Origin of the sequence: Enterobacter cloacae complex sp. P42RS, assembly GCF_014930595.1 — a bacterium.
Lineage (GTDB): Bacteria > Pseudomonadota > Gammaproteobacteria > Enterobacterales > Enterobacteriaceae > Enterobacter > Enterobacter bugandensis.
In genome coordinates this window covers 57,672-114,751 of sequence record NZ_JADBRK010000008.1, presented here as the reverse complement: position 1 = coordinate 114,751, position 57,080 = coordinate 57,672, and the positions used below count along the sequence as shown (strand labels likewise).

General features: G+C 55.5%; 55 protein-coding genes, 1 pseudogene and 1 riboswitch (1 of these 57 only partly in view). Of the genes and pseudogenes, 30 read left to right on the top strand and 26 right to left on the bottom strand.

What is annotated here, in order from left to right; all coding sequences use genetic code 11:
* Together mepM and lpxM are read left to right on the top strand one after the other, a co-directional pair.
* Positions 1–773 carry the 3' portion of a murein DD-endopeptidase MepM gene (mepM, locus tag IM314_RS12620; RefSeq protein ID WP_045631217.1) on the top strand. 547 nt of this gene lie to the left of the window's left edge, so 773 of the gene's 1,320 nt are visible here — the last part of the coding sequence; its start codon lies off the left edge, out of view; it ends in the stop codon at positions 771–773.
* A 120-nt stretch (positions 774–893) separates the two neighbouring features.
* Positions 894–1,865 carry a lauroyl-Kdo(2)-lipid IV(A) myristoyltransferase gene (gene lpxM / locus IM314_RS12615; RefSeq protein WP_028013618.1) on the top strand — a complete coding sequence of 324 codons (972 nt, stop codon included), beginning with the start codon at positions 894–896 and terminating at the stop codon, positions 1,863–1,865.
* 48 nt (positions 1,866–1,913) lie between these two features.
* On the opposite strand, the gene pyk is transcribed toward lpxM, so the two are convergent.
* Entirely contained in the window at positions 1,914–3,356 is a 1,443-nt protein-coding gene (gene pyk, locus IM314_RS12610; RefSeq protein WP_028013616.1) for a pyruvate kinase, read from the bottom strand.
* 139 nt (positions 3,357–3,495) lie between these two features.
* Positions 3,496–4,365: a MurR/RpiR family transcriptional regulator gene (locus tag IM314_RS12605; protein ID WP_041909454.1), complete on the bottom strand. Its 870-nt coding sequence runs from the start codon at positions 4,363–4,365 to the stop codon at positions 3,496–3,498.
* A 358-nt stretch (positions 4,366–4,723) separates the two neighbouring features.
* Here IM314_RS12605 and zwf point away from each other — a divergent pair, with 358 nt between their 5' ends.
* The 3 genes from zwf to kdgA all read left to right on the top strand — a co-directional run bounded on the left by zwf (position 4,724) and on the right by kdgA (position 8,926).
* Positions 4,724–6,199: a glucose-6-phosphate dehydrogenase gene (gene zwf / locus IM314_RS12600; RefSeq protein WP_028013613.1), complete on the top strand. Its 1,476-nt coding sequence runs from the start codon at positions 4,724–4,726 to the stop codon at positions 6,197–6,199.
* A 234-nt stretch (positions 6,200–6,433) separates the two neighbouring features.
* The gene (gene edd / locus IM314_RS12595; protein ID WP_041909456.1) at positions 6,434–8,245 is read left to right on the top strand and encodes a phosphogluconate dehydratase; all 1,812 of its coding nucleotides are present in this window, start codon (positions 6,434–6,436) and stop codon (positions 8,243–8,245) included.
* A gap of 39 nt (positions 8,246–8,284) precedes the next feature.
* Positions 8,285–8,926 carry a bifunctional 4-hydroxy-2-oxoglutarate aldolase/2-dehydro-3-deoxy-phosphogluconate aldolase gene (kdgA, locus tag IM314_RS12590; RefSeq protein ID WP_014884307.1) on the top strand — a complete coding sequence of 214 codons (642 nt, stop codon included), beginning with the start codon at positions 8,285–8,287 and terminating at the stop codon, positions 8,924–8,926.
* 41 nt (positions 8,927–8,967) lie between these two features.
* Here the strand turns inward: kdgA and purT are convergent, their stop codons facing one another.
* Positions 8,968–10,146: a formate-dependent phosphoribosylglycinamide formyltransferase gene (gene purT / locus IM314_RS12585; RefSeq protein WP_163332585.1), complete on the bottom strand. Its 1,179-nt coding sequence runs from the start codon at positions 10,144–10,146 to the stop codon at positions 8,968–8,970.
* A 170-nt stretch (positions 10,147–10,316) separates the two neighbouring features.
* Between purT and IM314_RS12580 the strand changes: the two genes are divergently transcribed.
* A complete protein-coding gene (locus IM314_RS12580) occupies positions 10,317–10,967 on the top strand; it encodes a tellurite resistance TerB family protein (protein WP_045630776.1) in 651 nt (216 codons plus the stop codon).
* 85 nt (positions 10,968–11,052) lie between these two features.
* On the top strand, positions 11,053–13,113 hold the full coding sequence (gene ptrB / locus IM314_RS12575; protein WP_045260313.1) for an oligopeptidase B: 2,061 nt from the start codon (positions 11,053–11,055) through the stop codon (positions 13,111–13,113).
* On the opposite strand, the gene exoX is transcribed toward ptrB, so the two are convergent.
* The 3 genes from exoX to IM314_RS12560 all read right to left on the bottom strand — a co-directional run bounded on the left by exoX (position 13,110) and on the right by IM314_RS12560 (position 14,788).
* Positions 13,110–13,772, bottom strand: a complete 663-nt coding sequence (gene exoX / locus IM314_RS12570) for an exodeoxyribonuclease X (RefSeq protein WP_025756911.1) — start codon at positions 13,770–13,772, stop codon at positions 13,110–13,112. The genes ptrB and exoX overlap by 4 nt on opposite strands.
* A 24-nt stretch (positions 13,773–13,796) precedes the next feature.
* On the bottom strand, positions 13,797–14,447 hold the full coding sequence (locus IM314_RS12565; RefSeq protein WP_045260312.1) for a nitrilase-related carbon-nitrogen hydrolase: 651 nt from the start codon (positions 14,445–14,447) through the stop codon (positions 13,797–13,799).
* A gap of 110 nt (positions 14,448–14,557) precedes the next feature.
* Positions 14,558–14,788 (bottom strand): DNA polymerase III subunit theta, encoded by a 231-nt coding sequence (locus tag IM314_RS12560; RefSeq protein WP_008500465.1) that lies wholly within the window; start codon positions 14,786–14,788, stop codon positions 14,558–14,560.
* Between the two features lie 136 nt (positions 14,789–14,924).
* Between IM314_RS12560 and yobA the strand changes: the two genes are divergently transcribed.
* Genes yobA through IM314_RS12545 form a run of 3 tightly spaced genes read left to right on the top strand, consistent with a single transcriptional unit; the run spans position 14,925 to position 16,522 of the window.
* Positions 14,925–15,296 (top strand): CopC domain-containing protein YobA, encoded by a 372-nt coding sequence (yobA, locus tag IM314_RS12555; RefSeq protein ID WP_193358940.1) that lies wholly within the window; start codon positions 14,925–14,927, stop codon positions 15,294–15,296.
* Between the two features lies 1 nt (position 15,297).
* Positions 15,298–16,167, top strand: a complete 870-nt coding sequence (copD, locus tag IM314_RS12550) for a copper homeostasis membrane protein CopD (RefSeq protein ID WP_193358911.1) — start codon at positions 15,298–15,300, stop codon at positions 16,165–16,167.
* Positions 16,168–16,183: 16 nt separating this feature from the next.
* Entirely contained in the window at positions 16,184–16,522 is a 339-nt protein-coding gene (locus IM314_RS12545) for a YebY family protein (RefSeq protein ID WP_028013604.1), read from the top strand.
* A 440-nt stretch (positions 16,523–16,962) separates the two neighbouring features.
* Here IM314_RS12545 and IM314_RS12540 read toward each other — a convergent pair whose 3' ends face one another.
* A complete protein-coding gene (locus IM314_RS12540; protein WP_028013549.1) occupies positions 16,963–17,838 on the bottom strand; it encodes a benzoate transporter in 876 nt (291 codons plus the stop codon).
* Between the two features lie 172 nt (positions 17,839–18,010).
* A complete protein-coding gene (locus IM314_RS12535) occupies positions 18,011–18,952 on the bottom strand; it encodes a VirK/YbjX family protein (RefSeq protein ID WP_045260308.1) in 942 nt (313 codons plus the stop codon).
* 168 nt (positions 18,953–19,120) lie between these two features.
* Between IM314_RS12535 and pphA the strand changes: the two genes are divergently transcribed.
* A complete protein-coding gene (pphA, locus tag IM314_RS12530; protein ID WP_193358912.1) occupies positions 19,121–19,765 on the top strand; it encodes a protein-serine/threonine phosphatase in 645 nt (214 codons plus the stop codon).
* Positions 19,766–19,799: 34 nt separating this feature from the next.
* Here pphA and IM314_RS12525 read toward each other — a convergent pair whose 3' ends face one another.
* The 4 genes from IM314_RS12525 to yebS form a co-directional block, all read right to left on the bottom strand.
* Positions 19,800–20,039 carry a YebV family protein gene (locus IM314_RS12525; RefSeq protein ID WP_041909472.1) on the bottom strand — a complete coding sequence of 80 codons (240 nt, stop codon included), beginning with the start codon at positions 20,037–20,039 and terminating at the stop codon, positions 19,800–19,802.
* 105 nt (positions 20,040–20,144) lie between these two features.
* Entirely contained in the window at positions 20,145–21,593 is a 1,449-nt protein-coding gene (rsmF, locus tag IM314_RS12520; protein WP_204369963.1) for a 16S rRNA (cytosine(1407)-C(5))-methyltransferase RsmF, read from the bottom strand.
* A 71-nt stretch (positions 21,594–21,664) separates the two neighbouring features.
* Positions 21,665–24,298 carry a PqiB family protein gene (locus IM314_RS12515; protein ID WP_045630782.1) on the bottom strand — a complete coding sequence of 878 codons (2,634 nt, stop codon included), beginning with the start codon at positions 24,296–24,298 and terminating at the stop codon, positions 21,665–21,667.
* Positions 24,267–25,550, bottom strand: coding sequence for a membrane integrity lipid transport subunit YebS (yebS, locus tag IM314_RS12510; protein ID WP_041909475.1), 1,284 nt, complete (start codon positions 25,548–25,550; stop codon positions 24,267–24,269). The genes IM314_RS12515 and yebS overlap by 32 nt, the downstream gene beginning before the upstream one ends.
* A gap of 132 nt (positions 25,551–25,682) precedes the next feature.
* Here yebS and IM314_RS12505 point away from each other — a divergent pair, with 132 nt between their 5' ends.
* From IM314_RS12505 to htpX, 4 genes are all read left to right on the top strand, one after another.
* Positions 25,683–26,180, top strand: a complete 498-nt coding sequence (locus tag IM314_RS12505) for a GAF domain-containing protein (protein ID WP_008500476.1) — start codon at positions 25,683–25,685, stop codon at positions 26,178–26,180.
* 96 nt (positions 26,181–26,276) lie between these two features.
* Positions 26,277–26,963 carry an RNA chaperone ProQ gene (gene proQ / locus IM314_RS12500; RefSeq protein ID WP_028013543.1) on the top strand — a complete coding sequence of 229 codons (687 nt, stop codon included), beginning with the start codon at positions 26,277–26,279 and terminating at the stop codon, positions 26,961–26,963.
* 19 nt (positions 26,964–26,982) lie between these two features.
* Entirely contained in the window at positions 26,983–29,031 is a 2,049-nt protein-coding gene (gene prc, locus IM314_RS12495; protein WP_028013542.1) for a carboxy terminal-processing peptidase, read from the top strand.
* Between the two features lie 193 nt (positions 29,032–29,224).
* A complete protein-coding gene (gene htpX, locus IM314_RS12490) occupies positions 29,225–30,106 on the top strand; it encodes a protease HtpX (RefSeq protein WP_010432647.1) in 882 nt (293 codons plus the stop codon).
* 50 nt (positions 30,107–30,156) lie between these two features.
* On the opposite strand, the gene IM314_RS12485 is transcribed toward htpX, so the two are convergent.
* A complete protein-coding gene (locus IM314_RS12485; protein WP_041909476.1) occupies positions 30,157–31,530 on the bottom strand; it encodes an MFS transporter in 1,374 nt (457 codons plus the stop codon).
* A gap of 178 nt (positions 31,531–31,708) precedes the next feature.
* Here IM314_RS12485 and kdgR point away from each other — a divergent pair, with 178 nt between their 5' ends.
* Complete coding sequence (gene kdgR, locus IM314_RS12480; RefSeq protein ID WP_193358913.1) at positions 31,709–32,500, top strand: DNA-binding transcriptional regulator KdgR; 792 nt, start codon at positions 31,709–31,711, stop codon at positions 32,498–32,500.
* A gap of 65 nt (positions 32,501–32,565) precedes the next feature.
* Here kdgR and IM314_RS12475 read toward each other — a convergent pair whose 3' ends face one another.
* Positions 32,566–32,805, bottom strand: coding sequence for a YobH family protein (locus tag IM314_RS12475; RefSeq protein WP_041909477.1), 240 nt, complete (start codon positions 32,803–32,805; stop codon positions 32,566–32,568).
* Positions 32,806–32,964: 159 nt separating this feature from the next.
* Here IM314_RS12475 and mgrB point away from each other — a divergent pair, with 159 nt between their 5' ends.
* The 7 genes and pseudogenes from mgrB (at position 32,965) to rlmA (ending at position 38,197) form a co-directional block, all read left to right on the top strand.
* Positions 32,965–33,108: a PhoP/PhoQ regulator MgrB gene (gene mgrB, locus IM314_RS12470; RefSeq protein WP_006175995.1), complete on the top strand. Its 144-nt coding sequence runs from the start codon at positions 32,965–32,967 to the stop codon at positions 33,106–33,108.
* A 74-nt stretch (positions 33,109–33,182) separates the two neighbouring features.
* Positions 33,183–33,473, top strand: a complete 291-nt coding sequence (locus tag IM314_RS12465; protein WP_047364849.1) for a YebO family protein — start codon at positions 33,183–33,185, stop codon at positions 33,471–33,473.
* Between the two features lie 23 nt (positions 33,474–33,496).
* Positions 33,497–34,486 (top strand): MBL fold metallo-hydrolase, encoded by a 990-nt coding sequence (locus tag IM314_RS12460; RefSeq protein WP_193358914.1) that lies wholly within the window; start codon positions 33,497–33,499, stop codon positions 34,484–34,486.
* A gap of 524 nt (positions 34,487–35,010) precedes the next feature.
* A pseudogene (locus IM314_RS12455) lies at positions 35,011–35,155 on the top strand (DUF2627 domain-containing protein).
* Between the two features lie 13 nt (positions 35,156–35,168).
* Positions 35,169–35,378, top strand: coding sequence for a transcription antiterminator/RNA stability regulator CspE (cspE, locus tag IM314_RS12450; RefSeq protein ID WP_001062678.1), 210 nt, complete (start codon positions 35,169–35,171; stop codon positions 35,376–35,378).
* 217 nt (positions 35,379–35,595) lie between these two features.
* Positions 35,596–37,314 carry a peptidoglycan glycosyltransferase FtsI gene (ftsI, locus tag IM314_RS12445; RefSeq protein WP_028013537.1) on the top strand — a complete coding sequence of 573 codons (1,719 nt, stop codon included), beginning with the start codon at positions 35,596–35,598 and terminating at the stop codon, positions 37,312–37,314.
* A 67-nt stretch (positions 37,315–37,381) separates the two neighbouring features.
* Positions 37,382–38,197, top strand: coding sequence for a 23S rRNA (guanine(745)-N(1))-methyltransferase (gene rlmA, locus IM314_RS12440; RefSeq protein WP_193358915.1), 816 nt, complete (start codon positions 37,382–37,384; stop codon positions 38,195–38,197).
* Here rlmA and mntP read toward each other — a convergent pair.
* The 5 genes from mntP to manX form a co-directional block, all read right to left on the bottom strand.
* Positions 38,194–38,760: a manganese efflux pump MntP gene (gene mntP, locus IM314_RS12435; RefSeq protein ID WP_193357299.1), complete on the bottom strand. Its 567-nt coding sequence runs from the start codon at positions 38,758–38,760 to the stop codon at positions 38,194–38,196. The two genes, rlmA and mntP, sit on opposite strands and share 4 nt — an antisense overlap.
* A 10-nt stretch (positions 38,761–38,770) precedes the next feature.
* Positions 38,771–38,961: riboswitch (yybP-ykoY riboswitch) on the bottom strand.
* A gap of 198 nt (positions 38,962–39,159) precedes the next feature.
* Positions 39,160–39,618, bottom strand: a complete 459-nt coding sequence (locus tag IM314_RS12430) for a DUF986 family protein (RefSeq protein WP_047367801.1) — start codon at positions 39,616–39,618, stop codon at positions 39,160–39,162.
* A gap of 54 nt (positions 39,619–39,672) precedes the next feature.
* Positions 39,673–40,524 (bottom strand): PTS mannose transporter subunit IID, encoded by an 852-nt coding sequence (locus IM314_RS12425; protein ID WP_006810994.1) that lies wholly within the window; start codon positions 40,522–40,524, stop codon positions 39,673–39,675.
* Positions 40,525–40,536: 12 nt separating this feature from the next.
* Positions 40,537–41,337 (bottom strand): PTS mannose transporter subunit IIC, encoded by an 801-nt coding sequence (gene manY / locus IM314_RS12420; protein WP_003859914.1) that lies wholly within the window; start codon positions 41,335–41,337, stop codon positions 40,537–40,539.
* A gap of 47 nt (positions 41,338–41,384) precedes the next feature.
* A complete protein-coding gene (gene manX / locus IM314_RS12415) occupies positions 41,385–42,353 on the bottom strand; it encodes a PTS mannose transporter subunit IIAB (protein WP_028013533.1) in 969 nt (322 codons plus the stop codon).
* A gap of 462 nt (positions 42,354–42,815) precedes the next feature.
* On the opposite strand from manX, the gene yoaE reads away from it, so the two are divergent.
* A complete protein-coding gene (yoaE, locus tag IM314_RS12410; RefSeq protein ID WP_028013532.1) occupies positions 42,816–44,375 on the top strand; it encodes a CNNM family cation transport protein YoaE in 1,560 nt (519 codons plus the stop codon).
* A 238-nt stretch (positions 44,376–44,613) separates the two neighbouring features.
* Here the strand turns inward: yoaE and sdaA are convergent, their stop codons facing one another.
* From sdaA to pabB, 3 genes are all read right to left on the bottom strand, one after another.
* Positions 44,614–45,978 carry an L-serine ammonia-lyase gene (sdaA, locus tag IM314_RS12405; RefSeq protein ID WP_028013531.1) on the bottom strand — a complete coding sequence of 455 codons (1,365 nt, stop codon included), beginning with the start codon at positions 45,976–45,978 and terminating at the stop codon, positions 44,614–44,616.
* 184 nt (positions 45,979–46,162) lie between these two features.
* Complete coding sequence (locus tag IM314_RS12400) at positions 46,163–46,741, bottom strand: CoA pyrophosphatase (protein WP_028013530.1); 579 nt, start codon at positions 46,739–46,741, stop codon at positions 46,163–46,165.
* A 2-nt stretch (positions 46,742–46,743) separates the two neighbouring features.
* Positions 46,744–48,072 carry an aminodeoxychorismate synthase component 1 gene (gene pabB, locus IM314_RS12395; RefSeq protein WP_193358941.1) on the bottom strand — a complete coding sequence of 443 codons (1,329 nt, stop codon included), beginning with the start codon at positions 48,070–48,072 and terminating at the stop codon, positions 46,744–46,746.
* A 61-nt stretch (positions 48,073–48,133) separates the two neighbouring features.
* Between pabB and IM314_RS12390 the strand changes: the two genes are divergently transcribed.
* On the top strand, positions 48,134–48,316 hold the full coding sequence (locus tag IM314_RS12390; protein ID WP_008500497.1) for a YoaH family protein: 183 nt from the start codon (positions 48,134–48,136) through the stop codon (positions 48,314–48,316).
* A gap of 6 nt (positions 48,317–48,322) precedes the next feature.
* Here the strand turns inward: IM314_RS12390 and IM314_RS12385 are convergent, their stop codons facing one another.
* Positions 48,323–48,667 carry a RidA family protein gene (locus IM314_RS12385; RefSeq protein WP_028013528.1) on the bottom strand — a complete coding sequence of 115 codons (345 nt, stop codon included), beginning with the start codon at positions 48,665–48,667 and terminating at the stop codon, positions 48,323–48,325.
* Between the two features lie 133 nt (positions 48,668–48,800).
* Between IM314_RS12385 and IM314_RS12380 the strand changes: the two genes are divergently transcribed.
* The 5 genes from IM314_RS12380 to rnd all read left to right on the top strand — a co-directional run bounded on the left by IM314_RS12380 (position 48,801) and on the right by rnd (position 55,180).
* Positions 48,801–50,711, top strand: coding sequence for an ATP-dependent DNA helicase (locus IM314_RS12380; RefSeq protein WP_045630788.1), 1,911 nt, complete (start codon positions 48,801–48,803; stop codon positions 50,709–50,711).
* A gap of 66 nt (positions 50,712–50,777) precedes the next feature.
* Positions 50,778–51,473, top strand: a complete 696-nt coding sequence (gene tsaB, locus IM314_RS12375; protein ID WP_059355709.1) for a tRNA (adenosine(37)-N6)-threonylcarbamoyltransferase complex dimerization subunit type 1 TsaB — start codon at positions 50,778–50,780, stop codon at positions 51,471–51,473.
* Positions 51,474–51,510: 37 nt separating this feature from the next.
* Positions 51,511–52,092 carry a Slp family lipoprotein gene (locus IM314_RS12370; RefSeq protein ID WP_193358916.1) on the top strand — a complete coding sequence of 194 codons (582 nt, stop codon included), beginning with the start codon at positions 51,511–51,513 and terminating at the stop codon, positions 52,090–52,092.
* A gap of 203 nt (positions 52,093–52,295) precedes the next feature.
* The gene (fadD, locus tag IM314_RS12365; protein WP_072252102.1) at positions 52,296–53,981 is read left to right on the top strand and encodes a long-chain-fatty-acid--CoA ligase FadD; all 1,686 of its coding nucleotides are present in this window, start codon (positions 52,296–52,298) and stop codon (positions 53,979–53,981) included.
* 71 nt (positions 53,982–54,052) lie between these two features.
* Entirely contained in the window at positions 54,053–55,180 is a 1,128-nt protein-coding gene (gene rnd / locus IM314_RS12360) for a ribonuclease D (protein ID WP_028013523.1), read from the top strand.
* Between the two features lie 74 nt (positions 55,181–55,254).
* Here the strand turns inward: rnd and minE are convergent, their stop codons facing one another.
* The 3 genes from minE to minC are packed head-to-tail and all read right to left on the bottom strand — an operon-like array spanning position 55,255 to position 57,071.
* Positions 55,255–55,524 (bottom strand): cell division topological specificity factor MinE, encoded by a 270-nt coding sequence (minE, locus tag IM314_RS12355; RefSeq protein ID WP_010432714.1) that lies wholly within the window; start codon positions 55,522–55,524, stop codon positions 55,255–55,257.
* Positions 55,525–55,527: 3 nt separating this feature from the next.
* Entirely contained in the window at positions 55,528–56,340 is an 813-nt protein-coding gene (gene minD / locus IM314_RS12350; RefSeq protein WP_028013522.1) for a septum site-determining protein MinD, read from the bottom strand.
* Positions 56,341–56,363: 23 nt separating this feature from the next.
* The gene (gene minC / locus IM314_RS12345; protein ID WP_193358917.1) at positions 56,364–57,071 is read right to left on the bottom strand and encodes a septum site-determining protein MinC; all 708 of its coding nucleotides are present in this window, start codon (positions 57,069–57,071) and stop codon (positions 56,364–56,366) included.
* Between the last annotated feature and the right edge of the window lie 9 nt (positions 57,072–57,080).

Genomic DNA, 57,080 nt, shown 5'->3' with positions numbered 1-57,080 from the left:
TTAACAGCGTGATGAAAGGTACCGTGGGCGGAAGCTTTGTTTCCAGCGCCCGTGATGCGGGCCTGACCAGCGGTGAAATCAGCGCGGTGATCAAAGCCATGCAGTGGCAGATGGATTTCCGTAAGCTGAAGAAAGGCGATGAGTTTTCCGTCCTGATGTCCCGCGAAATGCTGGACGGCAAGCGCGAGCAGAGCCAACTGCTGGGGGTGCGTCTGCGCTCCGAGGGAAAAGATTACTACGCCATTCGCGCTGAAGACGGCAAGTTTTATGACCGTAGCGGTACGGGCCTTGCGAAAGGCTTCCTGCGTTTCCCGACGGCGAAACAGTTCCGCGTCTCCTCTAACTTTAACCCGCGTCGTCTGAACCCGGTTACCGGGCGCGTTGCGCCTCACCGCGGGGTAGACTTCGCGATGCCGCAGGGCACGCCGGTGCTGTCCGTTGGCGATGGCGAAGTGGTGATAGCAAAACGCAGCGGTGCTGCGGGTTATTACGTGGCTATCCGTCACGGTCGGACCTATACCACCCGCTATATGCACCTGCGCAAGCTGCTGGTCAAACCGGGGCAGAAAGTGAAACGCGGTGACCGTATCGCGCTCTCCGGCAACACCGGACGCTCTACTGGCCCGCATCTGCACTATGAAGTGTGGATCAACCAGCAGGCCGTGAACCCGCTGACGGCCAAACTGCCGCGCACCGAAGGCCTGACAGGTAAAGATCGTTCCGATTACCTGGCGCAGGCGAGAGAGGTGATACCGCAGCTGAGCTTAAACTAAGCTCTCTGTTTTGTGAAAAAAGCCGGTGTCAGCATGCGCCGGCTTTTTCTTTTGTGCGTGGGCGACTGCCTCGCTACACTATCTGAATAATTTTTTGCGTCACCAGACCCTGGAACCAGCATGGAAACAAAAAAAAATAATATTGAATACATTCCTGAGTTTGAAAAATCCTTTCGACACCCGCGCAACTGGGGCGCCTGGCTGGGGGTTTACACCTTTGCGGGCATCGCTATGCTGCCTGCCGCGCTGCGCGATCCCGTACTGGGAAAAATTGGCCGTCTGGCCGGACGTTTAGGTAAAAGCGCGCGTCGTCGTGCGCAGATCAACCTCTATTACTGTTTTCCTGAAAAAAGCGATGCCGAGCGCGAGGCCATCATCGACGCGATGTATACCACCGCACCGCAGGCCATGGCGATGATGGCGGAGCTGGCGCTGAAAGGACCGGAAAAAATCATCGACCGCGTTGACTGGAAAGGGCTGGAAATCATCGACGAAATGCGTCGCAATGATGAGAAGGTCATTTTCCTCGTGCCGCACGGCTGGGGCGTGGATATCCCGGCAATGCTGATGGCTTCCCAGGGGCAGAAAATGGCGGCGATGTTCCATAACCAGGGCAATAAAATCTACGATTTTGTCTGGAATACGGTACGTCGTCGTTTTGGCGGACGTTTGCATGCGCGTAACGACGGCATCAAGCCGTTTATTCAGTCGGTACGTCAGGGGTACTGGGGCTACTATCTGCCGGACCAGGACCACGGACCCGAGCACAGCGAGTTTGTCGACTTCTTTGCGACCTACAAAGCCACGCTCCCCGCGATTGGGCGCCTGATGAAGGTCTGTCGCGCCCGCGTGATCCCGCTCTTTCCGGTTTACGACGGTAAAACGCATCGTCTGAGCATTGAAGTCCGTCCGCCGATGGACGACCTGCTGACTGCGGACGATCGCACCATCGCGCGCCGCATGAACGAAGAGGTGGAGCTGCTGGTGGGGCCGCATACCGAACAGTACACGTGGATACTGAAGCTGCTGAAAACGCGGAAGCCGGGAGAGACGGAGCCCTATAAGCGTAAAGAGCTTTACCCGAGGAAATAGAAAACCTTCGCCTTGTCCCTCTCCCCTTAGGGGAGAGGGGATCGGATCTTACTCTACAGTCAGTACGCGCGTGGTATTGGTTGAGCCGATGGTGCTCATCACGTCACCCTGCGTCACGATGACGATATCACCAGACACCAGGTAACCTTTATCGCGCAGCAGGTTTACGGCATCGTGCGCCGCGGCTACGCCGTCATTGGTGCTGTCGAAGTGTACCGGGGTAACACCGCGGTACAGCGCCGTCAGGTTCAGCGTACGCTCGTGGCGTGACATGGCGAAAATCGGCAGGCCGGAGCTGATGCGAGAGGTCATCAGCGCGGTGCGGCCAGATTCGGTCATGGTGATGATCGCCGTAACGCCTTTCAGATGGTTGGCCGCATACATGGCGGACATCGCAATCGCTTCTTCCACATTGTCGAACTGGATATCCAGGCGGTGCTTGGAGACGTTAATGCTTGGGATCTTCTCCGCGCCCAGGCAGACGCGCGCCATTGCGGCCACGGTTTCTGCCGGATACTGGCCCGCCGCAGTTTCCGCTGACAGCATCACCGCATCGGTACCGTCCAGCACGGCGTTAGCGACGTCCATGACTTCCGCACGGGTTGGCATTGGGTTAGTGATCATGGATTCCATCATCTGGGTGGCGGTGATCACCGCGCGGTTCAGCTGACGTGCGCGACGAATCAGCGCTTTCTGGATACCGACCAGTTCAGGGTCGCCGATTTCCACGCCCAGATCGCCACGGGCAACCATCACCACGTCAGAGGCGAGGATCACATCGTCCATCGCATCCTGATCGCACACGGCTTCCGCGCGTTCAACCTTAGCGACGATTTTGGCATCACAGCCTGCGTCACGGGCCAGGCGGCGCGCATAGTTCAGATCTTCGCCACAGCGTGGGAAGGAGACCGCCAGGTAATCAACGCCGATCTGGGCCGCCGTTACGATATCCGCTTTGTCTTTGTCGGTCAGGGCTTCCGCAGAGAGGCCGCCGCCCAGTTTGTTGATGCCTTTATTGTTGGAGAGCGGGCCGCCGACGGTGACTTCAGTGAACACTTTCATCCCCTGAACTTCCAGCACCTTCAGCTGGACGCGACCGTCGTCGAGCAGCAGGATATCGCCAGGGACCACATCAGCCGGCAGGCCTTTATAGTCGATCCCGACTTTCTCTTTATCGCCTTCGCCTTTGCCGAGGTTGGCATCCAGCAGGAATTTGTCGCCGATATTGAGGAAAACTTTACCTTCTTTAAAGGTTGATACACGAATTTTTGGACCCTGCAGGTCGCCGAGGATAGCGACGTGGCGGCCCAGCTTAGCGGCGATCTCACGCACTTTATCGGCACGCAATTTATGGTCTTCTGGCGTACCGTGAGAGAAGTTCATACGTACCACGTTGGCGCCAGCGGCGATAATCTTTTCGAGGTTATTATCGCGATCGGTGGCCGGGCCTAAGGTGGTGACGATCTTGGTTCTGCGAAGCCTTCTGGACATGTAATACTCCGTTGACTGAAACAACTTTGGTGTTGCGTGAACATTGAATCGGCCTTCATCTACCGCAAGGCAGCAAAGAGGGGGCCGAATGCCGAAAATCGTTACATCTAATTATGGGTTACGTCTTCGTTATCTACTTTCAGGGAACATCGCTCTTTATAAGCAATTCTTTATCAAAACGCGATTCCTTCAGCGCTTCCTTGACTCGCTTCAAGTTATCTCGGAATTTTGCGCCCCGGCGTAAGGTAAATCCGGTCGCCAGTACGTCGATTACCGTGAGCTGCGCCAGACGAGACACCATTGGCATATACATGTCGGTATCCTCAGGCACGTCCAGGGTAATGGCGAGAGTCGCCTCCCGCGCCAGCGGCGTGCCGGCGGTGGTGAGGGCGATTACCATGGCATCGTTTTCACGGGCCAGCTGCGCCAGCTCAACCTGGCTTTTGGTGCGGCCAGTGTGCGAAATCAGTACCACGACGTCATCCTCACTGCAATTCATACAGCTCATGCGTTGCAGCACAATGTCATCGGAATAAATAACCGGCACGTTAAAGCGGAAGAATTTATTCATGGCGTCGTGCGCCACGGCGGCTGACGAGCCAAGACCGAAGAACGCAATGCGTTTGGCCTGGGTGAGTAAATCCACCGCGCGGTTTACTGAACTCATATCCAGACTTTGACGAACGTGATCGAGCGTGGCCATGGCCGACTCAAATATTTTTGCCGTATAGGCATCTACGCTGTCGTCTTCATCCACATTACGATTAACATAGGGGGTGCCGTTTGCCAGACTTTGTGCCAGATGCAGTTTAAAATCAGGAAAGCCGCGCGTTTCCAGGCTGCGGCAGAAGCGGTTGACCGTCGGTTCACTGACGCCCGCTTCCTGAGCCAGAGCGGCGATGCTTGAATGAATCGCCTGACCGGGCGCGGCCAGAATGACTTCAGCCACTTTTCGCTCGGATTTGCTAAGGTGTTCCAGTTGATACTGGATTTTTTCAAGCATGTTCATTGTTAACAAGGCGCTCATGGGGGTGGAAACGATTTCACTCATTGATGAAATCTTGATTCGATTAGCCGATATTACCCCTGTGGCTTCCCTAAAGGGTAACAGTCGACAAGATAATGTTGTTGTTTTTTTTCATTACTTGATCGATGTCGGGTTTTGCTATGACCCTGTTGCGCAAATTATCGACGGCTGTTGCGTCATTACGTCGCCATAATCGGCTGAATGGCGAAAAATCGCCGTATCGCACGAGACGATAAGCGCTAATGGTTTCGGGAATGACGTAAAAGCAGTACAGTGCATTGTAATAAAATTACAACGATACCTGGCAGAAGCACCAGGTGATCCAACTGAGGAGAATGACATGGCGGTAACGCAAACAGCCCAGGCATGTGACCTGGTCATTTTCGGCGCGAAAGGCGATCTTGCACGCCGAAAATTGCTGCCTTCCCTGTATCAACTGGAGAAAGCGGGCCAAATTCATCCGGATACGCGTATCCTGGGGGTTGGGCGCGCCGACTGGGACAAGGACGCTTATACCAAAGTCGTCCGCGAGGCGCTCGAAACTTTCATGAAGGAAAAAATTGATGAAAGTTTGTGGGATACCCTCAGCGGTCGTCTCGATTTCTGCAACCTGGACGTTAATGACGTCAGCGCGTTTTCCCGCCTGGGTGCCATGCTGGATCAGAAAAACCGTGTCACCATTAACTATTTCGCCATGCCGCCAAGCACCTTTGGTGCCATCTGCAAAGGTTTGGGCGAAGCCAAACTGAACGCCAAGCCGGCGCGCGTGGTGATGGAAAAGCCGCTGGGGACGTCGCTGGCTACCTCCCGTGAAATCAACGACCAGGTGGGCGAGTTCTTTGAAGAGTGCCAGGTCTACCGTATCGACCACTATCTCGGTAAAGAGACGGTACTGAACCTGCTGGCGCTGCGTTTCGCTAACTCCCTGTTTGTGAATAACTGGGACAACCGTACCATTGACCACGTGGAAATTACCGTGGCGGAAGAGGTGGGGATTGAAGGTCGCTGGGGTTACTTTGACCAGGCCGGCCAGATGCGCGACATGATCCAGAACCACCTGCTGCAAATTCTGTGCATGATTGCCATGTCTCCACCGTCTGACCTGACGGCTGACAGCATCCGCGATGCCAAAGTGAAAGTGCTGAAGTCGCTGCGCCGCATCGACCGCTCCAACGTGCGCGAGAAAACCGTTCGCGGCCAGTACACTGCCGGGTTTGCGCAAGGCAAAAAGGTGCCAGGCTACCTGGAAGAAGAGGGCGCGAACAAGTCCAGCAATACCGAGACGTTTGTGGCGATCCGCGTGGATATCGACGACTGGCGCTGGGCGGGCGTGCCGTTCTACCTGCGCACCGGTAAGCGTCTGCCGACGAAGTGTTCCGAAGTGGTTGTCTACTTTAAGAACCCGGAACTGAACCTGTTCAAAGAGTCCTGGCAGGAGCTGCCGCAGAACAAGCTGACCATCCGTCTGCAGCCGGACGAAGGGGTGGATATCCAGATCCTCAACAAAGTGCCGGGCCTGGATCATAAGCACAACCTGCAGACCACCAAGCTGGATCTGAGCTACTCCGAAACCTTCAACCAGACGCACCTTGCGGATGCTTACGAGCGTCTGCTGCTGGAAACCATGCGCGGTATCCAGGCGCTGTTCGTGCGTCGCGACGAAGTGGAAGAGGCGTGGAAATGGGTCGATTCCATCACCGAAGCCTGGGCTGCCGATCAGGATGCGCCAAAACCGTATCAGGCGGGTACCTGGGGGCCTGTGGCATCGGTGGCGATGATCACCCGCGATGGCCGCTCCTGGAACGAGTTTGAGTAGGATAATCCACTAGCCCGAAAGTGTTATTTTACCGGTAACATGATCTAACACAGCTAGTGGCACAATTTTTATACTTTTAAGCTCCGCGTGGATTCACCCGCGGGGCTTTTTTTATTACACTGCCGGAAGTGATTTTGCCCCTGAGCTCCGGACAGCAAGCGTTTCAGCGTTGTTAACAACCGCCAGCGACTTTGTAAACTCCCGAGCCCGGACAGATAAATTAAAGGAGCTTTTATGAATCCTGTATTGTTACGCGTAACACAACGCATTATCGAGCGCTCGAAAGAGACCCGTTCGGCCTACCTCGCCCGCATTGAACAGGCGAAAAGCAACACCGTTCACCGCTCCCAGCTGGCCTGCGGTAACTTGGCCCACGGCTTCGCCGCCTGCCAGCCCGATGACAAAGCCTCCCTGAAAAGCATGTTGCGTAACAATATCGCTATCATCACGTCTTATAACGATATGCTCTCCGCGCACCAGCCGTATGAGGTCTATCCCAACATCATTCGTAAAGCGCTGCACAGCGTGAACGCGGTGGGGCAGGTGGCGGGGGGCGTCCCGGCCATGTGCGACGGCGTGACGCAGGGGCAGGATGGTATGGAGCTGTCGCTGCTGAGCCGCGAAGTGATTGCGATGTCTGCGGCTGTGGGCCTGTCACACAACATGTTTGATGGTGCGCTGTATCTCGGCGTGTGCGACAAAATCGTCCCGGGCCTGGTGATGGCAGCGCTGTCGTTTGGTCATCTGCCAGCGATTTTCGTGCCGTCCGGCCCGATGGCCAGCGGTCTGCCGAATAAAGAAAAAGTGCGTATCCGCCAGCTGTATGCGGAAGGCAAAGCCGATCGTCAGGCGCTGCTGGAAGCCGAAGCCGCGTCCTACCATGCGCCGGGCACCTGTACGTTCTACGGCACGGCCAACACCAACCAGATGGTGGTGGAGTTTATGGGTATGCAGCTTCCGGGCTCGTCCTTCATCCAGCCGGACGCGCCGCTGCGCCAGGCGCTGACCGAGGCCGCGGCCCGTCAGGTGACGCGCCTGACAGGAAACGGCAATGAATGGATGCCGATGGGCAAAATGGTCGACGAAAAAGTGATCGTCAACGGTATCGTCGCCCTGCTGGCGACCGGCGGTTCAACTAACCACACCATGCACCTGGTGGCCATGGCGCGCGCGGCGGGTATCCTGATTAACTGGGATGACTTCTCCGACATCTCCTCCGTGGTACCGCTGATGGCGCGTCTGTACCCGAACGGCCCGGCGGACATCAACCACTTCCAGGCCGCGGGCGGCGTGCCGCTGCTGATGCGCGAGCTGCTGAAAGGCGGTCTGCTGCATGAAGACGTGAACACCGTGGCCGGATTTGGTCTGCAGCGCTACACCCAGGAGCCGTGGCTGAACAACGGCGAGCTGGACTGGCGCGACGGGGCAACCGCGTCTCTTGATCCGCAGGTGATTGCCACTATCGACAAACCGTTCTCCCACCACGGCGGTACCAAAGTGCTGAGCGGCAACCTTGGCCGCGCGGTGATGAAAACCTCTGCCGTGCCGGAAGAGAACCAGGTTATCGAGGCCCCGGCGGTAGTGTTTGAAAGCCAGCACGACGTGTTGCCTGCCTTCGACGCCGGTCTGCTGGATAAAGACTGCGTGGTGGTCGTGCGTCATCAGGGGCCAAAAGCGAACGGCATGCCAGAATTACATAAACTTATGCCACCACTTGGTGTATTATTGGACCGCCGTTTCAAAATTGCGTTAGTGACCGATGGCCGCCTGTCAGGCGCATCCGGCAAAGTGCCTTCCGCCATCCACGTCACGCCTGAAGCCTACGACGGCGGCTTGCTGGCGAAAGTGCGCGACGGCGACATGATCCGCGTGAACGGCCAGACTGGCGAGTTAACCCTGCTGGTGGATGACGCGGAGCTGGCGGCACGTCAGCCTCATATTCCTGACCTGAGCGCATCGCGCGTGGGGACCGGACGCGAAATGTTCAGCGCGCTGCGTGAGAAGCTCTCCGGTGCGGAGCAGGGCGCAACCTGTATTACGTTTTAAGACGACTTGATTTTAACGATCTGGCGAGAGAGAACACTGATGAAAAACTGGAAAACAAGTGCAGAAGCAATCCTGACCACTGGCCCTGTCGTGCCGGTTATCGTGGTAAACAAGCTGGAGCACGCTGTGCCAATGGCGAAAGCGCTGGTTGCGGGCGGCGTTCGCGTTCTGGAAGTGACCCTGCGTACCGCCTGCGCGATGGATGCCATCCGCGCCATCGCTAAAGAAGTGCCGGACGCCATCATCGGTGCGGGTACCGTTCTCAACGCGCAGCAGCTGGCGGAAGTGACCGAAGCCGGCGCACAGTTTGCCATCAGCCCGGGCCTGACCGAGCCGCTGCTGAAGGCCGCGACCGAAGGCACCATTCCCTTGATCCCGGGCATCAGCACCGTTTCTGAACTGATGCTGGGCATGGACTACGGTCTGAAAGAGTTCAAATTCTTCCCGGCAGAAGCGAACGGCGGTACCAAAGCGCTGCAGGCAATTGCGGGTCCCTTCTCTCAGGTACGCTTCTGCCCGACGGGCGGTATCTCCCCGGCTAACTACCGCGACTACCTGGCGCTGAAAAGCGTGCTGTGCATCGGCGGCTCATGGCTGGTTCCGGCGGATGCGCTGGAAGCGGGCGACTGGGATCGCATCACGAAACTGGCTCGTGAAGCGGTTGAAGGCGCGAAGCAGTAAGCCATATGCAGCATGAAAAACGGGCCTTTCGGCCCGTTTTTTTATCCTGCTACCTGAACGTTCGCAGCCGCCGCTTTTGCTCTTACTACGGCCTCGTCAACGTTATCCCCGGTGGCTAACGCCACGCCCAGACGACGCGTACCGTCGATCTCCGGCTTGCCGAACAGACGGACCTGCAGGCCTGCGCCCACCGCGCCTTCGACGTTATCAAACGTCACATTCTGGCTGGTCAGCTGCGGAAGGATCACCGCCGACGCCGCCGGGCCGTACTGGCGGATGCCGCCAACCGGCAGGCCGAGGAAGGCGCGCACGTGCAGGGCGAACTCCGAGAGATCCTGCGAAATGAGCGTCACCATACCGGTGTCGTGCGGGCGAGGGGAGACTTCGCTGAAGATCACTTCGTCACCGCAGACGAACAGCTCCACGCCGAACAGGCCATAACCGCCCAGGGCCAGAACGGTCTTACGGGCAATCTCCCGGGCACGCTCCAGCGCCAGGTCGCTCATCTGCTGCGGCTGCCAGGATTCACGATAATCGCCATCTTCCTGACGGTGGCCAATCGGGTCGCAGAAATGGACGCCGTCCACGGCACTGACGGTGAGCAGAGTGATTTCGAAATCAAACTTCACCACGCCTTCGACGATCACGCGACCGGCACCGGCACGGCCACCCTGTTGCGCATAATCCCACGCGCTGTCCAGCGCGCTGCTGTCGCGAATAAAGCTCTGACCTTTCCCGGAAGAGCTCATCACCGGCTTAATGATGCACGGGTAGCCAATCTCTTCAACGGCCTGCAGGAATGCGGCTTTGTCACCCGCAAAACGGTAGCTTGAAGTAGGCAGCCCCAGCTCCTCCGCCGCCAGGCGGCGAATGCCTTCACGGTTCATGGTCAGCTTTGCGGCTTTCGCGCAGGGCACCACGCGCTGGCCTTCCTGCTCAAGGGCGATCAGCGTATCGGTTGCGATAGCTTCAATTTCCGGCACGACAAAATCCGGTTTCTCCCGTGCAATGAGCGTACGCAGGGCATCACCGTCCAGCATGTTAATCACATAAGAACGATGGGCGACGTGCATGGCGGGCGCGTCGGCGTAGCGGTCTACGGCAATCACCTCCACCCCTAAACGCTGACACTCAATGGCGACTTCTTTACCCAGTTCGCCCGATCCCAACAGCATCACGCGCGTCGCCGCAGGTCGCAGCGCGGTTCCTAAACGAGTCATAACATTCCCCCTGAAAAAGATGCGCGCAGTATAAACGAAAACGTTTGCGTCTGTCTTGCGCACGGCAAAAGGGCAGACCAGAAATTTGCGCTTCTTTAGGCTTGATGGACATTTCCTGACGCCTGCTCGCTTACGCTGGAGAACATATTAACCGTTAAGCGAGGGAAACCATGTCAGGCTGGTTAAATCAACTGCAATCCATGTTAGGGCAGAAAACGTCTGGTTCCGGCGAACAGGGGCTTAGCAAACTGCTGGTACCGGGGGCGCTCGGTGGGCTGGCAGGGCTGCTGGTTGCCAATAAATCCTCACGCAAGCTTCTGGCGAAGTACGGTACCGGCGCGCTGCTGGCCGGGGGCGGCGCTATCGCCGGCACCGTGCTGTGGAACAAATATAAGGACAGGGTGCGAGCGGCGCACCGCGATGAACCTCACTATGGGGAGCATACTTCTCCGCTGGATCTGCGCACGGAGCGGCTCATCCTTGCGCTGGTGTTTGCCGCCAAAAGCGACGGGCATATTGATGATAATGAAAGAGCGGCTATCGAACAGCAGCTGCGCGAGGCGGGTGTTGAAGAACAGGGCAGAACGCTGGTGGCGCAGGCCATTGAACAGCCGCTCGATCCGCAGCGTCTGGCACTGAGCGTGAAAAATGAGGAAGAGGCGCTGGAACTCTATTTTCTCAGCTGTGCCGCCATAGATATCGATCACTTTATGGAGCGTAGCTACCTTAATGCCCTCGGCGACGCGCTGAAGATCCCTCAGGACGTGCGCGAGGGGATTGAAAAAGATATCGGGGAACAAAAACTGGCGCTACAGGGCTAACTCGCGCCCCCGTGGTCATGTTTCGCTTGCATCATGCGCGGGTTTTGCCAACCTTATAGGGTGTAAAACTTAAAAGAATGATGACATGCCACCGAAAGCCCGACGTACTCCTTATGCGATCGTCACGCATGGCGATACGCGCATAGACAACTATTACTGGCTGCGGGACGATTCGCGTTCCCGGCCAGAGGTGCTCGACTACCTGCACGAGGAAAACGACTATGGCCGCAGGGTCATGGCCAGCCAGCAGGCGCTTCAGGACCAGCTGCTGAATGAAATGGTGCAGCGTATTCCCCAGCGCGACATCTCCGCGCCCTGGACCAAAAACGGCTATCGCTATCGCCATATCTATGAGCCGGGCAACGAGTATCCCATCTATCAACGACAGTCGGTATTAAGCGCCGAGTGGGATGAATGGGACATTTTGCTGGATGCGAACCAGCGTGCCGCCCACAGCGAGTTTTATACCCTGGGCGGTATGTCCATCTCCCCGGACAACACCATCATGGCGCTGGCGGAGGATTATCTCTCCCGGCGCCAGTACGGCCTGCGTTTTCGCAATCTGGAAACCGGCAACTGGTATCCGGAAATGCTGGAAAACGTCTCCCCGGATTTTGTCTGGGCGAACGATTCCGAGACGGTCTACTACGTTAAAAAGCACGCCTCCACGCTTCTGCCTTATCAGGTGTGGCGGCATACTGTAGGTACGGACTCAGCCGATGACGAGCTGGTCTATGAAGAGAAAGACGAAACGTTTTATGTCAGCCTGCATAAAACCTCCTCGCGCCACTATGTGATTATCTTCCTCGCCAGCGCCACCACCTCGGAAGTGCTGCTCCTGGATGCCGAACTGCCTGACGCCCAGCCGCTCTGTTTCCTGCCGCGCCGCAAGGACCACGAGTACAGCCTGGATCACTTCCAGCACAGCTTTTATCTGCGTTCGAATCGTGAAGGCAAGAACTTTGGTCTGTACAAAACCAAGGTGCGCGACGAGCGCAAGTGGGAGGTGCTGATTCCCGCGCGGGATCAGGTGATGCTGGAAGGGTTCACGCTGTTTACCGACTGGCTGGTGGTGGAGGAGCGCCAGCGGGGGCTGACCAGTATCCGGCAGATCAACCGTAAAACGCGTGAGGTGATAGGGATTGCGTTCGACGATCCGGCCTACGTCACGTGGATCGGCTTTAACCCGGAACCTGAATCGTCCCGGCTGCGCTACGGTTACTCGTCCATGACCACGCCGGATACGCTCTTCGAGCTGGATATGGATACCGGACAGCGCCAGGTGCTTAAGCAAACCGAAGTGAAGGGCTTTGATTCCGACAATTACCGCAGCGAACACCTGTGGGTCACCGCGCGTGATGGCGTGGAGGTGCCTGTTTCGCTCGTTTATCACAAGGCGCATTTCCAGAAGGGTAAAAATCCGATCCTGGTCTACGGCTACGGCTCCTATGGCTCCAGCATGGATGCAGACTTCAGCAGCAGCAGATTAAGCCTGCTCGACCGCGGCTTTGTTTTCGCCATTGCCCATATTCGCGGCGGCGGCGAGCTGGGGCAGCACTGGTATGAAGACGGGAAATTCCTGAAAAAGAAAAACACCTTCAACGACTATCTCGACGTCTGCGATGCGCTGATTGAGCAAGGCTATGGCGATCCTCAGCTTTGCTTCGGCATGGGCGGCAGCGCGGGGGGGATGCTGATGGGGGCGGTCATCAATCAGCGCCCCGACCGCTTTAAGGGTATTGTTGCGCAGGTCCCGTTTGTCGATGTGGTTACCACCATGCTCGATGAGTCCATCCCTTTGACGACCGGGGAGTTTGAGGAGTGGGGCAACCCGCAGGATGAAACCTATTATCGCTATATGAAAGAGTACAGCCCGTATGACAACGTGGAAGCGAAAGCGTACCCGCACATGCTGGTGACGACCGGTTTGCACGATTCACAGGTGCAATACTGGGAACCGGCAAAATGGGTAGCAAAGCTGCGGGAGCTGAAAACCGATGACAACCTGCTGCTGCTCTGTACCGATATGGACTCCGGGCACGGGGGGAAATCGGGTCGATTCAAATCCTACGAAGGGGTGGCCCTGGAGTATGCCTTTTTGATAGGCCTGGCGCAGGATACGTTGCCAGGCCGTGTGCAGCGTTAAGCTTCGCCCAGATAGTGTTTCAGGGTTAAGCGCAGCTCCGGGCTCATTTTGTCGAGGTTGTTATACAGCCAGCGCAGATAGCCCGGATCTTTATCCGCAATATCCGATACCGCTCTCCCGCGATATTTGCCGAAGGTGAACGTCGTCAGCAGCGCAGGGCGTCCGGTGATCGTTGCCATATCATCCGGCGTCCAGCCCGATGTGTTCATAATATCTATGAGCAGCGCGGCGGTGATATAGCAGTCATACAGGGCGCGGTGATGGTGCAGCCCTTCAGGGGTTCTGACGCTGAGCTTGCGGGATTTATACAGCGCCATATTGCTGTACTTGATCCCTGGCCAGAGGCGACGCGCCAGCTTCATGGTACAAATCCACTCCCCGGGCATTTCGGGGAGTACCCGACGGTCAAAGCTGGCGTTGTGGGCAACGTACCATGGGCTGCCGTAGTAGTGCGGAATAACGTCTTCTATCCAGGGTTTATCCGCCACCATTGATTCTGTAATGCGATGGATAGCCATGGCCTGTGGGCTAATAGGACGATCGGGACGCACCAGATGGCTCATCGGGTTGACGATTTTTCCATCAACCACGTCGACCGAGGCCACTTCCACAATTCCGCCCTGAAGATCGCAAGTTTCGGTATCAATGACGCGCAGCATGAAAATCTCCTGAGCTTAAAACGCTTAGCCTAAAGGAATGATATCGCCTTGCCAACCCTGTCCGTTGCGCGTGCCGGTCAACAGGAGCTCACCCTTATCTGCCCGAACGATCAGCTGGCCTTTTTCATCCCATAACGCGCTGCCCGCGCCGGCATTTGCCATTAACACCGCGATGGCATACCTGTGCGCAAAGCGCTGCAGGGTATTGATGGACTGTCGCCAGCGGTAATCCCTCACCGACTGGCAACTGGTGAAGAGTGTTGCCTGCGGATCAAGATTCGGGGAATCGCTTTGCCCATCGATAATCGTGAGTTGTTTATCACCCGGCACCAGGCTGGCGCCGCTCCCCTGAGGGTAACGCAGAATACGATCGCGGGAGGGGATAAACAGCGCAAGGCCTTTCTGGCGCTGACCGTTTCGTTCAACGGGAAGCCCTGCAATGAGGGTAATGCGGTAAAAATGCGCGGCGTCAAGCAACGGCTGTAGTCGATCGTCTTCGGGCGGGAGCGGTAATGCCGTCGCGCCCGGGCCGGTTAATGAGAGTTCCGGAAAAACCAGCAAATCGCACTGATGCTGTGCTGCTTCGGCAATAAAGTGGAGATGGTGCGCAATATGGTCATCTACGCTGTGATGCTGCCCGCCATACTGGGCTGCCGCAATATTCCAATGTGACATCGTGACTTCCTTATACACAGAGTCGCAGGGATTAAAGAGTACACCTAATTTAATCAGGGTTTTCTTATCCTGCCAGATTCCGCGTAAGGAAGTGTAACGAGTCGTTAAGCTTATTTAACTTTCGGCTCGTACGGCAAGCGGGAGAGGTTGACCGAGGCGAGACGGTGGGCAATTAACCTTTCGCGAAACCAGTCACGAAGATGGGCGGGCTGTTCTCGCTCCACCACTTCAGCCACGACGGGCATGTTGTAACGCTCTTTAAAGGCGACGCCAGCGGCAGCGAGATCGACATTCACTTTATCCATCTCGTCCTGAGGAAGGGCGGCCAGATTGATCTTCATTACCTTCTCCTTATTTTGCGGCGGCAACGTTACCGCGATTGCGCGACGATGACAAGCAGAGCGGGATGATCCTCGACTCGTTTATTATACAGCGTTATTCTTTAGCATACAGACATAACAAAAAGGAATGATTGTGATGGGTTTATCCGCTTCCCGCGCGGTATGCGCACTGGTTTTTTTGGCCTCAACGGTAATCTCACCCTCCGTGCTGGCGCATGCGCATCTTGAGCAGCAGAGCCCGGCAGCGGACAGCCAGGTGGCGTCACCGCAGGTGCTGACGCTGAATTTCTCCGAAGGTATCGAGCCCGGATTTAGCGGCGTCCTGGTGACGGATGCGCAAAATCAGGTGATCAAAACCGGTACCGCCACGCGAGACGAAAAGAACAAAGCACAGCTGACCGTTCCGCTGGAACAGACGCTGGCCCCGGGGGCTTACCGGGTTGACTGGCACGTGGTTTCCGTCGACGGCCATAAAACCAAAGGCAGCTATCGCTTCAGCGTGAAATAGCATGCTGGGACTGTTATACGTAGGATTGCGCTTTATCCATTTTGCGGCGCTAATGCTCGTTTTTGGCAACGCGCTTTACAGCGTCTGGTTTGCGCCTTCCGGGCTGCACCGCCTGATGGCCCGGCGTTTCCAGCTCCAGCAGAGAGTGGCATCCATCGTCAGCCTGACCGCTGCGATCCTGATGTTTATGCTTCAGGGCGGCTTAATGGGCAACGGCTGGGGCGATGTGTTTAACCTGCAAATCTGGAACAGCGTGCTGGGAACGCGGTTTGGTGGCGTCTGGTTGTGGCAAATTATCCTCGCTGCCATCACCGTTGTCGTCGCGTGGCTCGCGCCGCTGAAAGGCTCGCGCCTGCTGCTGCTCGCCATGGGCCAGCTTATCCTGCTGGCAGGTGTAGGGCACGCGGCGATGAGCGACGGCCCGATGGGGGCGATACAGCGAATCAATCATGCTGTTCACCTGCTGTGTGCCGCAACCTGGGTGGGTGGATTGCTGCCGCTGCTGTTTTGCATGCGTCTGGCGAAAGGACGCTGGCAGAACGCGGCCATCTATACCATGATGCGTTTCTCGCGCGTGGGGCATTATGCCGTCGCAGGCGTGCTGCTTACCGGCGTAGTGAATGCGCTGTTGATTCTGGGCATTCATATTCCCTGGCAGGCTGGCTATGTGCAGTTTTTGTTGTTCAAATGTGCTCTCGTGGCGTTGATGGTGGCAATTGCGCTGGCAAATCGGTATTTTCTGGTGCCACGGTTCCGTCCGGATTCCGGGCGCGCACAACAGATGTTTATCAGGATGACACAGGCAGAGGTGGTGCTGGGCGCGCTGGTTCTGGCAACGGTCAGTCTGTTTGCTACCTGGGAACCCTTCTGACGAGGTTAACTATTAAATGAAAAAGACAGTACTTTCTCTCTTATTGCTGGCCTGCGCGGGAAGCGCTCTGGCGGCACCGCAGGTAATCACCGTAAGCCGCTTTGAAGTGGGCAAAGACAAATGGGCCTTTAATCGCGAAGAGGTGATGCTGACCTGCCGTCCGGGCCATGCGCTGTATGCGATCAACCCGAGCACGCTGGTCCAGTACCCGCTCAACGATACCGCTGAGCAGCAGGTCGCCAGCGGCAAGAGCAGCGGTCAGCCAGTCAGCGTGATTCAGATTGATGACCCGGCCAACCCGGGGCAGAAGATGAGCCTGGCACCGTTTATCGAGCGCGCTGACAAGCTCTGCTAACGTTCAGGTTTCCAATAAAAAAACCGCAGATGCTCGCCAAAGCACTGCGGTTTTTCACTTTTAATGATGCTCTGACGCTTTTTTCAGGCCACTTTTGCTGTGGACTGGAAAACCTGGCGTCGTCATCTATTCTTAAAAGGCAAGGCGACTTAGCCTGCATTAATGCCAACTTTTAGCGCACGGCTCTCTCCCAAGAGCCATTTCCCTGGACCGAATACAGGAATCGTATTCGGTCTCTTTTTATCTCTATGTTTCTCAAAAGATTTCTTTGGTTATGGACCGAAAACCCCGAGAATGGCTGGACAGTTCCCTATCCTGACTAAACCATAACATACTCAGGACCGCGTACGTCCAGGGTTTTTTGGCATCTTTGTTAAAAAATTGTGTCCTGGCGATCGCTGTGGAATCTTCGTCGGTGAAGTAAAGGCCCGGCCTGATAGTTAAATAATGAATTCCCTGAATTTATCTTTGTTGTTAACGATATACTCGGGGAAACTGTCTGCCGACAGCTCTTGCCTGATTAACTTCCTGTCTCGTCCCCAGATATCTTCGGCGTTTTTTATGACCTTCATGATATGTTCCGGGTTGTTGAACTCAGGCAGATCGTATTCCGTGTGGGAGATGGTGGACATTTTTTCTGATATGCGTTCAGGGGTCATAACCCATGAGAAATGCCAGCCACTATTTTCAATGATGCGATTGTTAAGTTTGAACCAGTTCCATTTAAGCCAGGACCAGTTTTTGACGCTTCTGGTGCGTTTAAGATTTCTGAACGACTCAGGCTCGCCGCCAAAAAAATGAACGAGGTTTTTATATTTTGTGGCTCTCGGCAGTTTACATTTTCTTGGGGTGTTATCTGTATTAAAAACCTGCAGATTAAACTGATAATTATAAAAGTTTTGATAAAGCGTTGTGCAGAGTTTATTCGCGTTGATAGAGCCGATAACCTGTGGTGAAAAAATCTCGTCCACATCGGAAATTAAAATCAAATCATCATCTTTAGCACTTTTGAGGCCCTGCATGATGGCATTTCTCTGCGCGGCTTCATTCGCCCATGCATCCACCACCAGACCGTCCTGATGCTGATCGCCGCCGTCAGAGGCTTTCATGAGAGGTGTTTCATCATGCACAACATAAATAATTTTATCTTTAAAAGGACCGTATTTATTTATGTCAAAGTGAAGCTGCCGCTTTTTGCCGGTAAAGGTATGCGTTGACTCAACAATAACGAAGCGATCAACAACGCCTGCTAGCGTATTCAGCCTGATATCAAGAAGCATATCTTCATCGTAATACAAGAAGCAGTCGTAAATCATCATTAAAGTCCTTAAATTTGCGTCTACACTGCGCTTTTCCAACGCATTCGCTATTTTCATTTCGCGCAATGCTAACTGAGCACCCCTGGCATATGCAAGAGTGCTCTGCTTTATCATTCCTTTTTCAAACCGAGTGCATTCTCTGTGCTGAGAGCGAAAACGCTTGTCGCGATTAGAAATGGGACTTAACGGACGCCTCAATTTCATCAAGCAGTTCAAAGCGACGACGGTATTCAGCGCGTTTTTTACTGGCTATCTCGTCGAGGGATTTGCGCTCCATCTGCAGCGGCAGCTGCCAGCAGAAGGCGGAAAGTTTTTTTCCACCCAAAGAATCCCAGAATTCGTCATAGCTGGCGTGGAAATGACGGCCTTTGCTGAGGCGATAGCGCAGCGCGCGGAAAACGTGTCCCTCATCGCTGACGGCAAAAATGGCCCGAACAGATGACTGCGCTGCCAGCTGGAAAAGTACCTCCATCAGCACGCGCTTGGGAAACAGGCCATGGCAGGCGCGAGTTGCCAGTTTAATGGCATCTCGTGACACGCAGCGACGGGGGCCCTGAAGTCCGCCAATGACCATAACGGGCTGGCCATTGCTGCGGGCGACGCTAAAGGTCAGGCTGGCCAGAAGCGTATCCTCGTTGTCGCGCAGCCAGAGCGTACTCTCACCTTCACGCTCAGCTTTGCCAGCTGAGGACGCATTAACCGTGTAGGTCACGCCGTCTTTGACGTGGAACTGCGCAATAGGTTGTTCCTGCGCGCCGGTCATAGCCTGGGCAAGACGGCTCTCCTTCAGGCGATCGATCCAGTAGTAATGGTTAACGATAGCGTCGGCGCGATCGTTTGCCGTCAGACCGCGCATCAGGTACTGCCGATGGGTCTTGCTGGGCAACGTAATTTGCGATGTCAGTAGTTTGTCGAAATCGTCACGGCCAGAGAGGGCTTCCAGCATACGGTGGGTGGAAGACCAAAAGAGCAGGGAACGTAAAAGGAACTTCAGTCGGTAGTCGCGTTTCCGCCAGATTGGCCCCGGGACGCGTTTGCCGTTCACCAGCTCGGAAATAATATTCGTGCGATGCGGATAGAAAACATCGTTATGTAGCTGTGTATTAGACACGTGAAGACCTCTCGTTTTTATCTCCCCTTATTCTAAGGAGCCAGTAAAAAGGGATTAAGAGCGCGCGGATCTTTATTTCTCTTTGGTTTACCGTTTGTTTTACTTTGTAAGGGCTGCGCTGATCTTCTTGCGCTTTTGACGGCGGCTATACTGTTAAAGGGAGGCCTTATGTATCAGCGAATAGAAGGTGGAGAGTGGCGTCACGTATGGGTTGTCAGCGACATACACGGCTGTTACCAGAGGCTCATGGAGGAACTGAAACGCCGTCATTTCAATCCTTATGAGGATTTACTTATTTCCGTTGGCTATCTGATCGATCGTGGTCCGGACAGCGTGAAATCATTGCAGCTCATCAATGAGAAATGGTTTCGAGCAGTGCGGGGCAATCATGAGCAAATGGCAATAGATAGCCTGGATAATAATGATTTTGCGCTCTGGACAATGAATGGCGGAATGTGGTTTTCGCGGCTTGAGCATGAGGAGCAGCAGCGGGCGCGCTCGTTACTTAACGCATGTCGTGCGTTACCGCATATTATCGAAATTACCTGCGCGAACGGATTGAACGTTATTGCTCATGCTGATTACCCGGCGGAGGAATACCGCTGGGAAAAACCGGTAAGCGCCCAGCGCGTGTTATGGGATCGCGACCGCCTGATGGGGTTTATGGTGGGCAAAGGGCAGGGAATTAGCGGGGCGGATCATTTCTGGTTCGGACATACGCCCGTCGACAGAAGGTATGATTTTGACAATCTGCACTACATTGATACGGGGGCCGTATTTGACGGTTACTTTACGCTGGCGCAGCTGCAGTAATAAATAACCCGCCTTCGGGCGGGTTCTCTTTAGGTCAGGCAAGACGCATGACCCAGGCATCGGCTTTACTATCGTAATGCTCACGGTAAAGGACAGAATGTTCGCCATCAAGTATTGCCGGGACGCTGGTGTCTGCATCCCATGCATCGAGCTGCATGCACAAATCCGGGTCGGATTTGCAGGGAATACTTAACGTTCGATCGCCTTGTGCTTCGCCGCGCAGCTCTGCGTCGTCGATCTCAAAAGCGCCAATACGCACGCTGGTTTTCGTCATAGTGCTCTCCGGGTCGGTTGTCAAAATCTGGTATGACCAGTATGGGCATCCATTTTTGATCGTAGACAAGGAGAGCAAAATCGCCAGTAAAAAAATGCGCTTTTTTCAGGTCGTGCGATCGTTACCGGTAAACAGTCGACCATCCCGGACCAGTTCGCGTGGATAGCTGTTTTTAAGCCTTGAACCGACCTTTTTGGCCAGCCCCAGCGGGAATCCCTGATAGGTCACTACCACTTCATCTGCGGAGGGCGAGCTGTCAGGATAAACATCGCGGCCACGGTACCACTCTTCGGCTTCCTGATGCGTCAGGGCAAAGGTATTCTCGTGTCCGGCAAGCGCGATGACGGCCTCATGCTGCCAGCGATAGCCTTTATTATGCACTTCCGCCAGGCGGATCCCGATTCGGGAAAAACGCACTTTGCCAATCAGTGGCTCGATATTCGCCGGGAAAAGCCAAACCTCTTTGTCCCGCTGCCAGAGATGCATGCTCTCATCCCACTGCAACCCGACCTTGCTGGCTGCGGCTTCAAGCTGCGCGACGTCGCGGCCTTTAAGCGGCGCAAACGGGAAGTTGCCGACCTTGAATTTGGGGGCGGGCAGGGGAGCAACCGCCTGCGTTTTACGCAGACGCGCCACAAAGAACCCTTCGCAGTCGTAAATCTGCGGGAACACGTGGAGGAAACCTTCCGGCGTGACCGCCTCCTGTGCCGAGGAAAACAGATCGTTAAGCGGCAGGAACTCGACGGCATCCGGGTATTGCGCTTTCAGCCACAGGCAGACGTCTTCGTTTTCATCGCGGTTCAAGGTGCACGTTGAATACACCAGCGTGCCGCCGGGGCGCAGGGCGTGGAACGCGCTGTCGATCAGCTCGCGCTGCGTGGCGGCGATCTCAAGATTGCTCTCCACGGACCAGTTCTTTAACGCATCGGGATCTTTACGCACTACCCCTTCACCGGAGCAGGGGGCGTCCAGCAGGATGGCATCAAACATTTCCGGCAGGGCGGCGCCAAAGACGCGACCGTCGAAGTGCGTAAGAGCGACATTATGAATACCGCAGCGGCTGATATTGGCATGCAACACCTTCACGCGGCTGGCGGAAAATTCGTTGGCGAGGATTGCTCCGCGATTGCCCATGCGCGCGGCAATCTGCGTGGTTTTCGAACCGGGCGCGGCGGCGACATCCATCACGCGTTCAGGCGCGTTACCGTCGGCGAACAGGGCGGCAACCGGTAGCATTGAGCTCGCTTCCTGAATATAAAACAGACCGCTCAGATGTTCTGCGGTACTTCCCAGCGGCACCGCGTCTTCGTCATCGCGGTCGATCCAGAATCCCTCTTCACACCACGGAACCGGCGTAAGCTGCCAGCCGTACGGAGAAACCAGGGCCAGAAAATCCTCGACGCTGATTTTCAGCGTATTAACGCGGATGCTCCGGCGTAACGGACGCTGACAGGCGGCGATAAAATCGTCCATCGACAGATGAGAGGGAAGCGCCTCGCGCATCTGCGCCAGGAATTGATCGGGAAGAAATACGGAGTTTTGAGCCACGAGCACACCACAGGGAAAAGTTCAGGTGCGCAGTGTAACATAAAGGCTCCGGTGCGTTGACACCGGAGCCTGTCAGATTAACGCGGCAGGGCCGTTCCCCATTCGCGCCACTCTTTCGGTTCGCTTTCCAGCAGCAGGAAGTGTTTACCCGGCTGCGCTTTCGGCGCCAGCGGCGTTCCCGGCGGGGTGGCAAAGGCAATACCGCCGCGGATGAACTGGTTGAAGGTACCGGTTTTCACCACGCCACCCGTCAGGCCGAAGTCCAGCGAATAGCCGGATGCCAGCCAGAACACCGAGTTATTACGCACCAGATGCTGGTAACGCTCGCTGATGCGTAGCGCCACCATCACGCGGTCGGAGAGCGTGCCGAGCGTGAGGCCCGTTACCGTACCCACCTCAATGCCGCGGAACAGCACCGGCGTACCGATGCCAAGCGAGCCCGCCTCCGGCACTTCCACTACAATGCTCAGGCCGCCAAGGTAGCGCGAGTCGGTAATGGTAGCTTCCTGCAGCTCGAAATCACGACGGGCTTTGCCCTGACCGGGCTCGACATTGATGTAAGGCTGCAGAATGGTGTCGAGATGCTCAACGCCCGCGGCCGAAATCTGTGGGGTCACCACCGAGAAGCGGGAACCCGAGCGGGCGAAGGTCTGCACATATTCCGGATAAAGCACGGCGGTGGCCTGCACCTCGTTGCGCGAGGTGATGAGCGTCAGCTTCTGGATCTGCCCGATATCAATGCCCAGGTAGCGAATTGGCATGCCTTCCGCCAGCTTGCCGGCATCGAACGCATGCAGGGTAATCTGCCCACCCACGGCACGCGCGGCAGTTTCGGATGGGAAGAGAATTCGCTTATCGCCTTTACGCAGGTTCGCGCCCGCGCCGCTGAGGTTATCAAAGCTGATCGCCCCGCGCAGCGCGCGCGAGAGCGGGGAGGCCTGCACGGTCAGGCCGTTGCCGTTAAGCTGCACCTTCGCGCCGCCCTCGGCCCAGAAGACGCTGTTTGGGGTCAGCAGCTTGCGGTACTCGGGCTTGATATGCAGTTCGATATCAAACGCGTCCGCACGCGGGCGAACGGCGATCACCTCCCCAACCTCAAACTTGCGGTAGAGCACCACCGAGCCCGCCTGAACGTCAGGCAGCGTCTCGGCGCTTAAGGTCAGGGTCGTGGTTGGCATATCGCTCAGGCTGTTTTCAATCGCTTTGTCCAGGTTGGCGTACAGCGGGTAGCTGTCGCGAACGGGGCCTTTATTGCCCGGCAAAATGCGAATGCCGCCGTTAACCCATTCGCTGGCGCTGGCGCCGAGGAACTCCACGCCGTCCAGACCCACCTTCACGTCGACGCGGCTGTTCACCACGAACTTACTGTCGCCATGGACGAGGTTGCTGTATTGCGGATCGATAGCTACCGAGAAGCTCACGCCATTTTCGGAGAGCGTTCGCTCCAGCACCTGACCCACCTGTACGCCATGCAGAATCAGCGGCTGACCGGCCTCAATGCCGTAACTTTCAGGCGCATTGAGCGTAACCGTCACGACGCCCGGTTTTTGCAGCAGCGCTTTATCCGCCGGGGCAATGACGAAGCTATTGCTGGGCTGACCTTCACCGGGGATCAGTTCAAAGGTATTTCCGGTCAGCAGCGTGCTGAGGCTGGCATCGTTCAGAGAGAGTTTAGGGCTGCGCATCTCGATGCGCGTTTTCTCGCGCAGGAGATCGACCACGCTCGGATCGACCGTCATTTCGCCTGTGACCGAGCCGCCCGGATTGAGCGTCATTTTGGTGAGCTGGCCGACCTGCAGTCCCTGGTACATCAGCGGCGTTGACCCCGCTTTCAGCCCTTTGGCATCAGGCAGAACGAGCTTAACGATCACGCCACGCTGGCTGTGCGCCAGATCCGGGTATAAACCGAACGTGTCATCGGCCGTGGCAGGGCTTGAGTTTTCCGGGGAGTCAAAGGCAATGGCACCGTTAACCAGGGCGGCCAGACTCTCCAGCTTCACTTTTGCACCGCTCAGGCTGAGGTCGGCATCGACGCCGGAAACGTTCCAGAAGCGGCTGCCTTTTTTCACCAGATTGGTGAAGCGACGCTCGATCAGCACATCAATGGTGACGCCCTGTTTATTCGGGTTGATGCTGTAATCATACACACGGCCAACCGGAATCTTGCGGAAGTAGACCAGCGAGCCGCTGTTCAGCGAGCCCAAATCCGGTGCCTGAAGATGGATCATCAGATCGCCGTTATTGAGGCGGTATTTCGGCTGCGTATCCAGCGCGACAAAGTGATCCTGCGGTTCACCCTTGCCCGGCATCATGCCGATGTAGTTGCCGCCAACCAGCGCATCCAGCCCGGACACGCCGGCCAGGGAGGCTTTCGGCGTCACCAGCCAGAACTGCGTTTCGCTGCGAAGAGCATCCTGCATGTCAGATTTAATACTGACTCGCACCTGAATCTTGTTAAGCCCTTTTCCAAGGGAGATGTCCTGAACCGTACCGACTTCGACCCCCTGAAAACGAACGGGGGTTCGTCCGGCGACGATGCCGTCGGCGGTCTGAAAATCAATGGTGACGGTACTGCCGCGATCTTCATAGCTCGTCCAGATAAGCCAGCCTGCAATCATCAGGGCGATGACGGGCAGCAACCAGAATGGCGAAATGCGGCGTTTAGTTTTAATTCTCGCTTCAGTCGGCGAAGCGGGGGTTTCCTGACTCATGTGCATCCCAAAGTAAGCGGCTATCCAGCCATTCCACAGCAAGAATAGTCAATATCACCGCAGAGCCGAAATAAAAAGCCGCGGGTCCCATAGTAAAAGCAAGAAGCTGGTCGCGATTGATCAGCGACATCATCAGCGAAATCACAAACAGATCCAGCATTGACCAGCGGCCAATCCAGGTGACGAATCGCAGAAGCAGAATACGGGTACGTAAACCTTGTTCACACTTAAAGTGAATGCTGACGAGCAGGGTAAACATCACCACCACTTTGGTAAAGGGAACCAGGATACTGGCAATAAAGACGATGGCCGCTACCCCAACGTTACTGTGTGCAAGGGAGATAATACCGGAGAGGATAGTATCTTCCTGACGGCCACCGTTCACGTAAATAATGGATATCGGCAGCATATTGGCCGGGAACAGAAACACCAGGGAGGCAATCAGCGCCGCCCAGCATTTTTGCAGGCTGTTGTTGCGTCGTAACCTCAACGGTATATGGCAGCGCGGGCAGCGTCCACGCTTGTCGGGCAACCCGGTGTAATGGCATCCCAGACAGACGCGGAGGTTTTCATCCGGGCGGGTGGCAGGGCGCTGCGGGTAAAAACGCTCCCAAAGCTGCTCAACGTTCAGGTGGATCAGTGTCAGGATGCTGAGCAATACCAGGCAAATAAAGGCAAAAAGCCCGACGCCCGGCTGCAGAAAGGCATAGTCCTGCACCTTGATTGATGCCACGCCCACGCCCACCAGATAGATATCCAGCATGACCCACTCTTTAAGCTTTTCCAGCATCAGCAATACCGGACGCAGGTTCATTCCGAGGATGTTACCAAACCACAGGTAGGCAATGGCTGCAACCAGCACCAGCGGCGCGCCGACCACGCAGAACAGTACCATGGCGGCGGTGAGAGGATCGCCCTGGCTCGTCATCTGCCAGATACCCTGCAGCACGTTGGCGTCAATGCGCACACCAAGCAGGTAAAGCTTCAGAAGCGGCTCGGTCCAGGCGAAAGGCATCAGCAGCAGCATGGTAACAGCCATAGCGGCAAGGCGGGTTAACGACCAGTCGCGGCCGTCACGAATTTTAGCGTCACAGCGGGGACAAAAGGCGCTTTGGTGCGATTTCATCTTCGGCAACATAAAAAGCGTATCGCACTGGGGGCAACGCTGATAATGTGCACGAGGCAAAGCGTCGCTTACCGTATGGACAGTTATCTTTTTTGTCGGCGTAATTTTGGTTGTTTTTAAGGCCATCAGCTGCGCGCAAATAAGTATTGTTGAACGTTATATTAACTCATGAACGGATTCATCTTGAGCATGAGCGCATTTATTGCTTATTTTAATAGGCTATGCGGTAATTTTGTAAGACAACTAAGTGATTGAATAATGAACAAAACAGAATTCTACGCGGATCTGAACCGCGATTTTAAGGCATTGATGGCAGGTGAAACCAGCTTCTTAGCCACTCTGGCAAATACTAGCGCATTGCTGTTCGAACGGCTATCCGATGTGAACTGGGCTGGCTTTTACCTCCTGGAAGGTGAAACGCTGGTGCTGGGTCCGTTTCAGGGCAAACTGGCCTGCGTGCGTATTCCGGTAGGGCGCGGCGTATGCGGTACCGCGGTGGCCGAGAATCAGGTTCAGCGCGTGGAAGATGTTCATGCGTTTGACGGGCATATCGCCTGTGATGCTGCCAGCAATTCAGAGATCGTTCTGCCGCTGGTGGTAAAAAATCAGATTATTGGCGTTCTGGATATCGACAGTACGGTCTTCAGTCGCTTTACAACCGAGGATGAACAGGGGCTGCGCGAGCTGGTGGCGAATCTGGAAAACGTCCTCGCTGCAACCGATTATCAAAAATTCTTTGCGAGCGTCGCAGGATAATCAACGGATAACGTAGCATTTACTGATAGCGTCATTATAATGACGCCTGTTCATGCCTGCGCTTGTTGGCAACGTCCGTTGTAATCAGGAAATTTCATGGAAAATCAACCTAAGTTGAATAGCAGTAAAGAAGTTATCGCATTTCTGGCCGAGCGTTTCCCGCAGTGCTTCAGCGCGGAAGGTGAAGCACGTCCCCTGAAAGTCGGTATTTTTCAGGATCTGGTAGCGCGTGTTGAAGGGGAAATGAACCTCAGCAAAACTCAGCTGCGTTCTGCCTTACGTCTTTATACTTCGAGCTGGCGTTACCTGTACGGTATCAAACCGGGCGCGACCCGCGTGGATCTCGACGGCAACCCTTGCGGCGAGCTGGACGAGCAGCACGTAGAACACGCGCGCAAGCAGCTGGAAGAAGCCAAAGCACGCGTTCAGGCACAACGTGCAGAACAGCAGGCGAAAAAACGCGAAGCCGCAGCGGCAAACGGCCAGGAAGAAGCGCCTCGTCGTGAGCGTAAACCACGTCCTGCGCCGCGTCGTCACGACAATAACGATCGCAAACCGCGTGCAGACAAACCAGCAGCGAAAGCCCCTCGTGCGCCTCGTGAAGAGCAGCGCCATACTCCGGTTTCTGACATTAACGCCCTGAGCGTGGGTCAGGCTCTGAAGGTAAAAGCGGGCAACAACGCAATGGACGCCACCGTACTGGAAATCACCAAAGATGGCGTTCGTGTACAGCTGACTTCTGGTATGTCAATGATTGTACGCGCAGAACACTTGTTGTTCTGAAACGGAGGCCAAGCCTGGCATGAACACTTTTTTTAAGCTCACCGCGCTGGCGGGCCTGTTTGCCATAACAGGTCACGCTTTCGCAGTGGACGATATCACGCGTGTTGATCAAATTCCGGTACTCAAGGAAGAGACGCAGCACGCGACGGTAAGCGAGCGTGTAACCTCTCGCTTTACCCGCTCGCACTATCGTCAGTTCGATCTCGATCAGGCCTTTTCGGCCAAAATCTTTGACCGCTATCTGAACTTGCTGGATTACAGCCATAACGTTTTGCTCGCCAGCGATGTCGAGCAGTTCGCTAAGCGCAAATCCGAGGTGGGTGATGAGCTGCGGTCAGGCAAGCTGGATCTGTTCTACGATCTCTACAACCTGTCGCAAAAGCGCCGCTTTGAACGCTATCAGTACGCGCTGAAAGTGCTGGAACGTCCAATGGACTTCACCGGCAACGACACCTTTAATCTCGATCGCAGCAAAGCGCCCTGGCCGAAAGACGAAGCCGAGCTGAACGCGTTGTGGGATGGAAAGGTCAAATACGACGAGCTAAGCCTCAAGCTGACCGGCAAAGATGAAAAAGAGATCCGCGACACGCTGACGCGTCGTTACAAATTTGCCATTCGCCGTCTGGCGCAGACCAACAGTGAGGATGTTTTCTCACTGGCGATGACCGCCTTTGCGCACGAAATCGATCCGCACACCAACTATCTCTCTCCACGCAATACCGAACAGTTCAATACTGAGATGAGCCTGTCTCTGGAAGGTATTGGCGCGGTACTGCAAATGGATGATGACTACACGGTGATCAACTCCATGGTCGCGGGCGGCCCGGCATCCAAAAGCAAAGCGATAAGCGTAGGCGATCGCATTGTGGGGGTAGGACAAACCGGTCAGAGCATGGTTGATGTCATTGGCTGGCGTCTGGACGATGTGGTTGCGCTGATCAAAGGTCCGAAAGGCAGCAAAGTTCGTCTGGAAATTCTGCCTGCCGGTAAAGGCACCAAAACCCGTATCGTGACCCTGACCCGCGAGCGTATTCGTCTGGAAGACCGCGCGGTGAAAATGTCGGTGAAAACCGTGGGTAAAGAGAAGGTGGGTGTCCTGGATATCCCTGGCTTCTACGTGGGGCTGACCGACGATGTAAAAGTTCAGCTGCAGAAACTTGAGAAGCAGAACGTGAGCAGCGTCATTATCGACCTGCGCACGAACGGTGGTGGTGCGCTGACCGAAGCGGTGTCGCTCTCAGGCCTGTTTATCCCGTCTGGCCCGGTTGTACAGGTGCGTGATAACAACGGTAAAGTTCGTGAAGATGCTGATAACGACGGTGTGGTCTATTACAAAGGCCCGCTGGTGGTCCTGGTTGACCGCTTCAGCGCATCCGCATCTGAAATCTTTGCCGCTGCAATGCAGGACTATGGCCGCGCGCTAATCGTGGGTGAGCCCACCTTCGGCAAAGGTACTGTTCAGCAGTATCGCTCGCTGAACCGTATTTACGATCAGATGCTGCGTCCGGAATGGCCTGCGCTGGGCTCCGTTCAGTACACCATTCAGAAGTTCTACCGCGTTAATGGCGGCAGTACGCAGCGTAAAGGCGTAACGCCGGATATCATGATGCCGACCGGCACGGAAGAGACCGAAACCGGCGAGAAGTTTGAAGATAACGCGTTGCCGTGGGACAGCATCAATGCTGCGACATTCGTGAAGGCAGGTGATATGACGCAGTTTGGCCCTGAGCTGCTGAAAGCGCATAATGAACGCATCGCGAAAGACCCGGAATTCCAGTACATCATGAAGGACATTGCGCGTTTCAATGCTCTGAAAGATAAGCGGAATATTGTTTCTCTGAACTACGCTCAGCGTGAAAAAGAGAACAACGAGGACGACGCAACGCGTCTGGCGCGTATCAACGATCGCTTCAAGCGAGAAGGTAAGCCTCTGCTCAAGAAACTGGACGATCTGCCAAAAGATTACCAGGAGCCGGATCCGTACCTGGACGAGACGGTGCATATCGCGCTCGACCTGGCGAATCTGGAAAAAGAGAAGCCTGCCGTACAGCCCGCTCCGGCAAAATAATCTCTCAACAGGCACAAGAAATTGTGCCTGTTTCTTTTTGTTCTGCATCCTTCCGTCAGGCTGATTTCCAATTGTGTAAAGTTGTGTCTTTCTGGTGACTTACGCCCACCGGATGCTTGAAAATAGCCGTAATACCCATACGATGTGGGTAATCGCATAGTGCGTTTTGTTAAACTGAGGTTAAAAGAAAATTATGATGCGAATCGCGCTCTTCCTGCTCACCAACCTGGCGGTGATGGTGGTTTTCGGGCTAGTGCTAAGCCTGACGGGAATTCAGTCGAGCAGCGTTCAGGGTCTGTTGATTATGGCGCTGCTGTTTGGTTTTGGTGGCTCTTTCATTTCCCTGCTGATGTCAAAGTGGATGGCGCTGAAATCCGTAGGCGGTGAGGTGATTGAACAGCCGCGTAACGACATGGAACAGTGGCTGATGAATACGGTGGCACAGCAGTCTAAGCAGGCAGGCATTGCGATGCCGCAGGTTGCTATTTACCATGCCCCGGATATTAACGCGTTTGCTACGGGTGCCCGTCGTGATGCGTCGCTGGTTGCCGTGAGCACCGGGTTGTTGCAGAACATGAGCCGTGACGAAGCCGAAGCGGTTATCGCGCACGAAATCAGCCATATCGCCAACGGTGACATGGTGACCATGACCCTGATTCAGGGTGTGGTGAACACCTTCGTTATCTTCATCTCTCGTATCCTGGCGCAGATTGCGGCTGGCTTCATGGGTGGCAACCGTGATGAAGGTGAAGAGAGCAACGGTAATCCGCTGATCTACTTCGCCGTATCGATGGTGCTGGAACTGGTGTTCGGTATTCTGGCCAGCATTATCACCATGTGGTTCTCCCGTCACCGTGAGTTCCATGCGGATGCCGGTTCAGCGAAGCTGGTAGGGCGTGAAAAGATGATTGCCGCCCTGCAGCGTCTGAAAACCAGCTACGAGCCGCAGGAAGCGAACAGCATGATGGCCTTCTGCATCAACGGCAAATCAAAGTCGCTGAGCGAGCTGTTTATGTCTCACCCACCGCTGGATAAACGTATTGAAGCGCTGCGCAGTGGAGAATACCTGAAGTAACGCTAAGCGCTTAAATAAGCCGGGCAGGAGAACACTCCGCCCGGCTTTTTTTATGCCTGAACGCCGGGTTGGGTCACGCGCAACCCGCTGACGATGGCTGCAAGGGTGGCAAGGGCGCCTGCGGTGAGAAGCGCAACGTGGTTGCCGTTTTGCCCGGCAAGGTTAAACATCAGGGCAACCAGCGCCGCACCGGTGCTTTGCCCCAGCAGACGCGCGGTCCCCAGCATGCCGCTGGCACCTCCGCTGCGGTGGCGCGGTGCAGAGGTAATAATGGTGTGGTTGTTGGGGGACTGAAACAGGCCAAACCCGGCTCCGCACAGGATCATGCGCCAGATGATGTCCAGATCCCCTGGCGATGATGGCAGCAGCGCCAGCGCGAAAAGACCTGTTGCCATCACGGCCAGCCCCACCGCGCCCAACAAACCGGCATGTACACGTTCTATTAAATAACCTGCCAGGGGGGCCATCACCATCGTCGCCAGCGGCCAGGGGGTTAACAGCAGCCCGGTCTCCACTTCGGAACGTCCTATCACGCTTTGCAGGAAGAAGGGCAGAGAAACCAGAGCCAGCATCTGGGCGCAGAATGAGCAGACGGAGGTGCAGATGGAAAGCGAAAAGAGGGGAATACGCAGCAGATCGACCGGCAGTAAGGGCACCGGCAGGGAAAGCTGGCGGCGAACAAAGAAGAAGCCCGTCACCAGCAGGGCAACAAGCTCCACGGCGGTTAGCATCAGGGATTGACCCTGCGCAAAACCGCTCAGGGCGGTAATCAGCAGACCAAAGGTGAGCGCATTCATCACCGCGCTTGCTACGTCAAAGCGCGGCATGGTGCTTTTCGGGCCGTTAGCGGGGAGAAATCGCAGGGCAAAGAAGATGGCCACGATACCCAGCGGCACGTTTATGGCGAACAGCCACTGCCACGAGGCGACAGAAAGAATGGCCGCTGCAATCGTTGGCCCGGCGGCAGAAGAGACCGCGACAATAAACGAATTTATCCCCATGCCGCGGCCCAGATGGCGGTGCGGATAAATTAGGCGGATTAGCGCCGTATTGACGCTCATCAGCGCCGCGCCGCCAAAACCTTGCGCGATGCGCGCCAGCGTCAGCGTATGCAGAGAGTCCGAAAGGGCGCACAGCAGTGATGTAAAGGTAAATACCACCAGCCCGCACTGATATACCCGACGGTAGCCGAACATATCGCCCAGAAAAGAAAAGGAGAGCAGGGAAACCACAATCGCAATCTGATAGGCGTTAACAATCCATATCGAACTGGCCGGGGAAGCATGCAGATCGGTGGCAATGGTGGGAAGGGCAACGTTCGCAATCGCGCCGTCAAGAACGGCCATTGAGATACCAATAATAATCGTAGCGATAGCGCCATACCGCTGGGGCAAAGGCAGGCCATCGGAAAGGTTCTTTTCCATCGGGGATAAATAGCTCAGAGTGAAATTATTCTCAGGGTAACTATTTTAGCATCGTTAACACCGTTTTATGTCGCAGATTTGTAACGAAGTAAACGCGGATTGATTGCAGGTAACATGACGGGAATTTATAATAAAAACCGGTTCTGATTTTTATAAAACACTCTCTATGAGGTGGTAAATGGCAATTGCGGATTTGGATAAACAGCCAGATTCAGTTTCTTCCGTGCTGAAGGTGTTTGGCATCTTACAGGCGCTCGGGGAAGCGCGTGAAATTGGTATCACAGAGTTGTCACAGCGCGTGATGATGTCGAAAAGCACCGTTTACCGCTTTTTGCAAACCATGAAATCACTGGGTTACGTTGCACAGGAAGGCGAATCTGAAAAATATTCTCTGACGCTGAAACTGTTTGAACTGGGTGCCCGGGCATTGCAAAACGTGGATCTGATCCGTAGCGCGGATATTCAGATGCGCGAGATCTCCCGCCTGACCAAAGAGACTATCCACCTGGGCGCGCTGGATGAAGACAGTATTGTTTACATCCATAAAATTGACTCCATGTATAACCTGCGTATGTATTCGCGCATTGGTCGTCGCAACCCGCTTTACAGCACGGCAATCGGTAAGGTTCTGCTGGCGTGGCGCGATCGTGAAGAAGTTAAACAGATCCTCGATGGCGTGGAGTACAAACGCAGCACTGAACGCACCATTACTAACACCGATGAGTTATTAACGGTGCTCGACAAGGTGCGTGAGCAAGGGTACGGCGAAGATAACGAAGAGCAGGAAGAAGGGCTGCGCTGTATTGGCGTTCCGGTGTTTGACCGTTTTGGCGTCGTGATCGCAGGGTTGAGCATCTCTTTCCCAACGCTTCGCTTCTCGGAAGAGCGCCTGCACGAGTACGTGGCTATTCTGCATACCGCCGCGCGTAAGATTTCTGAACAGATGGGTTACCACGACTATCCGTTCTAACCCCGGTTAGCATAAAAAAAAGCCGCATCTTTGCGGCGTTTTTTATTTGTCGTAAACGCTGTGGCTCAGCCATTATCAATCACGACGGAGGTCTTACGCAGTACCGGGCAGTTGGTTAACCCAATGATCCCGCTATCCGAATGGAGATACTGCGCCGTGCTGACTCCCTGTGCTGTTAAATACTTACATTGAATGCCTAACCCTGCGGCGTTTTCGGTGCTTCCCACCAGCACGCCATAACCCGTTAAAAGAAGGCCAATCCAGAGTATCGCCAGTGCAACAATTGTACGAATAATTAAGCGCATTATTACCTCTTTATCATTGTTATCATGATGCTAGCCTAACCGGTTTACGTAATGAAACAAGTGCAGGATTCTGAAAAGAGCCTGATGGCGCTACAGTTAGTCCTTGTTTAAGATAACCGTGATAACCTGGTCATATCAGGTCTTTAAACGGAGTGTGGAGTGAAAAAAATACGCTGGGTGATTCTGATTATCGTGCTGATAGCGTGCGTGGTGTTGTGGACGCAGACTATCAACGTGATGTGCGATCAGGATGTACAGTTTTTTAGCGGCGTTTGCGCAATCAATAAGTTTATTCCGTGGTAGCACGCATTTTTTCTTCAGGTGATTTCCTTCCTTCGCGCCAGTGGTAAAATAGACGTTTTTATTGAGGTGGTGAAATGGGTGAGTTACTGAATTCAGGGCTGCTAAATATGGCATCCCTGACGATCTCTTTGGTTGTTCTGCTGGTGGGGCTGGTCATTTGGTTTTTCGTAAACCGTGCCAGTTCACGTACCAATGAGCAGATCGAACTGCTGGAAGCGCTGCTTGAGCAGCAAAAACGGCAGAATGCGCTGTTGCGTCGTCTGTGCGAGGCTAACGAGCCGGAAGAGAAAGAAGCACAAAAAGAAGCGGTCGCTGACGAGAACAACGATCAAGACGATTTTATCCGCCTGGTGGCTGAGCGTTAATCGTATTATTCCGGGAGGTGGCAGTGGTCTGGAAAAATCCCTGGTATGACCCCTCCCTGAAACATCACACCCCAAACGGTTTTTGTAATACCACTTCTGCAGGACACCAGCCTGGCGACCTTGACCGCTGGCGCAAAGAACGCAAAGCAGCTGGCTTACCGAAGCCGCCCGCACTCGGCTACGATGACTTTATCCGGCGGTGGTGGCAACCGGCCGATCTTCAGCAGCCGCAGCAGGATGGGGCGTGGTGGCTCGGACATGCGAGCATACTGCTGCAGCTGGACGGCAATTTCCTTCTTACCGATCCCGTTTTTTCAAGGCGCGCTTCTCCACTTCCGTTCTTAGGGCCGCAGCGTAGAACGCCTCCGGCACTCTCTGTCGATCAACTGCACCAGCTTGACGCGGTCGTTATTTCGCATAACCATTACGATCATCTTGATGAACTCACTGTTCGCCACATTCTCAAACGCTTTCCGGACGTTAGCGTGTTTGTTCCTTTAGGCCTGGGCGGCTGGTTTCGCCGCCGGGGCGCAAAACAGGTGGTTGAGCTCGACTGGTGGCAGAGTTTTACCTGGCAGGGGATAACATTATCCGCCGTACCGGCGCAGCACTGGAGTATGCGCACGCTCTGGAACCGCAATCGCTCATTGTGGTGCGGCTGGGTCTTTGAAGGGCGGCATCACCGGTTCTGGTTTAGTGGCGATACCGGCTATTCGCCTGAGCTGCTGTTGATACCGGAACGTTTGGGGAAAATTGATTCTGCAGCATTGCCCGTTGGCGCCTATGCTCCGCGATGGTTTATGGCCGTACACCATATGGATCCCCAGTCTGCCGTTGCGCTGTGGCAACAGTTAGGTTGCCCGCTGGCGTTCCCTGTTCACTGGGGCGTGTTTGAGCTGGCGGATGAAGCGCTGGATGACCCCATAAAAGAATTAACTGATGCGCTGGATAATGTAGCACCAGTTAATAATACTTTCAGGATACTGAAAGTTGGCGAGTATTTACCCTTATAAACGAAGCGATAAATTGTTGCGTATATTGTGTATGTATTCGTCGTCAGGAAAATTTTAATTTTATCGAAACGTTTTGCTTGCCTTGTTTTGATGCAGAGTCATAAAAATTTCATTATTTTGGTGCATAACACTGCTAATTACCTGATGGATTTTAATACAGAAGGGTGCGGATTATTAACATCGTTTTTGGCTGAAACAATACGGTCACGTTACAATGATTTAAGCATAAGTTTTCACAATTTGTTCTAACTCAATCAACGCCAAAAGATTTCTTTTCCCGACTGCTGGACGCATTGTAATGATTGAGCTATGTTAAAAAAGTCTTAGATTACAGCGGTTGTGCAAGCAGCGTTGAGTCTGTGTAAGGGAGTATAGCCGTCTGTTTGAAAAGCGCATAATTGTGCAATTCCTTACAGACAGTGTCGAATTTGTGCGGCGGATCGAGACATGTTTAAAAATGGCTTGCCATATTAAACATAGTGTGTGATAACACGTTTTGGGTCAAACGAGGTACAGTTCTGTTTATGTGTGGCATTTTCAGTAAAGAAGTCCTGAGTAAACACGTTGTCGTTGAATACCGCTTCTCTGCCGAACCTTATATTAGTGCCTCATGCAGTAATGTCTCAGTTTTATCTCAGTTAATGCCTGCGGGCTAAGAAAACACTCTAAGGAATTTTGCAAAATGGCAAAGATTAAAGGTCAAGTTAAGTGGTTCAACGAGTCTAAAGGTTTTGGTTTCATTACTCCTGCTGATGGCAGCAAAGACGTGTTCGTACACTTCTCTGCAATCCAGGGTAACGGCTTCAAAACTCTGGCCGAAGGCCAGAACGTTGAGTTCGAAATTCAGGACGGCCAGAAAGGCCCAGCTGCAGTTAACGTAACTGCTATCTGATCGAACCGCTGCTGACTGGGGCGCATAGCGCTTCACTCTCAGACATAAAGCCTCGCATCATGCGGGGCTTTTTTATTCCCTATCTTTCAAAATATTACTATCTACGGTCTTGTTAGCAACTTGTTGCAAAGCTGCGAGGTTAGTATCACAGTTTCGCCTCCCTAAGCGCATCTTTTCTCGTTAAATCAGAGCGTTGTTTAACAGCTCTGGGGTTCAGGTGAAGAAAAAATTGATATTAACCGCTGGCAATTTCACGCCGGCGCGTTTTGCGCTGCTCTGTTTCGCTATTTTCTGCAGTCTGGCCTTTTTACTTGGCCGCGTTGCCTGGCTACAAATCATCAAACCTGACAATCTGGTGAAGCAAGAAGATATGCGATCCCTCCGTCAGCTGGCGATTGATGCGCCGCGTGGGATGATTATGGATCGTGAAGGGCGACCGCTGGCGGTCAGCGTGCCTGTCCGGGCCGTATGGGCCGATCCAAAAACGGTGCTGGCAAAAGGGGGCGTTGGGTTTGATGAACGCTGGCAGGCGCTGGCGAGCGCGCTGCATCTTTCGTTGAGCACCCTTTCATCACGAATTAACGCCAACCCCCAGGGCCGCTTCATCTACCTGGCGCGTCAGGTCGATCCTGCTCAGGCGAAGTGGATTGATAAGCTCAATTTGCCCGGCATTAATTTGCGCGATGAATCCCGCCGCTTTTACCCGGCAGGCCACGTGGCGGCGAACCTGATTGGCTTCACCAATATTGACGGGCAGGGCATTGAAGGGGTGGAGAAAAGCTTCAACACTCAGCTGACCGGTAAAGCGGGTGTCCGACAGGTCCGGGAGGATCGCTACGGGCGCGTGGTTGAAAACCTGACGGAAGTGGCACCCACGCCGGCACATAACATCCAGTTGAGTATTGACGAGCGGCTGCAAACCATTACCGAAGACGCGCTGGACAATGCCGTCGCCTGGAATAAGGCCGAGTCAGGGGCATCGGTGCTCATTAATATCCCCACCGGGGAAATACTCGCCATGGCGAGCTATCCGGATTTCAATCCCAATAACCGGGAAGGCGCGACGATAAACGATTTTCGCAACCGGGCAATCAGCGATACGTTCGAGCCCGGTTCGACCGTTAAGCCGCTGGTGTTGATGACGGCTCTGCAGCAGGGGCTGGTCCAGCCGGACAGCGTCATTGATACCCACCCGTATACCCTTGACGGGCATCGTATCCGCGACGTGGGTTATTATCCTGAGCTGACTATGACCGGGATCCTGCAAAAATCGAGCGACACCGGCGTATCCCGGCTCTCGCTGGCGATGCCTGTCCAGCATCTTATTGATACCTATCGAAACTTTGGATTTGGCACCAACACGGGGCTTGGCTTAACGGGCGAAAGCGCCGGGCTGTTGCCACAGCGTAAATACTGGAGCCAGCTAGACCGTGCGACTTTTGCCTTTGGCTACGGCCTGATGGTCACACCGCTCCAGCTTGCCCACGTCTACGCGACGATTGGCGGCTTCGGGCTTGAGCGTCCACTCTCCATCACCCGCATCGATCCCCCGGTTATCGGCCACCGCGTCATGCCGGAGGAGATCGCGCATGAAGTGGAGCACATGATGGAAAGCGTCGCGCTGCCCGGCGGCGGGGGCGTTAAGGCCGCCGTTCGCGATTATCGCGTGGCGGTTAAGACCGGGACGGCGAAGAAAATTGATGATAGCGGCAAATATGTCGATAAATACGTCGCCTATACCGCAGGCGTTGCGCCTGCCAGCGACCCGCGTTTCGCCCTGGTGGTGGTGATTAACGATCCACAAAACGGGGCCTACTATGGCGGGGCGGTTTCCGCGCCGGTCTTCAGCGAAATCATGGGCAACGTGCTGCGCCTGGAGAATATTAAACCCGATGGCCTGCCGGCCGGTTCAGACCACCTTATCGTCATGCGGTAATCCAGCCATTTTATAGCAGGGCGAATAGCGGTACACTTCGCCCTTTGGTTTATCTCCCGGAGTTTCCATGTCCTTCAGCTGTCCCCTTTGCCACGCGTCACTGACGCGCTCAGTTAAAAGTTATGCCTGTCCGCAGGGACATCAGTTTGATATGGCGAAAGAGGGGTATGTGAATCTTCTTCCGGTGCAGCACAAGCGCTCCCGCGATCCGGGCGATAGCGCAGAGATGATGCAGGCGCGCAGGGCGTTTCTCGATGCCGGGCACTATCTGCCGCTGCGGGAGACGGTGGCGCAGATGCTGGGTGACTTACTGCCTGATTCGGCGTCCGCCATGCTTGATATCGGCTGCGGGGAAGGGTACTACACCGCACGGTTTGCGGATGTGGTGCGGGAGAAGGGGGCCGTGACATTCGGTCTCGACGTGTCGAAAGTGGCGATCCGCGCAGCGGCTAAACGTTACGCTGGCGTGACGTTTTGCGTGGCATCCAGCCACCGGCTGCCGTTTGATAATGCCAGTATGGATGCCATTATCCGCATCTACGCGCCGTGTAAAGCAGATGAGCTGGCGCGCGTCGTGAAGCCCGGAGGCTGGGTGATAACCGTCACGCCGGGCCCGCGTCACCTGATGGAGCTGAAGGGACTCATTTACGATGAGGTGCGTCTGCATGCCCCCCACTCTGAACAGCTGACAGGCTTTACGCTGAAGCAGGAGCATTCAGTGGCGTATGAAATGAGTTTGAACGGGGAAGAAGCGGTAGCCCTGCTGCAGATGACGCCGTTCGCGTGGCGGGCAAAGCCGGAAGTATGGGATGCGTTAGCGGCTCGGACGACGTTTGGCTGCCAGACGGATTTCAGTATCCACGTCTGGCAGCGCGACGCTTAAGGCGCGAAGTGTGCCCAGAGGATCTGGGCACCAATGCCGATCAGAACAATACCGCCTAAGATCTCGGCGCGTTTACCCAGCAGCGGGCCAATAAACCGCCCGACCATCATGCCCAGCGTGGACATAATCAGCGTTGCACAGCCAATGGCCAGCGCGGTGGCGATAATATTGACCTGCAGGAATGCCAGACCCACCCCGACGGCCATGGCGTCCAGGCTGGTGGCAATTGCCGTGGTGACCAGCAGCCAGAAACCGTGGCGGTGCTGCGGTGCTTCATCTTCATCATCATTCCCGCGAAAACCTTCAATCATCATTCGGCCTCCGAGAAACACCAGCAGGACGAACGCAATCCAGTGGTTCCACTCCAGCACGAACTGGCTGGCGAGCATGCCCAAACCCCAGCCGATGAGCGGCGTCAGCGTTTCGATGGCACCAAAGATCAGACCGGTGCGCAGAGCTTCTGTGAATTTAGGTTTGTGAAGCGTGGCGCCTTTGCCGATGGAGGCGGCAAATGCATCCATGGACATGCCAAAAGCGAGAAGGATCGTAGCGGAGATGTTCATAAGAGCGTCCAGACCGGGGATATCCATATGACACATCACTGCCCCCAGTAAACAGCAGTTGATGTATCTATGGTCTCGCCTGATCTCTTTTGCACGGTAAGCGTGCTGAAAGCGATCCGTACGCGCCACGTTTTTCAACGAGTATGTTGACGCGTACATTTCCTGCGTGCAGGAAATCGGCTACTCCCCAACGACGGGCGCAACCTTAACATATTTTGAGAATATAAAACAACAACGAGCAAGGCTTAATTTATCTGCGTCTTTGATAACGATTTTCATTTAGGTTTATGCGTGAAAATATCGTTAATAAATATAAGTCTAAGAGGAGAGAAGATATAGCAACGGCTATATTCTTTGCGAAAGAATATCACAATATATAGCCGAGGTTATAATGTTAACTTATTGAGTTTTAACGAGTAATGTGTAGATTTTCTCAAGGTCATCAATATTTTTGACCCGAATGAGCAGGCGGCGCTGTTCTAATTGCATCACTAACACGCCGTCTTCGGATAAATTCATCTCTTTAATGCGGTTATATTCTATCCATACGTTGGCGAAGAAGAATCCCTGTTTTTTAAAAATGAGTTTCGGCGAGCGGATCCAGAACAGGTAAATCGCCATTAATGCCAGCGCACATAATAACCATGTGGTTAATATTGCACCGTGGCTGGTCACATTATTGTAAATCAGAATGACCACCAGGCCGGCGAAGATAAATGCATCAATGCGTCCACGGCGTAAGAGGGGAAGGGTCAGCAGCGTCTCGCCGTTACGGCGAGGCATAATGAATTCGTCATAGATCGCGTAAGCCAGAAGGGCAACAATAAACAACACCAGTACGATGTCCGTAACAGTCATTCATCCTCCAGATAAAAAGACCGGGGGCAAGCCCCCGGTCGATAACGCAATGTTTTACAGGCCCAGCAGGCCGACAGCGTAGCCCGCGATACCGATGACGAAGAAGCCAACGATGATCCACAGCGGGTTCACTTTCTTACGCAGCAGCCACATACAGGCGAAGGTCAACAGCAGCGGCACCAGGCCAGGCATCAGCTGGTCCAGAATCGTCTGCACGGTGGTGACGCGGGTTTGACCATCCTGACCGGTGATGGTTGAAACCACCAGCGGGATGTTCACGTGCGTCCACTTGTTAACCAGCGCCCCCATCACAAACAGGCCGAGAATAGACGCCCCCTCGGTCAGTTTCTGCAGGAAGCCGCCGCCCATATCCTTAACGATGTCCACGCCCTTACGGTAGCCGTAGGCCACGCCGTAGTAACGGGTCAGCAGACGTACCGCGTTGAACAGGATAAAGAACAGCAGAGGACCGAGCAGGCTGCCGCTCATCGCGATCCCGGCACCCAGCGCCGCGAAGACCGGACGAACAGTACCCCAGAAGATAGGGTCGCCCACGCCAGCCAGCGGACCCATCAGACCGACTTTGATACCGTTGATGGCACCATCGTCAATCTCCGCGCCGTTCGCACGCTGCTCTTCCATCGCCAGCGTCACGCCCAGAACCGGAGCCGCGACGTAAGGATGGGTGTTGAAGAATTCCAGGTGACGCTTAATTGCCTGACGGCGTGCTTCGTTGTTCTCAGGGTAGAGGCGTTTTATCGCCGGCACCATTGAGAAGCAGAAGCCCAGCGCCTGCATACGTTCGAAGTTCCATGAACCCTGAAACAGGTTAGAACGGATGAACACGCCACGAATATCACCCGGAGTGAGTTTTTTCTCGGTGGTAGTTTTTGTCATATCAACCATTTCGCTCACCTGTTAGTCCAGTTCGTTATCGAGATCGTTGTTACCAGCAGCCTGCGCTGGGGCACCCGCAACACGGTTGTATTTTGGGCTGAGCTGGATGTAGAGAATCGCCATCACGGCACCAATCACGCCCAGCGCAACCAGGTTGAAGTTGGTGAATGCTGCGGTGACGAAGCCGAGGTAGAAGAACGGCATCAGGTAGCCCGCGCGCATCATGTTGATGACCATCGCGTAACCTACCACGACGATCATACCGCCTGCGATGTTCAGACCGCTGGTGACCACTTCAGGAATCGCGTTCAGCATGCCCTGAACTTCACTGGTGCCGACAGAGATCGCAACGATAACCGCCGGGATTGCGATACGCATCGCCTGCAGGAACAGGGACGACACGTGGATCCAGGAGAGTGCCGTGAGGTTGCCGTTCTCGGCCGCCTTATCCGCCGCGTGCTGGAAGGCCACGGTGATGGTACGAACGATGATGGTCAGCACCTGGCCTGCTGCGGCCAGAGGAATGGCAAGGGCAATACCAGCACCAATACTCTGATGACCGGCAATAACCAGAACGGTTGAGATGATAGAGGCCAGTGCGGCATCAGGCGCAACGGCGGCACCGATGTTCATCCAGCCCAGGGCGATCATTTCCAGCGTACCACCGATGATGATACCGGTTTTCATATCACCCAGAACGGCACCGATCAACGTACAGGCCACCAGAGGGCGGTGGAACTGAAATTCATCAAGTACGGATTCCATACCCGCAATACACGCGACGATGAACACCAGCACAATCTGAAGAGTGGTAATCTCCATTGTACTTCTCCTATAACATAAGCTTTATGTGAAAAACCGGCGCGGGCTTATTTCCCAACTTTACCGATCAAATCCATCATTTTCAGTTTCTGGTCAGTGGAAACCTTACGGGCTTCCAGCTCAATACCGCGGGCATTCAGCTTGTTGAACGCCTCGATATCTTTCGCATCAACTGAAATCGCGTTGTTGACCTGCGTTTTGCCCTGACGGAAAGCCATACCGCCGATGTTCACGGAGGTGATTTTCACGCCGCCTTCAACAATGCGCTCGACGTCTGTCGGGTTAGTAAACAGAAGCATCACGCGTTCACCCGCATATTTCGGGTTGTTGTAAACGCGGATCATCTTGGCGACATCCACCACGTGCGCGGTAACGCCCGGTGGTGCAACCTGAGTCAGAAGGGTTTTACGGACAGTGTCGGCGGCCACTTCGTCACTGACCACGATGATACGCTGTACGTTGGTCTCTTTGGTCCAGCGAGTCGCAACCTGTCCGTGAATCAGACGGTCATCAATACGCGCCAGGCCGATAACCATGTAATCGTTCGGTCCCATCGGTTTTGCCGGTGCCGCTGCTTTCGGTGCCGCCGCAGCCGGGGCAGGGGCGGGTTTTTCAACCGGCTGAGCCTTCAGGGCTTTCACCCCTTCGCGGCCGGTTTCAACGGCCAGCGCGACCAGCTCATCGAAGCCTGGGTTGTCGTCGCGCGCCATAAAGGTTTCCACCAGCATGGGAATGTTTACCCCGGCGACGACTTCATAATGCTCTTTATCGACGACAATGCGGCTGGCAGCATTAAACGGACTGCCGCCCCATGTATCGACGAGAAACAGCACGCCTTTGCTGGTATCCAGCTTCGCGAGTTGAGCGTTGTACTTCTCAATCAGCGTCTCGGCATTTTCACCGGGAACGAAATCGATCCAGCCGACGTTTTCCTGCTCGCCCAACAGCATCTCTGCCGTTTTGAGTAGCTGCTCAGCAGCCCAACCATGTGTGCCTATGACAATAGCAATGGTCACTTGCTACCTCCTTTTATTATCATTAATACGCCTGCCGGGCAGACGTACTGAGAATCGTATTGGCGAACCGAATCGATTCAGATAAGGGTTAGAGTTCAAAAAAATAAGACTTCCGCGAATTATTTTAGATAGTGAAAAAATAATTTATGTGATGAAGATCCGTAATTTAGCCACGCGTTACAGAATTATCTGTAGCGTATAGCCGCTGTGTTACAGAACTTTGCAAAGGAACGTAAATCTTTGCTAAAAACACAGTCTCTCTGATATGTTTAGCCTCCGTTTACTTGTTCAGGAGTATAGGGCTACAGCCCACTATATGGACCGTCACCGACGTCAGTCATCTACCAGGCCATTCCGCGCCTTTTTCACCGGCGAACCACGCCACGTATCAACTCTGTCTGCCTCTTATTTGCCCACGTTGAGTGGGGCACCGTTTTGTCATTCCTTTAGCAGGAGCGTGTCATGGAATTCTTAATGGACCCGTCAATCTGGGTAGGCTTGCTTACGCTGGTCGTGCTGGAGATCGTTCTCGGTATTGATAACCTGGTGTTTATCGCCATCCTCGCGGATAAGCTGCCGCCGAAACAGCGTGATAAAGCGCGTCTGATTGGACTCTCGCTGGCGCTGGTCATGCGACTGGGGCTGCTCTCCGTGATCTCGTGGATGGTCACGCTGACCAAACCGCTGTTCTCCGTCATGGATTACACCTTCTCCGGCCGTGATTTGATCATGCTAATCGGGGGGATATTCCTGCTCTTCAAAGCGACAACAGAGTTGCATGAACGGCTGGAGAACCGGCAGCATGATGATGGTCACGGTAAGGGCTACGCCAGCTTCTGGGTCGTGGTGCTGCAAATTGTGGTGCTGGATGCAGTCTTCTCGCTGGATGCGGTGATTACCGCGGTCGGTATGGTGAACCACCTGCCGGTGATGATGGCGGCTGTCGTGATTGCGATGGCGGTGATGCTGCTGGCCTCGAAACCGCTGACGCGCTTCGTCAACCAGCATCCGACGGTGGTCGTGCTCTGTCTGAGCTTCCTGCTGATGATTGGTTTGAGCCTGGTGGCGGAAGGTTTCGGCTTCCATATTCCGAAAGGCTACCTGTACGCCGCGATTGGCTTCTCGATCCTGATCGAACTGTTCAACCAGATTGCGCGTCGTAACTTTATTAAGCAGCAGTCAAATCAGCCGCTGCGTGCCCGAACGGCGGACGCCATTCTGCGCCTGATGGGCGGACGCCGTCAGGTGAACGTCCAGTCTGACCCTGAAAACCGTAACCCGGTGCCGGTTCCGGAAGGGGCATTTGTGGAAGAAGAACGCTACATGATTAACGGCGTGCTCTCCCTGGCCTCCCGCTCGCTGCGCGGCATCATGACGCCGCGCGGGGAAATTAGCTGGGTCGATGCGAACCTGAGCGTTGATGAAATTCGTCAGCAATTGCTCTCATCTCCGCACAGCCTGTTCCCGGTGTGTCGCGGTGAACTGGATGAGATCATCGGCGTGGTTCGGGCGAAAGAAATGCTGGTGGCGCTGGAAGAGGGCGTCAACGTGGAGGCCATTGCAGCTTCGTCGCCGGCGATTGTCGTACCGGAAACGCTGGATCCGATCAACCTGCTGGGCGTATTGCGTCGCGCGCGCGGTAGCTTTGTTATCGTCACCAACGAGTTTGGTGTGGTACAGGGGCTGGTGACGCCGCTGGACGTGCTTGAAGCGATTGCCGGTGAATTCCCGGATGAAGACGAAACGCCTGAGATTGTGGCCGACGGCGAAGGCTGGCTGGTCAAAGGTGCGACCGACCTGCACGCGCTCTCGCATACGCTGGGGCTGGAAAACGTGGTTAACGATGAAGAAGACATCGCAACCGTGGCGGGGCTGGTTATCGCCGTAAACGGTCAGATCCCGCGCGTCGGGGATGTGATCGAGCTTCCTCCATTGCACATCACTATCGTTGAAGCTAACGACTACCGCGTCGATCTGGTCCGCATTGTTAAAGAACAGTCTGCACACGACGAAGACGAATAAGTCTGCTTAACGGGTACGATGTGCCCGTTACGATCTTCTGGCGGGGAAGATTTTCCCGCCAGCCATTGTGGCTACTACCGCGCCTGCTTCTCTCTCAACCCGTTCGCTATTTAGCCGCTGCCTGATGTCAGGCCGAGCGCGAGCAGCCACGACCGTAAAAGTGTAGTGGGGAAAGAAGAAGGAGACGAGAATGAAGGGAGAAATTCGCCCATCCGTTGCGGATGGGCGAAAGAGAGGATTAGTCGCACTGCACCTTAATGGCCAGACCGCCGCGCGACGTTTCACGGTACTTCGCGTTCATGTCTTTGCCGGTTTCGTACATGGTTTCGATAACCTTATCCAGCGACACGCGTGGTTCGCTGGTACGGCGCATCGCCATGCGTGAGGCGTTAATCGCTTTGACGGAGGCAATCGCGTTACGCTCAATGCACGGTACCTGCACCTGGCCTGCGACCGGGTCACAGGTCAGACCGAGGTTATGCTCCATACCAATTTCCGCCGCCACGCAAACCTGTTCAGGGCTTGCGCCCAGCAGCTCGGCCAGACCGGCTGCCGCCATGGAGCAGGCCACGCCTACTTCACCCTGACAGCCCACTTCAGCGCCTGAAATGGACGCGTTCATCTTGTACAGCGCGCCGATAGCGCCTGCCGCGAGGAAATAACGGATATAAATATCCGGCGTCACAGGCTCGATAAAGTGATCGTAGTAGGCCAGCACCGCCGGAACGATCCCGCACGCACCGTTGGTTGGCGCAGTCACGACGCGCCCCCCCGCGGCGTTCTCTTCGTTCACCGCCAGAGCAAACATGTTCACCCAGTCAACTACGTTCATCGGGTCGTTAGAGAATTTGTCCGTGGTCACCAGCATACGGCGCAGGGCAGAGGCACGACGCGGCACGCGCAGTGGTCCTGGCAGTACGCCTTCGGTGTTCATCCCGCGATCGATACAGGCGCGCATGGTTTGCCACACGTTGGCAAAATAGTCTTCGATCTCTTTTTTGCTGTGCAGCGCCAGCTCGTTCTGCATCACCATGCCGGACAGCGACAAACCGGTCTCTTTGCAGTAGCCCAGCATCTCGGTGGCCGATTTGAACGGATAGGGCACGTTCACGTCGCCCGCGCTCTCTTTACCGAAATGCTCTTCGTCAACGATGAAGCCACCGCCGATGGAGTAGTAGGTTTTGCTGTAGATCTCTTTTTCGCCGCTCCAGGCGTGGATAGTCATGCCGTTTTCATGCAGCGGCAGGTTGTCGCTGCGAAAACGCATGCCGTCATCCTGCGGGAAATCCACTTCGTGCTGACCGTTAGCCAGCAGCAGGCGACCGCGCGCTTCCACGTCACGGATGAATGCCGGGATGGCATCAATATCAACAGTGTCCGGCATATTGCCCGCCAGACCCATAATAATGGCGATATCGGTGTGGTGGCCTTTACCCGTTAATGACAGTGAACCGTAAACGTCTACGGCGACACGGGTAACGCTTTCCAGTAATCCTTTTTCGACCAGATCATCGACGAACTGTTTACCGGCCTTCATCGGCCCTACAGTGTGGGAAGAAGAAGGACCAATCCCCACTTTGAACATGTCGAATATACTAATCACTTTCACACTCCTGACAGGGTTACCGGGGTTCCAGTAACGATGTTATAACTGCGCATAGTGTAAGAGGGAACACCAACCTCGGCTTAACTATTCACATGAATTAAACTAATGGTTAACGATGGGTTTTGCTAATAGCGCGACGCGGATCGCAAACCTGCAAAAAAGGCTGGAATGTAAAGTATAGTCAAGGCTTCAGGCCGATTTGTAGCGCCAGTTCACGAATGATGCCCGCCGTCATGCCCCAGACAAAATAATGCTGATACCAGGACAACCAGACCCGATGGTCGTGCCCCCGGCGATGGATATCCAGCGGATGATAGCGGCTTAGCCGGAGCGCCTCTTCAAGCGGCATCTCAAACACCGCAGAGACTTCGTCGACGCTGGCGTGATACTGAAGATTGGGGGGGATAATGCCGACTACCGGCGTGACCTGAAAGCCGGTCACGCTGTCGACGGGCGGCAGCACGCCAATGACTTCCACCGCGTCAGGCGGGATCGCCACCTCCTCCTGCGCTTCCCGCAGCGCGGCGGCAATCAGCGACGCATCGGTGCTGTCCACCGCGCCTCCCGGGAAGGCCACCTGACCGGCGTGTTTGCGCATATGCGGCGAACGCTGCGTAAGCAGCAGGCCCGGCTGTTCCCGGCGCACCACCGGGATCAGCACCGCCGCCTGACGCTGATTCAGCGTGGCGCGGTTGACCTGCGGCCGTAGCAGCTGAAAGCGCGACAGAAAATCATCCAGCGTCAGGTTCTCTTTCTCCACCGTTAGTTCTCCAGTTGCTTCAGGATGCGGTCCACCTTATCAAAGGTTTCCTGATATTCCGCCTCGACCTGGCTGTCCGCCACAATGCCGCCGCCCGCAGAACAGTACAGATTGCCGCCGCAGGCCGTCAGCGTGCGAATGGTAATGCTGGTATCCATGGTGCCGCACAGGCTGATATAGCCGATGCTGCCGCACCAGGCGTTGCGGCGGTGCGGTTCCAGTTCGTCGATGATTTCCATGGCGCGAATTTTTGGCGCACCGGTGATGGAGCCGCCCGGGAACGCGGCCCGGAGCAGATCGCAGGCGGTGCGAGAGGCGGGCAGACGCGCGGTGATGGTGCTGACCAGATGATGCACTGCCGGGAAAGGCTCGACGACGAACAGCTCCGGCACGCGCACGCTGCCTGGTTCGGCGACCCGGCCAATATCGTTACGCATCAGGTCGACAATCATCAGGTTTTCGGCGCGATCCTTCGGTGACCCGGCGAGTTTCTCCGCCTGCCGGCGATCGGCGTCCGGATCGGCAAGGCGCGGCAGCGTGCCTTTAATCGGGCGGGTCTGAATCTTCCCTTCCGCCAGATGGATAAAACGCTCCGGCGACAGGCTGAGGATGGCCCCCTGTTTCAGACGTACAAACGCGCTGAACGGAGCCCTGTTGTTGGCATTGAGACGGGTAAACGCCTGCCACTCGTCCCCCTGGTATGCTGCCTGGAAACGCTGGGCAAGGTTAACCTGATAGCAGTCGCCGCTTTGCAGATAGGCCTGCACGCGGGAGAATTTTTCCGCGTATTCCGGCGCGGTCATGTTCGAGCGCCAGCCGGAGGTCAGGGTAAACGCCTCAGCTGGAGCAGGCTGCTGTGCCTCAAGCCAGGCCAGACGCGCCTGCACGTCATCATGGCTCAGCAGGGAGACCGTTTTTTTCTGGTGGTCCACAATCAACGCCCAGTCATACAGCCCCACGGCCATGTCCGGCAGGGCAATATCCGCCTGCGCATGCTCGGGCAGCATCTCGAAGCGGCGACCCAAATCGTAGCCAAACAGGCCCAGCGCGCCGCCCTGGAAGGGCAGGTCCAGGTTAGGGGTAGCGGATAAGCCCAGCGCGTTGATTTCCTGCTGAAGATGCATCAGCGGATCGTCCGTCGTCGACAGATCGTCGGTCGTCAGCGTTTTCAGGGGATCGGCCACCAGAATATCGAAGCGGCTGTACGGGTGATCCGCATGGCCGGAGTGCAGCAGCATGGCAAAAGGAAGATGGCTCAGACGGGCAAACCAGAACTCAGCGGCGTCAGCGCGCCAGGGTAAGGTAACAACAATGGGGAAGCGCATGTTCATGTATGGCATACTACCGGGCAGCGTGAAATAATTAGCGCGAATAATTTAGCAGGAGTTGACGATGTTTGCAGGTTTACCTTCTCTGAGCCATGAACAGCAGCAGAAAGCGGTTGAGCGAATTCAGGAACTGATGTCCCAGGGGATGAGCAGCGGACAGGCGATTTCCCAGGTGGCGGAGGAGCTGCGCGCCACCCATACCGGCGAGCGGATCGTGGCGCGTTTTGAGGATGAAGATGAAGAGTAATCGGGCTTAAACCGCCGCGATAATCTTGATCTCAACCTTGTATTCCGGTTTCATCAGCGTGGCCTGTACGGTGCAGCGTACAGGCGCGTGACCCGCCACCACCCACGCATCCCAGGCTTTGTTCATCGCCGCGAAATCGTCTTTATTTGCCAGGAAAATGGTCGCATCCAGAATGCGGGATTTATCGCTGCCCTGTTTTTCCAGCACGGCATCAATCTGCGCCAGGGTATTCGCCGTCTGTTCGAACGCATCCGCGTCCAGATTTGACGGTACACCGGTGTAATACAGCGTCTGGTTATGGATCACCACATCAGACCAGCGGGCTTCGGCATCAATGCGCACAATTGTCATAAACGTTTCCTCGTTATTTTTCGTCGTCAGGCGGCAAGACTGCCATATTGTTCTGCCGTCGTCACTATTTGGGGTGGCACAGGAGAAGATGGGCTGACATAATCCCTGTGCAAAAATACAGTGAGAGGGCAACGTGGCAGACGATTTTTCCCCTGAAGGTCAATTAGCGCAGGCGATCCCCGGCTTCAAGCCCCGTGAGCCTCAGAGACAGATGGCGCACGCCGTTGCCCGCGCCATTGATAAGGCCCAGCCGCTGGTGGTTGAAGCCGGAACCGGCACGGGTAAGACCTATGCTTACCTTGCGCCGGCGCTGCGGGCGAAAAAGAAGGTGATAATTTCCACCGGATCGAAAGCGCTGCAGGATCAGCTCTACAGCCGCGATCTGCCTACCGTAGCAAAAGCACTGAAATACAAAGGACGCCTGGCACTGCTGAAAGGGCGCTCAAACTACCTGTGCCTGGAGCGACTCGAACAGCAGGCGCTGGCCGGCGGCGATCTGCCGGTTCAAACCCTGAGCGACGTCATTATCCTGCGCGCCTGGGCGAACCAGACCGAAGAGGGCGATATCAGCACCTGCGCGAGCGTGCCGGAAGACTCCCCGGCCTGGCCGCTGGTGACCAGCACCAACGACAACTGCCTCGGCAGCGACTGCCCGCTGTATAAAGACTGTTTTGTGGTGAAAGCGCGCAAAACCGCGATGGACGCAGACGTGGTGGTGGTGAACCACCACCTGTTCCTCGCGGACATGGTGGTTAAGGACAGCGGTTTCGGCGAGCTGATCCCGGAGGCGGACGTGATGATCTTCGATGAAGCCCATCAGTTGCCGGATATCGCCAGCCAGTATTTCGGCCAGTCGCTCTCCAGCCGCCAGCTACAGGATCTGGCGAAAGATTTTACCATTGCCTACCGTACCGAACTCAAAGATACCCAGCAGCTGCAGAAGTGTGCCGACCGTCTGGCGCAAAGCGCGCAGGATTTCCGCTTACAGCTTGGCGAGCCGGGCTATCGCGGCAACCTGCGCGAATTGCTGGCGGACAAAAATATCCAGCGCGCGCTGCTGCTGCTCGATGATGCACTTGAGCTCTGCTACGACGTGGCGAAGCTGTCCCTCGGACGCTCCGCGCTGCTTGACGCCGCCTTCGAGCGCGCCACGCTCTATCGCGGGCGGCTGAAACGGCTAAAAGAGATCAACCAGCCGGGGTACAGCTACTGGTATGAATGCACCTCGCGCCACTTTACCCTGGCGCTCACGCCGCTGACGGTGGCCGATAAATTCAAAGAGGTGATGGCGCAGAAGCCGGGAAGCTGGATCTTCACTTCCGCAACCCTGTCTGTAAATGACGATCTGCACCACTTCACCGAACGCCTCGGTATTGAGCAGGCGGAATCACTGCTGCTGCCCAGCCCGTTTGATTACGAAAAGCAGGCGCTGCTTTGCGTGCCACGCAATCTCCCGCTGCCGAACCAGCCGGGGGCGGCGCGGCATCTCGCAGCGATGCTCAAGCCGATGATTGAGGCCAACAACGGGCGCTGCTTTATGCTCTGCACCTCACACGCCATGATGCGCGATCTCGCCGAGCAGTTTCGCGCCACCATGACCCTCCCGGTGCTGCTGCAGGGGGAAACCAGTAAAGGCCAGCTGCTCCAGCAGTTTGTCAGCGCCGGTAACGCCCTGCTGGTGGCAACCAGCAGCTTCTGGGAAGGGGTGGACGTGCGCGGCGACACGCTCTCGCTGGTGATCATCGATAAGCTGCCGTTCACGTCGCCGGACGATCCGCTGCTCAAGGCGCGGATGGAAGACTGCCGCCTGCGCGGCGGCGATCCGTTCGACGACGTCCAGCTGCCGGACGCGGTCATCACGCTTAAGCAGGGGGTAGGGCGACTGATCCGTGACGTCACCGACCGCGGCGTGCTGGTGATCTGCGATAACCGCCTGGTGATGCGTCCTTACGGCGCAACGTTCCTCGCCAGCCTGCCGCCCGCCCCGCGTACGCGGGACATTAAACGCGCGGTGCGTTTCCTGGCAAACCCAACGGCGGAGTAATTCGCTCCGGAGTGTGCTAAGATGCGCGCCATTTTGTGACTGACCCTTGCGAGAGCGCGACGACTGATGCGAATTCTGGCTATTGATACCGCGACAGAGGCTTGCTCTGTTGCTCTGTTGAACGACGGTGCTGTTTCTGCTCATTTCGAAGAGTGCCCACGGGAACACACCCAGCGTATTCTGCCCCTGGTAAAAGCCATTTTAACCCAGGGCAATACCACCTTAACCGACCTCGACGCGCTGGCCTTTGGCCGCGGTCCCGGCAGCTTTACGGGCGTGCGCATTGGGATTGGCATCGCGCAGGGGCTGGCGCTGGGCGCTGACCTGCCGATGATCGGTGTCTCTACGCTTGCGACGATGGCGGAGGGAGCCTGGCGCATGACGGGCGCGACCCGCGTGCTCGCCGCTATTGACGCTCGCATGGGTGAAGTTTACTGGGCGGAATATACCCGCGATGAAAACGGCGTCTGGCACGGCGAAGAGACGGAAGCAGTGCTTAAGCCTGAAGCCGTTACTGAGCGCCTGAAGCAGCTGTCCGGCGAATGGGCGACCGTCGGCACGGGCTGGCCGGCGTGGCCAGAGATGGCGAACGACACCGGGTTGACGCTGGTGGACGGCAACATGCTCCTGCCTGCGGCAGAAGATATGCTCCCGATTGCCCGTCAACTGCTTGCAGCAGGAAAAACCGTGGCCGTTGAACACGCGGAACCGGTTTATTTGCGAAACACCGTCGCGTGGAAGAAACTTCCGGGCCGCGAGTGAATCTCAGTAACAGGAACTGAGAAAAAGGAGTCGCATCATGGCGGTTCAGACTAAAGTATTACGCCTTTTTATGGCAGGCGCGGTTGCCATAGCACTGAGCGGTTGCGTAACCGTACCTGATGCGATCAAGGGCAGCAGCCCGACGCCACAGCAGGATCTGGTTCGGGTAATGAATGCGCCCGAGCTTTACGTCGGCCAGGAAGCCCGCTTCGGTGGGAAAGTGATCGACGTGCAGAACCAGCAGGGGAAAACCCGTCTGGAAATTGCCACGGTACCGCTCGACAGTGGCGCGCGTCCCGTACTCGGTGAAGCCTCTCGCGGGCGTATCTATGCCGACGTTAGTGGTTTCCTCGACCCGGTCGATTTTCGCGGACAGCTGGTAACCGTTGTCGGGCCGATTACCGGTTCGGTGCAGGGCAAAATCGGCAACACGCCGTATAAATTTATGACCATGCAGGTGAATGGCTATAAACGCTGGCGTATCGCCCAGCAGGTGGTGATGCCGCCTCAGCCAATCGACCCGTGGATGTGGGGTCCACATCCTTATCGTTACGGTTATCCGGGATGGGGCTGGTATAACCCGGGCCCTGCACAGGTGCAAACGATCGTAACTGAGTAACTTACTGTTATTGTTAAGAAAGAGACAGCGGCTCAGCCGCTGTCTCTGTTTTTTTACGGATAAAACGAAAAAAAAGAGTGACGCGCTTCGCAACCTGCAATCTGAACAATTAATAAACTGGTACGCTGAGTTAATATAATGTTAACAAACTGTTTATTATCGGGGCTGTGATGACGACGAACACTCATTTCAGAGGTGATGCATTGCAAAAGGTTTGGCTTAACCGTTATCCCGCAGATGTGCCTGCGGAGATCAATCCTGACCGTTATCAATCCCTGGTGGAATTATTTGAACACTCGGTAAGACGTTACGCAGACCAGCCCGCGTTTGTGAATATGGGCGAGGTGATGACGTTCCGTAAGCTTGAGGAGCGTAGCCGGGCGTTTGCGGCTTATCTGCAGGAAGGACTTGGGCTGCAAAAAGGGGATCGCGTCGCGCTGATGATGCCGAACCTGCTGCAATACCCGGTGGCGCTGTTCGGCATCCTGCGTGCCGGGATGATTGTCGTCAACGTTAACCCGCTTTACACGCCGCGCGAGCTGGAACATCAGCTGAACGACAGCGGGGCGGTGGCGATTGTCATTGTTTCTAACTTTGCCCATACCCTGGAAAAAGTGGTCGACAAAACCCAGGTGAAGCACGTCATCCTGACGCGCATGGGCGATCAGCTTTCCACCGCCAAAGGGACGCTGGTTAACTTTGTCGTTAAATACGTCAAACGTCTGGTACCAAAATACCACCTGCCGGATGCTATCTCCTTCCGCCGCGCGCTGCATGCGGGCTATCGCATGCAGTACGTCAAGCCTGAAGTCGTCTCCGAAGACCTGGCCTTCCTGCAATACACGGGCGGCACTACCGGCGTGGCCAAAGGGGCGATGCTGACCCACCGCAACATGCTGGCGAACCTTGAGCAGGTCAATGCCACCTACGGGCCGCTGCTGCATCCGGGTAAAGAGCTGGTAATCACCGCGCTGCCGCTGTATCACATCTTCGCGCTGACCATGAACTGCCTGCTGTTTATCGAGCTGGGCGGGCAAAACGTATTGATCACCAACCCGCGCGATATCCCGGGTCTGGTGAAAGAGCTGGCAAAATACCCGTTTACCGCCATGACCGGGGTGAACACCCTGTTTAACGCGCTGCTCAACAACAAAGAGTTCCAGCAGCTTGATTTCTCCACGCTGCATCTCTCCGCGGGCGGCGGCATGCCGGTTCAGCAGGCGGTGGCCGAGCGCTGGGTGAAGCTAACCGGGCAATATCTGCTGGAAGGCTATGGCCTGACGGAATGTGCCCCGCTGGTGAGCGTCAACCCGCACGATATCGACTACCACAGCGGCAGCATCGGCCTGCCGGTCCCGTCGACGGAAGCAAAGCTGGTGGATGATGAGGATAACGAAGTGCCTCACGGCGAGCCGGGCGAGCTGTGCGTCAGAGGGCCGCAGGTGATGCTGGGTTACTGGCAGCGTCCTGATGCGACCGACGAAATCATTAAAGACGGCTGGCTTCACACCGGCGATATTGCGGTGATGGATGACGAAGGCTTCCTGCGCATCGTCGATCGCAAAAAAGATATGATCCTGGTCTCCGGCTTCAACGTCTATCCGAACGAAATCGAAGACGTGGTGATGCAGCACAGCGGCGTGCTGGAAGTGGCGGCGGTGGGCGTTCCTTCCGGCAGCAGCGGTGAAGCGGTGAAGATATTTGTGGTCAAGAAAGATCCTTCTCTTACCGAGGAAGCGCTGATAACGTTTTGTCGCCGTCAGCTGACGGGCTATAAAGTGCCGAAGCTGGTGGAATTCCGCGATGAGCTGCCGAAATCCAACGTCGGGAAGATATTACGACGAGAATTACGTGACGAAGCCCGTGCCAAAGTAGACAATAAGGCCTGAGCTTCACGTTAATCGCCCAGACGCCGGTTAAGCCGGCGTTTTTTATGGGCGCAAACAAAAGAGAATCCGATTTGAATTACCAGATGATCACGACCAACGACGAGCTGGCTTCGCTGTGCGAAGTGACGCGCGACTTTCCTGCCATCGCTCTGGATACCGAGTTTGTCCGTACTCGCACCTATTATCCACAGCTGGGTTTGATACAGATGTACGACGGTAAGCACGTCTCGCTGATCGACCCGCTCGGCATTACCGACTGGGCGCCGATGCGTGACCTGCTGCTGGATACTGCGGTAACGAAATATCTGCACGCGGGCAGTGAAGATCTGGAAGTCTTTCTTAACACCTTTGGCATCATGCCTCAGCCGCTGATTGATACGCAGATCCTCGCGGCGTTCAGCGGTCGTCCGCTGTCGTGGGGCTTTGCCGCCATGGTGGAGGAGTACACGGGCCTGACGCTGGATAAAAGTGAATCCCGGACCGACTGGCTGGCGCGTCCGCTTACCGAGCGTCAGCTGGAATATGCGGCGGCAGACGTGTTTTACCTGTTGCCGATTGCCGGACAGCTGATGAAAGAGGCGGAAGCCTCCGGCTGGCTCTCTGCCGCGCTGGACGAGTGCCGTATGACGCAGCAGCGTCGCCAGGAAGTGGTTGACCCGAAAGAGGCCTGGCGTGATATCACCAACGCCTGGCAGCTTCGCACGCGTCAGCTGGCCTGCCTGCAGCTGTTAGCGGACTGGCGTTTGCGTAAAGCGCGTGAGCGCGATCTGGCCGTGAATTTTGTGGTGCGTGAAGAGCATCTCTGGGCGGTCGCGCGCTATATGCCGGGCAGTCTGGGCGAGCTGGACAGCATTGGCCTTTCCGGCAGCGAGATCCGTTTCCATGGTAAAACCCTGCTGGCGCTGGTCGCCAAAGCGCAGGCGCTGCCGGAGGATGCACTGCCTGAGACGCTGCTGAATCTCATGGATATGCCGGGCTATCGTAAAGCATTTAAGGATATCAAAGCGCTGGTGCAGGATGTCGCAACGGAAAGCAAGCTGAGCGCTGAACTGCTGGCGTCACGCAGACAAATTAACCAGCTGCTGAACTGGCACTGGAAGCTGAAACCGCAGAATGGCGTGCCGGAACTGATGGCTGGCTGGCGCGGGGTATTGATGGCCGATCGCCTGAATACCTTGCTGGAAGGTTATCCGCGATAAAAATATGCCGGGCGATATACCCGGCATATTCTCCCCGGTGGCGCTGTGCTTACCGGGGCTACGACACCAGGAACCTACGGACGCGACTCTTCCGCTTCCGGAAGCGTTACGTTCAGCTCCAGAATCGAAATATCCCCGTCTTTTTGCTCCAGCTGTACGGTGACCATCTCCGGGTCAATCTGCACATACTTACAGATCACTTCCAGGATGTCCTTGCGCAGCTGCGGCAGGTAGTGAGGCTCGGCGTCGCTACGACGACGCTCCGCAACGATAATTTGCAGGCGTTCTTTTGCGATGTTGGCGGTGCTTTTTTTCCGCGAGAGAAAAAAGTCCAGTAATGCCATAACTTATCCTCCGAACAGGCGTTTGAGGAAACCTTTCTTCTCTTCTTCAATGAAGCGGAAAGGACGTTCTTCTCCCAGCAGACGGTCAACGGTATCGGCGTAAGCTTTACCTGCATCTGCCGTTGTATCAAGGATCACGGGCTCGCCCTGGTTAGAGGCGCGTAACACGGACTGGTCTTCCGGGATAACGCCAACCAGTTTAATGCGCAGGATCTCCAGCACGTCTTCCATGCTCAGCATGTCACCTTTGTTTACGCGACCCGGGTTATAGCGGGTCAGCAGCAGGTGCTCTTTGATCGGATCCTGGCCATTTTCCGCACGGCGGGATTTGGAGGCCAGAATACCGAGAATACGGTCGGAGTCACGCACGGAGGAGACTTCCGGGTTGGTGGTGATGATCGCTTCATCAGCAAAGTAGAGCGCCATCAGGGCACCGGTTTCGATGCCGGCAGGGGAGTCACAGACGATGAAGTCGAACTCCATTTTTTTCAGCTCGTCGAGCACCTTTTCCACGCCTTCACGGGTCAGGGCATCTTTATCACGCGTCTGAGAAGCCGGAAGAATGAAGAGGTTCTCGGTGCGCTTGTCTTTAATCAGCGCCTGGTTCAGCGTGGCATCGCCCTGAATGACGTTCACGAAGTCATATACGACGCGACGCTCACATCCCATGATGAGGTCGAGGTTACGCAGACCGATATCGAAGTCGATAACGACGGTTTTCTTTCCCTTCTGGGCCAAACCAGTAGCGATGGCCGCGCTGGAGGTGGTCTTGCCAACGCCTCCTTTACCCGAAGTAACAACAATAATGCGTGCCATAGAAATTCCTTGTTAAAAAGGGATTAATTCAACGGTTGAACGGTCAACGCGTCGTCTGCCAGAAGCAGGCGAGCCGCTTTGCCATAAAATTCGGCTGGGATCTTGTCGCTCAGCCAATATTCACCTGCGATGGACACCAGTTCCGCCGTCAGGTGAGTACAAAATATTTGCGCGTCCCGATCGCCACTTGCGCCCGCGAGCGCACGTCCACGCATCATACCGTAAACGTGAATATTGCCATCTGCAATAAGCTCTGCGCCAGCACTGACGTGGCTTGTAACAATTAGATCACAGTTTGGCGCATAAATGCGCTGACCGGAACGAACCGGCACATCAATCATTCGCGTTTTTGTGAGAGCGGTAACGTTTTGCGCCGCAGGAGGGGGCGTTTGTACGGCAGCGGGTGCTGCACGTGGGGTTTTTTCTTTGCCTTCATTAAGAAGAGGCAGCCCCGCACGGTCGATTTCCGCTTTCAACTCGGGATCTTTGCAGCCGCTGATGCCGACAATACGCAGCCCGGTAGAGGAGACCGCCTGCTGGAGACTTGTCCAGTTAACCGGAGCCTCAAGACCGCTGACGTTGATGACGACGGGGGCGTGCTTCAGAAAGGCGGGAGCCTGGGCGATTTTGTCTTCTAACGCCTGACGAATAACCTCGGGTTTTGCATCATGCAAATGAACCACTGATAAGGTGAAGCTACTGCCTTTAAGCTCGATGGGCGTGTTTGACATCCTGGCCTT

What these genes read in the sequence shown, in the direction of transcription:
- lpxM (WP_028013618.1), top strand. Translation starts at nt 894, where the DNA reads ATGGAAACAAAAAAAAATAATATTGAATACATTCCTGAGTTTGAAAAA.
- pyk (WP_028013616.1), bottom strand. Translation starts at nt 3,356, where the DNA reads ATGTCCAGAAGGCTTCGCAGAACCAAGATCGTCACCACCTTAGGCCCG.
- IM314_RS12605 (WP_041909454.1), bottom strand. Translation starts at nt 4,365, where the DNA reads ATGAACATGCTTGAAAAAATCCAGTATCAACTGGAACACCTTAGCAAA.
- zwf (WP_028013613.1), top strand. Translation starts at nt 4,724, where the DNA reads ATGGCGGTAACGCAAACAGCCCAGGCATGTGACCTGGTCATTTTCGGC.
- edd (WP_041909456.1), top strand. Translation starts at nt 6,434, where the DNA reads ATGAATCCTGTATTGTTACGCGTAACACAACGCATTATCGAGCGCTCG.
- kdgA (WP_014884307.1), top strand. Translation starts at nt 8,285, where the DNA reads ATGAAAAACTGGAAAACAAGTGCAGAAGCAATCCTGACCACTGGCCCT.
- purT (WP_163332585.1), bottom strand. Translation starts at nt 10,146, where the DNA reads ATGACTCGTTTAGGAACCGCGCTGCGACCTGCGGCGACGCGCGTGATG.
- IM314_RS12580 (WP_045630776.1), top strand. Translation starts at nt 10,317, where the DNA reads ATGTCAGGCTGGTTAAATCAACTGCAATCCATGTTAGGGCAGAAAACG.
- ptrB (WP_045260313.1), top strand. Translation starts at nt 11,053, where the DNA reads ATGCCACCGAAAGCCCGACGTACTCCTTATGCGATCGTCACGCATGGC.
- exoX (WP_025756911.1), bottom strand. Translation starts at nt 13,772, where the DNA reads ATGCTGCGCGTCATTGATACCGAAACTTGCGATCTTCAGGGCGGAATT.
- IM314_RS12565 (WP_045260312.1), bottom strand. Translation starts at nt 14,447, where the DNA reads ATGTCACATTGGAATATTGCGGCAGCCCAGTATGGCGGGCAGCATCAC.
- IM314_RS12560 (WP_008500465.1), bottom strand. Translation starts at nt 14,788, where the DNA reads ATGAAGATCAATCTGGCCGCCCTTCCTCAGGACGAGATGGATAAAGTG.
- yobA (WP_193358940.1), top strand. Translation starts at nt 14,925, where the DNA reads ATGGGTTTATCCGCTTCCCGCGCGGTATGCGCACTGGTTTTTTTGGCC.
- copD (WP_193358911.1), top strand. Translation starts at nt 15,298, where the DNA reads ATGCTGGGACTGTTATACGTAGGATTGCGCTTTATCCATTTTGCGGCG.
- IM314_RS12545 (WP_028013604.1), top strand. Translation starts at nt 16,184, where the DNA reads ATGAAAAAGACAGTACTTTCTCTCTTATTGCTGGCCTGCGCGGGAAGC.
- IM314_RS12540 (WP_028013549.1), bottom strand. Translation starts at nt 17,838, where the DNA reads ATGATTTACGACTGCTTCTTGTATTACGATGAAGATATGCTTCTTGAT.
- pphA (WP_193358912.1), top strand. Translation starts at nt 19,121, where the DNA reads ATGTATCAGCGAATAGAAGGTGGAGAGTGGCGTCACGTATGGGTTGTC.
- IM314_RS12525 (WP_041909472.1), bottom strand. Translation starts at nt 20,039, where the DNA reads ATGACGAAAACCAGCGTGCGTATTGGCGCTTTTGAGATCGACGACGCA.
- IM314_RS12515 (WP_045630782.1), bottom strand. Translation starts at nt 24,298, where the DNA reads ATGAGTCAGGAAACCCCCGCTTCGCCGACTGAAGCGAGAATTAAAACT.
- yebS (WP_041909475.1), bottom strand. Translation starts at nt 25,550, where the DNA reads ATGGCCTTAAAAACAACCAAAATTACGCCGACAAAAAAGATAACTGTC.
- IM314_RS12505 (WP_008500476.1), top strand. Translation starts at nt 25,683, where the DNA reads ATGAACAAAACAGAATTCTACGCGGATCTGAACCGCGATTTTAAGGCA.
- proQ (WP_028013543.1), top strand. Translation starts at nt 26,277, where the DNA reads ATGGAAAATCAACCTAAGTTGAATAGCAGTAAAGAAGTTATCGCATTT.
- prc (WP_028013542.1), top strand. Translation starts at nt 26,983, where the DNA reads ATGAACACTTTTTTTAAGCTCACCGCGCTGGCGGGCCTGTTTGCCATA.
- htpX (WP_010432647.1), top strand. Translation starts at nt 29,225, where the DNA reads ATGATGCGAATCGCGCTCTTCCTGCTCACCAACCTGGCGGTGATGGTG.
- IM314_RS12485 (WP_041909476.1), bottom strand. Translation starts at nt 31,530, where the DNA reads ATGGAAAAGAACCTTTCCGATGGCCTGCCTTTGCCCCAGCGGTATGGC.
- kdgR (WP_193358913.1), top strand. Translation starts at nt 31,709, where the DNA reads ATGGCAATTGCGGATTTGGATAAACAGCCAGATTCAGTTTCTTCCGTG.
- IM314_RS12475 (WP_041909477.1), bottom strand. Translation starts at nt 32,805, where the DNA reads ATGCGCTTAATTATTCGTACAATTGTTGCACTGGCGATACTCTGGATT.
- IM314_RS12465 (WP_047364849.1), top strand. Translation starts at nt 33,183, where the DNA reads ATGGGTGAGTTACTGAATTCAGGGCTGCTAAATATGGCATCCCTGACG.
- cspE (WP_001062678.1), top strand. Translation starts at nt 35,169, where the DNA reads ATGGCAAAGATTAAAGGTCAAGTTAAGTGGTTCAACGAGTCTAAAGGT.
- rlmA (WP_193358915.1), top strand. Translation starts at nt 37,382, where the DNA reads ATGTCCTTCAGCTGTCCCCTTTGCCACGCGTCACTGACGCGCTCAGTT.
- mntP (WP_193357299.1), bottom strand. Translation starts at nt 38,760, where the DNA reads ATGAACATCTCCGCTACGATCCTTCTCGCTTTTGGCATGTCCATGGAT.
- IM314_RS12430 (WP_047367801.1), bottom strand. Translation starts at nt 39,618, where the DNA reads ATGACTGTTACGGACATCGTACTGGTGTTGTTTATTGTTGCCCTTCTG.
- IM314_RS12425 (WP_006810994.1), bottom strand. Translation starts at nt 40,524, where the DNA reads ATGGTTGATATGACAAAAACTACCACCGAGAAAAAACTCACTCCGGGT.
- manY (WP_003859914.1), bottom strand. Translation starts at nt 41,337, where the DNA reads ATGGAGATTACCACTCTTCAGATTGTGCTGGTGTTCATCGTCGCGTGT.
- yoaE (WP_028013532.1), top strand. Translation starts at nt 42,816, where the DNA reads ATGGAATTCTTAATGGACCCGTCAATCTGGGTAGGCTTGCTTACGCTG.
- pabB (WP_193358941.1), bottom strand. Translation starts at nt 48,072, where the DNA reads ATGAACATGCGCTTCCCCATTGTTGTTACCTTACCCTGGCGCGCTGAC.
- IM314_RS12390 (WP_008500497.1), top strand. Translation starts at nt 48,134, where the DNA reads ATGTTTGCAGGTTTACCTTCTCTGAGCCATGAACAGCAGCAGAAAGCG.
- IM314_RS12385 (WP_028013528.1), bottom strand. Translation starts at nt 48,667, where the DNA reads ATGACAATTGTGCGCATTGATGCCGAAGCCCGCTGGTCTGATGTGGTG.
- tsaB (WP_059355709.1), top strand. Translation starts at nt 50,778, where the DNA reads ATGCGAATTCTGGCTATTGATACCGCGACAGAGGCTTGCTCTGTTGCT.
- IM314_RS12370 (WP_193358916.1), top strand. Translation starts at nt 51,511, where the DNA reads ATGGCGGTTCAGACTAAAGTATTACGCCTTTTTATGGCAGGCGCGGTT.
- minE (WP_010432714.1), bottom strand. Translation starts at nt 55,524, where the DNA reads ATGGCATTACTGGACTTTTTTCTCTCGCGGAAAAAAAGCACCGCCAAC.
- minD (WP_028013522.1), bottom strand. Translation starts at nt 56,340, where the DNA reads ATGGCACGCATTATTGTTGTTACTTCGGGTAAAGGAGGCGTTGGCAAG.
- minC (WP_193358917.1), bottom strand. Translation starts at nt 57,071, where the DNA reads ATGTCAAACACGCCCATCGAGCTTAAAGGCAGTAGCTTCACCTTATCA.